The following is a 57,315-nucleotide window of genomic DNA, read 5'->3' as shown; positions in this document are numbered from 1 at the left end:
CCCAGACCCTGCTCAGCGACCGCAAGACCACGGGGTCGACGATTCTGGTGCCGTAAGCCGGAGTGCTATTTGCGGATAGTGCCCACGCGCTGCGTGGGCACTCAGCCTGTGGCGCACCGCTCCACGATTGACGGCTGCACAGCGCAATCTAAGGACGCAGAGCATCCTGCCAGTGCGTTACCACGCGGAGCGTAGGAACGATCAAAAAACGGAATACTTGTGGGAGGGGCTTCAGCCCCGCCTACGAGATCGCTGGATGTCCGCTTCTGCGCATCAAGCCGGTCGCCGCACGTCGCCGGTCACCAGATCACGTATTACGCTCGGATTACGCCGCCCGCCCAGTGCGCCACCCAGCACCGCATCCAGCTGCCGAGGAAAATACTGCTCGACCCGCAACCGTGAGCGCGCCGCCGGGCGGCCGGCGGGATTGGCCGAGGTCGACACCAACGGCCCCGTCAACGCACAAAGCTCACGCACCCGCGGATGATCACTGACTCGCAACGCCACGCTGTCGTGCTCGCCGGTAATCCAGGGCGGTAGAAGATCCTGATGCGGCACCAGCCAGGTATTGGGTCCGGGCCAGGTGCTGGCCAGACGGTCCTGCCAGCGCTCGGGCAGGTCTTCGAGCAGGAAGTCGAACTGGCGGATGGTGTCGGCGACCAGAATCAGCCCCTTGTGCACCGGCCGCTCCTTCAACGCGAGCAAGCGATCCACGGCCATCTCGTCCCACGGATCACAACCCAGGCCCCAGACCGCCTCGGTCGGATAGGCGATCACGCCACCGGCGCGGACCACCCGCGCTGCCTGCTGAACCTGCCAACTGGTGACCATGCGCTGTCTCCGCCGAAGAACTGTCGGCGCAGTGTATTACGGCTTGCGGCCCACCCATAGCCCGGCCTCGCAGGCGACCAGGCCATCCAGCTCCAGCTCGGTCAGCGCCGCCAGCACTTCGGGCAACGGCCAGCCGGCTGCGTGGGCCAGGGCTTCGCTGCTATAGGGCGCGGCGAACAACAAGGCCAGCAAAGGATGCACTGCGGCCACCGGCGCAGCGCTGGCCTGTTCCATAGCCGGCGTCTGCTGCCAACCGCGCAGCGCTTCGAGGATATGCTCGATGCTTTCCACCAGGGTGGCGCCATCGCGAATCAGCTGATGACAGCCCTTGGCGCCCGGATGGTGGATGGAGCCGGGAATCGCATACACCTCGCGGCCCTGCTCGGCGGCCAGACGCGCGGTGATCAGCGAACCGCTGGATGGGCTGGCTTCGACCACCAGCACGCCTAACGACAAACCCGAAATTATTCTATTGCGACGAGGGAAATTACTGGCCTGAGGCGGGCTGTCCAGCGGCAGCTCGGAGACCAGCGCCCCGCCGCGCTCGATGATGTCCTGGGCCAGACGCTTGTGCCGTGCCGGGTACAGGCACTTCAACCCGGTACCGAGTACCGCCACGGTGTACCCATCGGCATCCAGCGCGCCTTGATGGGCCGCCCCGTCGATACCGAGGGCCAACCCGCTGGTAATCACGAAGCCACCACGCGCCAGGCTGCGGGCAAAGCTGTGGGCGGTATCCAGGCCCGGCCTGGAGGCCCGGCGGCTGCCGACCATGGCCAGTTGCGGGCGCTCCAGAAGCGTCGGGTCACCGGCCACAAATAATAGTGGTGGCGCATCGGGAATCTCGGCCAGCAAGGCGGGATAACGCGGCTCGTCCCACATCACCAGGTGCCGGCCGGGCACCTGTAACCAGTCCAGCGCCAGGCCTGCGCGCTCACGAATTTCAGGGCTGCGTCGCGCATCGCTGCAGGTCTGCGGCAAACCGAGCGAACGCCAGGCGCTGGCCGGCGCGCTGAGGGCAGCCGAGGCGCTATCGAAGGCGCTGAGCAATTTACGGAAGCGTTTAGGCCCCAACTCCGGCAAGCAATGCAGGCGCAGACGGGCTTCGAGTTCGGCGGGGGAATGGGATATCGACATGGCGGATCATCCTTGATCGTGAGCCTTATCGAATAGCACAAGCCCCGCATCGGCGGGGCTTGTAGGTGTTACGGATTGCGTACCTTGTCCATCACCGCCAACTGCCGCGAGGCGTTGAGGATCATGCCGTAGCTGAGCTTCTCGTAGGTGCGGAACACCATCAGCAAGCCGGCGCGCTCGTCAGGAATCTTCACCGACTCGCCGGTAACCCGGTCGCGTACGGTTTCGCCGGTCTTGTAGACGGCCAGCACATTGCCGACCTCCAGACCGTCGCGGGCGCCCTTGCTCAGGGTGACCACGTCGAACTGGCCGATCTGGCTCACACCACGCGGCACGTCGAGGATCAGGCCCTTGATCTCGGTCTTCGGCTCGCTGGGCATGAAGGTCGAATTGATCGCGCGCTCCTCGGTGGGGAACAGGCGGTCACCGTTGCGCACTTCCTGGGTGGTGCGGGTCAGGTTGAGGGTGCCGATCTTGTCTTCTTCGGCAACGATTTCGCCACCGCCGATGTCATCGGCGTTGATGCCGAGAAATTCCTTGGTCTCAGGGTCGGTATAGGTCTTGCCCTGGCGGAAGATGCCGTACACCGGTGCATTCGGATCGAAGCTGCCGCGGGCGTAGACGCGGTCGCCCGCGCCACTGACCACGCGTTCGGCGTTGCCGGCGACGATGTAAGGTGCGCTCTGGAACTGCTCCGGCGAGTCGACGATGCGGTTCTTGAGCAGGAAGCTGTTGATCGCCTCCAACGGAATGGTCGGAATGGCTTCAGCCATCGGCGTGCTACGTACCTTCGGCGACAGCTTGATGGTGCCGCGCGAATCACCGCGACCCAGCACCAAGCGCGGCTTGCCGTCGATATAGACGAGGCTGAGCACATCACCGGGATAAATCAGATGAGGGTTCTGCACCTGGGGGTTGGCGTGCCAGATTTCCGGCCACTTCCAGGGCTGGCTGAGGAATTTGCCCGAGATATCCCAGAGGGTGTCGCCCTTCACGACCGTGTAGCGGTCGGGATGACCTTCCTTGAGCTGCACATCGGCCAGGGCGAGCCCGGTCTGCGCCAGGCTGCTCGCGCCAACCAGCAGCAGGGCGAGTAGTGATTTCCTCATGCGGTGAATCCCTTTATGATGTGCCTTCGCGTGAAGCGCCCTAGCGCTGCGACAGAGCCCAGTAAATCCGCGGCTTGACGCCGTTTTTTTGAATGCTTGCGTCATCTTAGCAGCGGATTTTGAATTTATTCCACAAGTGCATCACAAACGCATTATGGCGATTTTAAACATTCTCGAATTTCCCGATCCGCGCCTGCGCACCATCGCCAAGCCGGTGGACGTGGTCGACGACGCCCTGCGTCAGCTGATCGACGACATGTTCGAAACCATGTACGACGCCCCCGGGATCGGCCTCGCCGCCACCCAGGTGAATGTGCACAAGCGCGTGGTGGTGATGGATCTGTCCGAAGACAAGAGCGAGCCGCTGGTCTTCATCAACCCCGAGTTCGAGTCGCTGACCGACGAGATGGACCAGTACCAGGAAGGCTGCCTGTCGGTGCCCGGTTTCTACGAGAACGTAGACCGCCCGCAGAAAGTGAAGATCAACGCCCTGGATCGCGACGGCAAGCCGTTCGAGATGATCGCCGAGGGCCTGCTCGCCGTGTGCATCCAGCACGAGTGCGACCACCTCAACGGCAAGCTGTTCGTCGACTACCTGTCCACGCTCAAGCGTGACCGCATCAAGAAGAAGCTGGAAAAGCAGCACCGCCAGCAGGCCTGATCGGGCCTCCAACAAAGGCTTGCCGCGGCAAGCCTTTTGTTTTTCCAGCACCCAGTCAAAGCGAGACCCCATGACCGAAGCTCTGCGTATCGTATTCGCCGGCACCCCGGAATTCGCCGCCGCTCACCTCAAGGCCCTGCTCGACACACCGCACCAGATCGTCGCGGTGTACACCCAGCCGGATCGCCCGGCCGGCCGCGGCCAGAAGCTGATGCCCAGCCCGGTCAAGCAGCTCGCTGTGGAAAACGCCATTCCCGTACTGCAGCCACCAAGCCTAAAGGATGCAGCCACCCAAGCCGAACTGGCGGCGCTGCAGCCGGACCTCCTGGTGGTGGTCGCCTACGGCCTGATCCTGCCCCAGGCGGTACTGGATATCCCGCGCTTCGGCTGTATCAACAGCCATGCCTCGCTGCTGCCGCGCTGGCGCGGGGCGGCGCCGATCCAGCGCGCCGTGCAGGCTGGCGATGCCGAAAGCGGCGTGACCGTGATGCAGATGGAAGCCGGCCTCGACACCGGGCCGATGCTACTCAAGGTGCGCACCCCGATCACAGCCGAAGACACCGGTGGCAGCCTGCACGACCGCCTGGCCGAGCTCGGCCCGCCGGCGGTGATCGAGGCCATCGCGGGCCTCGCCAGCGGCACCCTGATGGGCGAAGTGCAGGACGACGCCCAGGCCAACTACGCTCACAAACTGAACAAGGATGAAGCGCGCATCGACTGGAGCCGCCCAGCCGATGAGTTGGAGCGTTTGATCCGCGCCTTCAACCCCTGGCCGATCTGCCACAGCACGCTCAACGAGGCGCCGCTCAAGGTGCTGGCCGGCCGTACCGGCGAAGGCCAGGGCCAGCCCGGAGAAATTCTCGCCGCCAGCAAGGACGGCCTGACCGTCGCCTGCGGCAGCGGCGCCCTGCTGCTTACCCGCCTGCAATTGCCCGGCGGCAAGGCGCTGAACTTCAGCGATCTGTACAACAGCCGCCGCGAGCAGTTCGCCGTCGGCACGGTGCTGGCATGAACCCCAGGCTGGCAGCGGCCCGCGCCCTGGCCGCGGTGCTCGATGGCAAGGCGTCGCTGGGCACCAGCCTGCCGCCGCTGCTCGACAAGGTCGAGGCCCGCGACCGCGGCCTTGCCCAGGATCTGGCCTTTGGTGCCGCACGCTGGCAGCCACGCCTCGAACTGATCGCCGGCAAGCTGCTGCGCAAGCCCTTCAAGGAAGGTGATCGCGACCTCGAGGCCCTGCTGCTGGTCGGCCTCTACCAGCTGTTCTACACGCGCATCCCTGCCCACGCGGCAATCGGCGAGACGGTCGGCTGCGTCGACAAGCTGAAGAAGACCTCGGCCAAGGGCCTGCTCAACGCCGTGCTGCGCAACGCCCAGCGCGAGGGCGACAGCCTGATCCAGGAGCTGGATCGCGACCCGGTGCTGCACACCGCCCATCCGCGTTGGCTGCAGAAGCAGCTCAAGGCCTTCTGGCCCGAGCATTGGCAGGCCATATGCGCCGCCAACAACGCCCATCCGCCATTGATCTTGCGGGTCAACCGCCGCCACGGCAGCCGCGATGACTACCTGGCGCGACTGCGCCAGACTGGTTTCGAGGCCGAGCCCTGCACCTTCAGCCGCGACGGCATCCGCCTCTTGCAGGCCTGCGACGTAACCCTGCTGCCCGGCTTCGCCGAGGGCCACGTGAGCGTGCAGGACGAAGCCGCGCAACTGGCCACCGACCTGCTGCAACTGGCGCCTGGCCAGCGCGTGCTGGATGCCTGCGCAGCACCCGGTGGCAAGACCTGCCATTTGCTGGAAGCCGAGCCGGCGCTGAGCGAAGTGGTGGCCGTGGACCTGGAGGCCAAGCGCCTGGCGCGGGTACGCGAGAACCTCGATCGCCTCGGGCTCGAGGCCACCCTGATCGCCGCCGATGGCCGCGACACCGCCGCCTGGTGGGACGGCAAGCCGTTCCAGCGAATCCTGCTCGATGCGCCCTGCTCGGCCACCGGCGTGATCCGTCGCCACCCGGACATCAAGCTGACCCGCAAGGCCGATGACATTCCGGCGCTGGCCACGCTACAGGGCGAGCTGCTCGACGCGCTGTGGCCGACCCTGGAGGTCGGCGGCATCCTGCTGTACGCCACCTGCTCGACGCTGCCGACGGAAAACACCGAGGTCATCGACGCCTTCCTGGCGCGTACGCCCGGCGCCCGCGAGCTGGACATCGCCGGCCCATTCGGCCTCAAGCAGCCTCATGGCCGCCAGCTGCTCGCCCAGCAGGGCGGCCATGATGGCTTCTACTATGCCAAGCTGATCAAGATCGCAGCCGCTGGAGCAACCCGATGAAGATCATCATTCTCGGCGCCGGCCAGGTCGGCGGCACGCTGGCCGAACACTTGGCCAGCGAAGCCAACGACATCACCGTGGTGGACACCGACGGCGACCGCCTGCGCGCCCTGAGTGATCGCCTGGATATCCGCACCGTGCAGGGCAAGGGTTCGTTCCCGACCGTGCTGCGCCAGGCCGGCGCCGACGATGCCGACATGCTGGTGGCGGTGACCAACAGTGACGAAGTCAACATGATCGCCTGCCAGGTGGCCTACACCCTCTATCACACGCCGACCAAGATCGCCCGGGTGCGCGAGCCGGCCTACCTGACCCGCACCGGGCTGTTCGACAACGAAGCCATCCCCATCGACGTGCTGATCAGCCCCGAGCAGGTGGTCACCAACTACATCAAGCGCCTGATCGAATATCCCGGCGCCCTGCAGGTGATCGACTTCGCCGAGGGCAAGGCGCAGCTGGTGGCGGTACGCGCCTACTACGGCGGCCCGCTGGTTGGCCAGCAACTGCGCCAGTTGCGTGAACACATGCCCAACGTCGACACCCGGGTGGCAGCGATCTTCCGCCGTGACCGGGCGATCATGCCCCAGGGCGATACCGTTATCGAAGCCGACGACGAGGTATTCTTCATCGCCGCCAAGGCCGATATCCGCGCCGTCATGGGCGAGATGCGCCGCCTTGAGGAAGGCTACAAGCGGGTGGTCATCGCCGGTGGCGGCAACATCGGCGAGCGCCTGGCCGAAGCCATCGAAAGCCGTTACCAGGTGAAGATCATCGAGATGAACCCGGCGCGCTGCCGCTATCTCTCGGAAAACCTGGAAAGCACCATCGTGCTGCATGGCAGCTCGTCCGACCGCGACCTGCTGGTGGAAGAGAACATCAAGGACGCCGACATCTTCCTGGCCCTGACCAACGACGACGAGGCCAACATCATGTCGTCGCTCCTGGCCAAGCGCCTGGGCGCGCGCAAGGTGATGACGCTGATCAACAACCCGGCCTACGTCGATCTGATCCAGGGCGGCGAGATCGACATCGCCATCAGCCCGCAGCTGGCCACCATCGGCAGCCTGCTGGCCCATGTGCGCCGTGGCGACATCGAGAGCGTGCACTCCCTGCGCCGTGGCGTCGCCGAGGCCCTGGAAGTCATCGCCCACGGTGATGCGCGTTCGAGCAAGGTGGTCGGCAAGGCGATCAAGGACATATCCCTACCGTCGGGCACCACCATCGGCGCGATCATCCGCGATGAACAGGTGCTGATCGCCCACGACATCACGGTGATCGAGTCCGGTGACCACGTGATCCTGTTCCTGACGGACAAGAAGCACATCCGCGACGTGGAACGGCTGTTCCAAGTCGGCCTGACCTTCTTCTAAGGAGCCCCATGAGCACCGAAGCACTGGAAAAGATGCTCGCCAAGGGTGTGGATAACTCGCTGCTGCGCTTCGGCCTGGGCAAGGCTTATCTGGACGCCGGCGATGCCAGCAAGGCTGCCGAACACCTGCAACGCTGCGTCGAACACGACCCGCAGTATTCGGCGGCGTGGAAGCTACTCGGCAGGGCTCATCAATCTGCCGGCAATCCGGACGCTGCTCGTAACGCCTGGCAGAGCGGCCTGCAGGCGGCGCAGGCCAAGGGCGACAAGCAGGCGGAAAAAGAAATGACCGTCTTCCTGCGCAAGCTGGACAAGAACACCAGCGTCTGAGCGGCGGTTCAGCACCAGCAAATTATCCTGAACGGCCGCGGCTAAATTTATCTCGTCGCCGGCCGATCTCAAGCCGTTCGTCGGCAAGCCGATAGCCCTAGGAAGCTCCAATAAAACCAACAATAAACCGCTCTTCCGGGGACGACCATCATGTCCGCACTGCGCTCCATTCAAGGCCGCTATACCCTGTTTCTGGTGTTGTTCGTCCTGGTCCTGATGGTGCTGACCGTGGTCGGCATCGGCCAGCTGGTCGCCCCGACCCTGCGCCATACCGAAGAACAGGTGGTGCTCAACCGCATCGACGAAGTGGCGGAAGACATCGAGGACGAGCTGAACAAAGTTCAAGCCCAGCAACGCAGCATCACCCAGACCATTCCCCTGTTGGAAAGCGACGCCATCGACAAGGTGCTGCCTGGCCTGGTCGACCAATACGGCGAGCTGAAGGTCTTCGGCGGCGGAATCTGGCCGCTGCCCAACCAGCGCACCCCAGGGCGTAACAAGCACAGCACTTTCTGGCACCGCGACGGCTCAGGCAAGCTGGTGGTCAATACCTTCTGGAACAGCGACCCGGCGCCCAACTACTACGACCAGAGCTGGTACAAGGGCGGCCTGGCCTCACCCCGTGGCCAGTGCGCCTGGGCCGCTGCTTACAAGGACGATGCCAGCCAGGAGCCGCGAACCAACTGCGCCATGGCCATCCAGCGCAACGGCGTGGATTACGGCGTTGCCACCATCGACGTGACCCTGGGCTTCTTCAACGACCTGGTCGCCGACAAGGAGAAGGACATCGGCGGGCAGATGCTTATCGTTGAAGGTGACGGCAAGATCATCAGCAACAGCACCCACTTGAGTAGCCCGGTGGTGCTCAAGAACATCAGCGAGCTGACTGCCACCTCGGCGTTCGCAGTGCAGGTCAGCAAGGCGCTCTCCCAACGCAACCAGCCGGTGCAACGCAGCGAATTCGATAACGACGGCGTCGCCAGCACCTTCTATATGCGCGCGATCGACGGCACCCCGTGGTTCCTCGCCACCGCGCTGCCCACCTCGCAGATCACCGCCCAGCGCGATGACGTGCTGGGCACCCTGGCGCTGCTACAGATCCCCATGGTGTTGCTGCTCGTGGCAATGGCCGTGTATGCGATCCGCCAGCTGGTGCAGCGCATGAAGACCCTGAAAGCCAACATCGATGCACTGTCCACCGGCGATGCCGACCTCACCCGACGCATCACCATCCGTGCCGAAGACGAACTGGGCGCCATCGGCCACTCGATCAACCGCTTCATCGTCTACCTGCAGGACATGATCGGCGAAGTGACCCAGGCCACCGCGGCCATGTCCTCAGGGCTCGAGCGCCTGCAGCAGACTTCAGCACAAACCAACCAGATTCTGGTGCGTCACGCCTCGGAAACCGACCAGACCGTCACCGCCATCACCGAAATGAGCGCCACCGCCGACAGCGTGGCGCAGAACGCCGCGGAGACGGCCGCCTTCACCCAGCGCGCCAACGAGCATGCCGACCGCTCTCGCGTGGTAGTGGGCGAAGCCTCGAACAGCGTGATTGCGCTGATCGGCGAGGTAGCCAGTGCCACCAGCACCGTGGAGAACATGCGCCAGGACGCCGCGCGCATCACCGAAACCCTCGACGTAATCGGTGCCATTGCCGGGCAAACCAACCTGCTGGCACTCAACGCCGCCATCGAAGCAGCGCGGGCCGGCGAGCAGGGTCGCGGCTTTGCGGTGGTCGCCGACGAAGTGCGAGCCCTGGCGGCGCGCACCCAGGCCAGCACCTCGCAGATCAACGAGATGCTCGCCCGCCTGACCAGCGGGGTGAGCTCCTCGGTGACCGCCATGGAAAATACCCAGGCCAGCTGCCAGTCGGCGGCGGACGCCACGGCGCGGGTCAATGCCGGGCTCGATGAGATGGCCAGCTCGGTCAACCAGATCAACACCCTCAGTACCCAGATCGCCACCGCCGCCAAGCAGCAGAGCGCAGTGACCGAGGAGATCAACCACAGCATGGTGCAGATCCGCCACATGGTCGACGATCTTGTGCAGAGCGGCCACGCCAGCGAAGACAACACCCGCAGCCTGCTGGAAGCCAACGGCCGGGTGATCAGCCTGATGAACCGCTTCAAGGTACGTTGATCGACGGCCGGCTCCCACGCCTGATGTGGGAGTCGGCACTCGCTACTTGAGCGCCTGCACCTCACGGGTCAGCAGGTCGATAAAGGCCTGGGCCAGGGGCGAGCGCTCCTGACGGCGTTTGACCAGCCACACCGCGGTGGTGGCGTCGGTATCGGTCAGGGTGCGAAACACCACGCCATCGATGCGAATGCGCCGAAACGACGCCGGCAGCACCGAAACCCCAAGCCCCGCGGCCACCAGACCGATGATGGTCAACGCCTCGTGGGCCTCCTGGGTAATGCGCGGGCTGAACCCGGCTTGGCGCGCCAGGTTGAACAGCTGTCCGTACAGGCCGCTGCCATAGCTACGCGGAAAGAACACGAACGGCTCGTTTGCCAGTTCGGCAAGCGCCAGCCCTCGATCCTGCTCACCGGCCAATGGGTGTCCGGCATGCAGCAGCGCCACCAGCGGCTCGCGCAGCAGCTCAACCGCATCCAGCTCGGCGGGTAACTCCAGCGGGCGAATCATGCCGATCTGCAGCTTCTTTTCCAGCAGCGCCTGGCTGACCTGGCGGCTGGTCATTTCCTGCAGATTGAGGTGCACCGCCGGGAACGCCTGGCGAAAGGCGAATACCGCCCGCGGAATGATCGACACGAACGGTGCCGAAGCGGTAAAGCCGATCTGCAGCTCGCCGATTTCGCCTTGCTCGGCGCGGCGCACCACGTCCACCGACTTGCTGACCTGTGCGAGGGTCTGCCGCGTTTCCTCGAGAAACAGCCGCCCGGCATCGGTGAGCGCAACATGTCGGTTACTGCGCTCGAACAGGCGCACGCCGAGTTCCTGCTCCAGTGCCTGGATCTGCTGGCTCAGCGGTGGTTGAGAGATACCCAGTAGATCGGCGGCTCGGCCGAAGTGCAGCTCTTCGGCCACCGCCACGAAGTAACGCAAGTGGCGCAGTTCCATGTTCGCTCCAATAGGTCGCTATACGTATCGATTGGGTCGAATATTATATTGGAAAGAACTTGCCAGCCTACTTATCCTGACGCCATTCCCAATAACAACAACCACCCGTGCTGGCCGGTGCCAGCGCATACGGCGGCGTTTTGCCTGGGAAAAGTAAATTCACGAGGAAGCAATGAGTCAGCCCGTTACATCCGACGCGTGCGTCAGCCCCCAGAATGAGAAACCTGCGCCTAGCAGCGCGCCTCTGGAGCCCAGTTACATCCAGAAGGGCACCCGTGCCTTTCTGCGCACCATTCTCGCCATGTGCAGCGGAGGTTTCGCCACCTTCGCGCTGCTCTACTGCGTGCAACCGATGATGCCGATGCTGGCGCAGCAGTTCGATCTGAGCGCCGCACAAAGCAGCCTGATCCTCTCCGTTTCCACCATCACCCTGGCCCTCGGCCTGTTGATAACCGGGCCGCTGTCCGATGCACTGGGCCGTAAACCGGTGATGGTCGTGTCGCTGCTCGCCGCCGCCGTGTTCACCGTCGGCAGTGCGCTGATGCCAACCTGGGAAGGCGTGCTGGTGATGCGCGCACTGGTCGGCCTGGCGCTCAGCGGTCTGGCCGCCGTAGCCATGAGTTACCTCAGCGAGGAAATCGACCCGCTGCACCTGGGCCTGGCCATGGGCGTGTACATCGGCGGCAACGCCATCGGTGGCATGAGCGGGCGCCTGCTCAGCGGCGTGTTGGTCGACTTCATGTCCTGGCACGCGGTACTCGGCACCCTGGGTGGCCTGGGCTTGCTGGCCGGTCTGGCGTTCTGGCGCCTGCTGCCCGAGTCACGCAACTTCCGGGCCCGCTCGCTGCGCCCGCGCAGCCTGCTGCAGGGCTACACCCTGCAATTTCGTGATGCGGGCCTGCCGTGGTTGTTCCTGCAGGGCTTCCTGCTGATGGGCGCCTTCGTGACCCTGTTCAATTACATTGGCTACCGGCTGATCGAAGCGCCGTTCAAGCTCGACCAGACCAGCATCGGCCTGCTGTCGATCGTCTATCTGTCCGGCATCTACAGCTCCGCGCAGGTCGGCGCTCTGGCCGACAAGCTGGGCCGTCGCAAGGTGCTCTGGGCGGTGATCGGCCTGATGCTGGGCGGCCTGGTGCTGACCCTGTTCAACGTGCTGCCGGTGATCCTGGTTGGCATGCTGCTGTTCACCTTCGGTTTCTTCGGCGCCCACTCGGTATCGAGCAGCTGGATCGGCCGCCGCGCCAAGCAAGCAAAGGGCCAGGCATCGTCGCTGTACCTGTTCTGCTACTACCTGGGCTCCAGCGTCGCCGGCACCTTGGGCGGCGTGTTCTGGCAGGCCGGCGGCTGGGACGGCCTGGGCCTGTTCATCGGCTCGCTGCTGCTGATCTCCCTGGCCGTGGCCCTGCACCTGTCGCGCCTGCAGGCGTTGCCCATAGCGGTGGCGTCGCGCTGAGCCGATCACACGCGTAAACAAAAACGACGGATGCCCGTGAGGGGATCCGGCGTTTTCGTGTGCGGCTGACTCAGTTCAGCACGCTGCGTTGCGGCAGGCGCCGTACGATGGCACCGAGCAGCATGCCGTACAGCGGCACGAACAGGATCAGACTGATGGTCAGTTTGATCACGTAGTCCACCGTGGCGATTTCTACCCAGTTGGCGGCCATGAATGGGTCATCGCTGTGCCAGAAGGCCACCGAGAAGAAGGCGAAGGTGTCCAGCAGGTTGCCAAAGATGGTCGAGGCCGTCGGCGCGATCCACCACTGCTTGAGCTGACGCAGGCGGTCGAACACCTGGATGTCGAGCAGTTGGCCAAGCACGTAAGCCAGGAAGCTGGCCAGCGCGATGCGGAACACGAACAGGTTGAATTCGCCGATGGCCGCCAGGCCGCCAAAGGCGCCGTCATGGAACAGCACCGAGACGATGTAGGAAGCGATCAGTGCCGGCACCATCACTCGGGCGATCACCACGCGGGCGGCGTGCTTGCCGATCAGGCGCACGGTAAGGTCGGTGGCCAGAAAGATGAACGGAAAGCTGAACGCACCCCAGGTGGTGTGCCAGCCGAACAGGGTGATCGGCAGCTGCACCAGGTAGTTGCTGGCGATGATGATGAGGATGTGAAACGCGATCAGCGCTGCCAATACGGAGCGGCTGACCGAGGCGGGAAGCAGGGTCATGGGATGTCCTTTTTCGTGAAATGGGGTTAGGGAACCCATTGCTGCCACCGACATGGCAGCGAGCGGAGCGCAGTGTACTGCCTGGACCGCGCTGGCGACAGCCCGCCTGGCGGATGGCGGGCTTCTTCAAAAGTGATGCGTCGAAGGAAGAAGCAGACGTTGCGCAGCTGCTTTTGTGGGAGGGGCTTCAGCCACGAACTTTACCAGGCGCAAAGAACTCGGGGCTAAAGCGGATCGCCGCCCGGCCCCTCCCACAATTCACGCGAACGGCCACTCCCGCCACACAACAGTCGTTGCGCCGACCCTGTCAGTTGTTACTCGCCAGCTGCGCACCGTCCGGCATCACCCGACGCGCCAGCTGGAAGTGCTTCTTCCAGTAGCCGTCGCTGAGCTTGTCGATACGCACGTTGGTGCCGCGACGCGGCGCGTGAATGAAGCGGTCGTTGCCCAGGTAAATGGCCACGTGGTCGACGTTGCGCCCGCGGATGCGGAAGAACAGCAGATCGCCCGGCTCCAGATCGCCCTTGGCCACCTTGGGGCCGTCGAAGCGGGAGAGGTCGCGGGAAGTGCGCGGCAGATCGAGGTCATCAACCTGCTTGAAGGCGTATTTGACCAAGCCGCTGCAGTCGAAACCGTGCTCGGGGCTGGTGCCACCCCAGCGATAGGGCGTGCCCAACGCGCTCAATGCGCGACGAACAACGGCTTGGGAGGAGTTAGGATCGAGTTTGGCGGGGGCGACGACACGGCTGCTGCCGTCCTGCATGTGAACCCGAAAGCTGGCGGATGCGTTGCCAGCCGCAGCACATAAGAGGGTGCTACCTAAAATCAGAGAGATAATCAGTTTATTCAATGTGATGACCTAGAAAGAAGACTCAAGCCAAGCGCCGCGAATCCCTTCCTGAATCAGCCACTTGCAACCTAAATAATGAAATAAAAGAGTGCTCCGCACGTCCCATGGACGGACAGCCCAAGACCACAATCGGTTCAATTCTGTTCACCTTTGGCGACGAACGGCATGTGCCGTTAACGATCTCCAACGGCAATAAGATCAGCACCTTCATCTGCTAGGGTTAAGGCTTCCTCATGCATAAGGACACCGCCGATGAAGCCTCTGAAGACCGTGATCACCGCTGGGCTGCTGGCCCTCAGCGTCAGCCTCCATGCCCACGCCGAAGACGCCAAGTGCGCCAGCATCAGCCTTGCCGACCCGGGCTGGAGCGATATCGCGGTCACCAACGGCATCGCCAGCCTGCTGCTCGATGGCCTGGGCTACAAAGCGCAGACGCGCACCCTGGCCGTGCCGATCATCTTCGCCGGGTTGCAGAAAGGGCAGGTCGACGTGTTCCTCGGCAACTGGATGCCGGCCGGCCAGCACGACTACGACCGCTACGTAGCCAGCGGGCAGATCGACAAGGTGGTGGAAAACCTCGGCGGCACCGAATACACCCTGGCCGTGCCGACCTACGCCCACGAAGCTGGCGTGAAGGGTTTCAACGACCTCGCCAAATTCGCCGACAAGTTCGGCAAGAAGATCTATGGCATCGGCTCGGGCTCGCCGGCCAATGACTATATTCGCCAGATGATCGCCGGCAACGAGTTTGGCCTGGGCGACTGGCAGCTGGTCGAGTCAAGCGAGCAGGCCATGCTGGTACAGGTCGGCCGCGCGGTGAAACGCGACGAGTTCGTGGTGTTCCTGGGCTGGACGCCGCACCCGATGAACGTGCAGTTCGACATGCAGTACCTGAAGGGCGGTGAGAAATTCTTCGGCAGCACCGGTTCGGTCAACACCCTGGCCCGCAAAGGCTTTGTTGCCGAATGCCCGAACGTGGGCAAGCTGCTGACCAACCTGAAATTCACCCAGGAGATGGAAAACACCATCATGGACGACGTGCTCAACCGCAAAGAGGCCAACGGCACCGCTATCAAAAACTGGATCAAGGCCAACCCGCAGGTGCTAGACGGCTGGCTGGAGGGTGTGAAAACCCGTGATGGCGGTGACGGGCTGGCGGCGGTGAAGGCCAAGCTGTAAGCACGAGGCCGGCGGAGCGGGGCGCCGGCCTGTCGAATTCACTCGCGAATAAAGCGCAGCCCCACGCCCTCGGGGGTAACGCGCATGACTTCCATTTCTAGGATGGGCGCCGCGATGGGCAAATCCTGCACCTGGCCGGTCACCCGGGTGCCGAGTTCCAGAGCGGCCAGGTCATCGTGCTTGACGTACACGCCACCGTCGGACAGGTCGCGGGTCTGAGCGACCAACTCGCCGAAGCTCGGGTGGCAAATCTTGATGCGGCATTTCATCGGTGTACGGGGATGCTGACGCTGGTTGGCAGACATGTCCTGGCAGCCTCGAGAAGGTGTGCCCCGTTAATAGCTCAAAACACCGAACAAGCCCAGCGAAACGGCGCCTCATTGCGAGGCGCCACAAATTTCAGTACCAGCGCGCTTCGCCCTCGGGGCGTTTCTTGAAGCGCTTCATGCTCCACATGTACTGGCTGGGATAGGCCCGCACGTATTTTTCGACGACACCGCTCATGGCCGCCACAGCGGTGTAGGTGTCGTCGCTGTACATCGCTTCCGGCGCGGCTTCGAGGATGACCTTGTAGCCGGAGCCATCTTCAAGGCGCAGCGCATGCAGGAACACGCCCACCGCCTTGCCGCCGGCAAGCATGCCCGGCACGAACTTGCTGGTCAGCGCCACGGTGCCGCAGAAGGGCACGAACATCCCGGACGACAGGCTTGGCTCCGGGTCGGCGGGAATGCCCACCGCGCCGCCCTTGCGCACTTCCTTGATGACGCTGAGGATGCCTTCCTTGGTCGACGGTGCCACGCGGTTGCCCAGCTGCACGCGCTGCTCGCGCAGCAGGTCATCGACCGCCTTGAGCTTGGGCGGGCGGTAGAAAATGATAGGTTTGCACTGCGAGCAGTAGAAGTGGTTGAGCACTTCCCAGTTGCCCAGGTGGCTGGTAATGCCGACCACGCCCTTGCCGGAAGCCAGCGCCGCTTCCAGCACTTCCAGGCCTTCGACTTCACGCACGCGCGCCAGCGACTTGTGCGCGGGCCAGACCCAGGCGCAGGCACTTTCGGTCAGGGTGCGGCCAATGTCCATGAGGCTGCGGCCTACCAGCTTGTCGTGCTCGGCAGCATTCAATTCGGGGAAGCATTTGGCGAGGTTGATGCGCACCACGTCACGAGAGCCGTTGGGCAGCTTCCACATCAGCCAGCCGATGATCGCACCGAGCGACTGCACAGCACGCCAGGGCAGGAGGGCAAACAAGCGCAGGGAACCGACCACCAGCGCGCCTTTGAGCTTTTCCACGAACAGCTCCGATTGAGAAAAGGCGCCCATTGTAACCGCCCGAAGAGCCGATGTGGCCGTTACATACACGAACAGAAACGCGCAAACCTTCAGTAAAGCTGGGTTTTCAGGCGCTCCTGAAGCTGCTGTTCGTAGGCTTCGACGTCGAAACTCTCGTCCATCACCGCTTTGAGCAGGTCGCCCGCCGACGGCAGGCTGGCCCGCTCGACTTGGCGCTCGGCATTCCACAGGCCCGAGCGCACCGCTGCCTTGGAGCACTGGAAGTAGCAGGTGTCGACGCTGATGCGCAGCACGCTGCGCGGCAGCTTACCTTGCGCTTCGCACAGCGCCAGCAATTCAGGGTCCAGCGAGATGCTCGCGCGGCCGTTGACCCGGAAGCTCTCGCCGACCCCAGGGATCAGAAACAGCAGCGCCACCTGGGGGTCGTGGATGATGTTGCGCAAGGAGTCGATGCGGTTGTTGCCGGGGCGATCCGGCAGCAGCAGGGTGCGCTCATCGAGAATCCGCACGAACCCGGGCGCGTCGCCCCGTGGCGAGCAGTCCAGCCCGTCCGGGCCGTGGGTGCCCAGCACCACGAACGGCGAGGCGGCCACCAGCGCCTGATAGGGCGCGCTCAGGCAGGGCATCTCCTTGCGCAGGGAGCGCTCATGGGGCATGCCGTACAGCGCCTGCAGCTGCTCGAGGGTGTCGATGGTGGTGCTCATGGGCGGGCCTCCTGTTGCAGTTGGGCGTAGCGATCGCAGTCGCGGGTGTGGTCCATGACCATGCCGGTGGCCTGCATGAAGGCGTAGCAGATGGTCGGGCCGACGAAGGTGAAGCCGGCCTTCTTCAACGCCTTGCTCATGGCCTCGGCTTCGGGCGTGACCGCCGGTACGTCGCCACGGCCCTCGAAATGGTTGATCTTCGGCTGGCCGCCGACGAACGACCAGAGCAGCGCCACCGGATCGTCCAGGCGCAGCCAGGCCTGGGCATTCTTGCGCGCAGCCTGCAGCTTGAGGCGATTGCGGATGATGCCCGAGTCCTGCATCAGGGTTTCGATGTAATCGTCGCTCATTGCGGCCAGGCGCTCGGCATCGAAGCCGAACAGCACTTCACGATAACGCTCACGCTTCTTCAGCACGGTGATCCACGACAACCCGGCCTGGGCGCCTTCGAGCAGCAGCATCTCGAACAGATGCTGGGGATCGCGCGACGGCACACCCCATTCCTCGTCGTGATAGGCCTGATACAGGGGGTCGTCGTTACACCAGAAACAGCGGGGCATGGCAGTCGGCTCGGTGAGGGGCGAGGGCAGACTATAACCGCGGACTAAAGGCTGCTGTAGCCTGGGTGAAACCCGGGGCCATATCGAGCTCGACCAACAGGCTTCCCGCCGAAACGCTGATGACCGTTTCGCGCGCATGGCGCGCTCCAACAAACGCCGGGGCGAGTCGCCGCCAGAGGGCTCACCTCTCGCCAGCTTCAAATTCATCGAGGCCACAACACTATCCACAGGACATGCCCTGCGCCGCGGCCGTTTTATCAGGCAAGACGGCGCAGCATGCGGGCTGCGCCTTGCTTCGGGTATACTCTCCGGCTTTCTGTCGCAGCCCCAACAGGTGAATTTTTCGTGAGCCAGACAACGCCTGCCGTGCGCACCTTCCAGGACTTGATCCTCGCCCTGCAACAATACTGGGCCGAGCAAGGCTGTGTGGTACTGCAACCCTATGACATGGAAGTGGGCGCCGGTACCTTCCACACCGCCACGTTTCTGCGCGCCATCGGCCCGGAAACCTGGAACGCCGCTTACGTGCAGCCATCGCGTCGCCCCACCGACGGCCGCTACGGCGAGAACCCCAACCGCCTGCAGCACTACTATCAATTCCAGGTGGTGCTCAAACCCAACCCGGAAAACTTCCAGGAGCTTTACCTGGGCTCGCTGAAGGCCATCGGCATCGATCCGCTGGTGCACGACATCCGTTTCGTCGAAGACAACTGGGAATCGCCGACCCTGGGCGCCTGGGGTCTGGGCTGGGAAATCTGGCTCAACGGCATGGAAGTCACCCAGTTCACGTACTTCCAGCAGGTCGGCGGCATCGAGTGCTACCCGGTCACCGGCGAGATCACCTACGGTCTCGAGCGCCTGGCCATGTACCTGCAGGGCGTCGATTCGGTCTATGACCTGGTGTGGACCGACGGCCAGTTCGGCAAGGTGACCTACGGCGACGTGTTCCACCAGAACGAAGTGGAGCAGTCGACCTACAACTTCGAGCACGCCAACGTCGAGAAACTGTTCGAGCTGTTCGACTTCTACGAAAGCGAAGCCAACCGCCTGATCGAACTGGAGCTGCCGCTGCCGACCTACGAGATGGTCCTCAAGGCTTCGCACACCTTCAACCTGCTGGATGCCCGCCGCGCCATTTCGGTGACCGCGCGCCAGCAGTACATCCTGCGCGTGCGCACCCTGGCCCGCGCCGTGGCGCAGAGTTATCTGCAGGCCCGTCGCCGCCTGGGCTTCCCGCTCGCCGCCCCCGATCTGCGTGATGAAGTACTGGCCAAGCTGGAGGCAGCAGAATGAGTGCGCTCGATTTTCTGGTTGAACTGGGCACCGAAGAGCTGCCACCCAAAGCCCTGAAAACCCTGGGCGAATCCTTCCTCGCCGGTATCGAGAAAGGCCTCAAGGCCGCCGGCCTGAGCTACCGTGGCGCGCGCTACTACGCCGCGCCACGCCGCCTGGCCGTGCTGGTCGAGCAACTGGCCACCGAACAGCCGGACCGCACCGTCAACCTCGACGGCCCGCCCGTGCAGGCCGCCTTCGACGCCGAAGGCAATCCGACCCAGGCTGCACTGGGCTTCGCCAAGAAGTGCGGCGTGGAACTGTCGGCCATCGACCAGAGCGGGCCGAAGCTGAAATTCAGCCAGCACATCCCCGGCCAACGCGCCTACACGCTGCTGCCCGGCATCGTGGAAAACTCGCTGAACGAGCTGCCGATTCCCAAGCGCATGCGCTGGGGTGCCCGCAAGACCGAATTCGTCCGCCCGAGCCAGTGGCTGGTGATGCTGTTCGGCGATCAGATCGTCGACTGCGAAATCCTCGCCCAGAAGGCCAACCGCTTCTCCCGTGGCCACCGCTTCCACGCCAACCATGAAGTGCGCATCTCCGCGCCTGCCATGTACGCACAGGAGCTGCGCGCCGCCTACGTGATCGCCGACGTCGCCGAGCGCCGCGAGCAGATCGCCAAGCGCATCGAGCAGCTGGCCACCGAGCAGCAGGGCACCGCCATCGTGCCGCCGGCACTGCTCGACGAAGTCAGTGCCCTGGTCGAATGGCCGGTGCCGCTGGTCTGCTCTTTCGAGGAGCGCTTCCTGGAAGTGCCCCAGGAAGCGTTGATCACCACCATGCAGGACAACCAGAAGTACTTCTGCCTGCTCGATGCCGACGGCAAGCTGCTGCCGCGCTTCATCACCGTGGCCAACGTCGAGAGCAAGGATCCGACGCAGATCATCTCCGGTAACGAGAAGGTCGTGCGCCCGCGTCTCACCGACGCCGAGTTCTTCTTCAAACAGGACAAGAAGCAGCCGCTGGAAGCGTTCAATCAGCGCCTGGCCAACGTGGTGTTCCAGGCCCAGCTCGGCACCGTCTACGACAAGGCCCAGCGCGTCTCGGCCCTGGCCGGCTTCATCGCCGGACGCATCGGCGGCGACGCCAAGCGTGGCGCTCGCGCCGGCCTGCTGAGCAAGTGCGACCTGGCCAGTGAAATGGTCGGTGAGTTCCCGGAAATGCAGGGCATCGCCGGCTACTACTACGCACTGAACGATGGCGAGCCGGAAGACGTTGCCCTGGCCCTGAACGAGCAGTACATGCCGCGCGGTGCCGGCGCCGAACTGCCGAGCACCCTGACCGGTGCGGCGGTGGCCCTGGCTGACAAGCTGGACACCCTGGTCGGCATCTTCGGTATCGGCATGCTGCCCACTGGCAGCAAGGACCCGTACGCACTGCGCCGTGCTGCCCTGGGCGTGCTGCGCATCCTCATCGAGAAGGGTCTGGAGCTGGACCTGGGCGCCACCGTCGAGTTCGCCGTGCGCCAGTACGCCAACAAGGTCAAGGCCGCCGGCCTGGCCCCGCAGGTGCTGGAATTCATCTTCGACCGCCTGCGTGCGCGCTATGAAGACGAAGGCGTGGACGTATCGGTCTACCAGGCCGTGCGTGCCGTGAACCCGCTGTCGCCGCTGGACTTCGACCAGCGTGTGCAGGCCGTGCAGGCCTTCCGCAAGCTGCCTGAAGCCGAAGCACTGGCCGCCGCCAACAAGCGTGTGTCCAACCTGCTGAGCAAGGCCGACGGGCAAGTGGCGAGCAGCATCGAAGCCCACTACTTCGATACGCCGGCCGAGTTCACCCTCAACGCCGCGATCCAGAAGGCCGACAATGCCGTGCAACCGCTGGCGCAGTCGCGTCAGTATCGCGAAGCGCTGGCCCAACTGGCCTCGCTGCGTACGCCGGTGGACGCCTTCTTCGAAGCGGTGCTGGTCAACGCCGAAGACCCCAAGGTTCGCGCCAACCGCTATGCGCTGCTGGCGCGTCTGCGTGGCCTGTTCCTGGGCGTCGCCGATATCTCGGTACTGGGCTAACGCCCAAGGCGCAAGGCTTCAAGCTACAGGCCGCAGGCTCAATAGCCGGACCTGAAGCCTGAAGCCTGAGGCCTGGAGCCAGTTTTATGAAGCTGATCATTCTCGACCGCGACGGGGTCATCAACCAGGATTCCGACGCCTATATCAAAAGCCTCGAGGAGTGGATTCCGATCCCCGGCTCCATCGAGGCCATCGCCGCGCTGAGCAAGGCGGGCTGGACCGTGGCCGTGGCCACCAACCAGTCCGGCATCGCTCGCGGCTATTATCCGCTGAGCGTGCTGGAAGCCATGCACGCGCGGTTGCGTGAGCGGGTGGCGGAGCAGGGCGGTGAAGTCGGCCTGATCGTGCAGTGCCCCCATGGCCCGGACGATGGCTGCGAGTGCCGCAAGCCCAAGCCCGGCATGCTGCGCCAGATCGGCGCGCACTACGATGTGCCGCTCGCCGGCGTGTGGTTCGTGGGTGACAGCGCCAGTGACCTGGAAACGGCGCTCGCCGTCGACTGTCAGCCCGTGCTGGTGAAAACCGGCAAGGGCGAACGCACCCTGGCCAAAGCCGCTCTGCCAACCGGCACCCTGATATTCGACGACCTGGCGGCCGTGGCTGCCCGGCTTCTCACTTGATAGCGCAGGCACGCCCTGCCACGGTAATCGCTCCCATGTCGCCAGTGCAGTCCCTCAGAACCGTACTTTTCTACCTGCTGCTGTCTTCCAGCTCGTTCGTCTGGTGCATCATCAGCGTGTTCGTCGCGCCCTTCCTGCCGTTCCGTGCCCGCTACCGCTTCGTAGTGCAGGCCTGGTGCCGCAGCGCGGTCTGGCTGGCCAAGGTGGTTGCCGGCATCAAGTACGAGGTTACGGGCGCAGAAAATATTCCCGAGCGTCCCTGTGTGATCCTCGCCAAGCACCAGAGCACCTGGGAGACCTTCTTCCTGTGCGCCTACTTCGAGCCGCTGAGCCAGGTCATCAAGCGCGAACTGATGTACGTGCCGTTCTTCGGCTGGGCGCTGTCCATGCTCAAGCCCATCGCCATCGATCGCAGCAACCCCAAGGCCGCACTCAAGCAACTCGCCCAACAGGGCCGCACGCGCCTGGAACAAGGCGCCTGGGTACTGGTGTTTCCGGAAGGCACGCGCATCCCGGACGGCCAGATCGGCAAGTTCTCCCGCGGCGGCACCGCCTTGGCAGTGAACAGCAACCTGCCGGTGCTGCCGATTGCCCACAATGCCGGGCAGTTCTGGCCGAAAGACGGCTGGAGCAAGAAACCGGGCGTGGTGCAGGTGGTGATCGGCCCGGCGATGTATGCCGAAGGCGAGGGCCCACGGGCGATTGCCAACCTCAACGACCGCGCTTTCGAGTGGGTCAGCCAGGCTCAATGCCAGATCGGCGCACTGAACCCCCAGGCCGAAGCGGTCGACACGGCCAACGATCTGGCCTGACCCGATCTGTGGATAACCTGTTGAGCAATTTCCCAATTAATTCAAATTAAACTCTCAAAGTACTGATAAATAAGGATTTTTATCAGTACCCATTCTGTCGATAAAGTGGGCATAAGGTTTTGCGCGGCACATGACGATGTTCACGTTGGCATCTCGCCTGGCGGGGGCTTAAACGGCTAAGCTGGCGCAAATTATTGCAGAACGTGTTCACAGCAGGCTGTGGCACGTTCTGAGAAACATGGCGAAACGGAGTTCGTGTTCATGCTTTCGATCTATCAGCTGAAACCCCGCTTTCAGAACCTTCTGCGGCCCCTGGTGCAGCGCCTGTATGACCGCGGCGTCACCGCCAACCAGGTGACGCTCAGCGCAGCCATCGTGTCGGTGCTGATCGGCCTGCTGCTCGCTCTATTCCCACACCATCTCTGGCTATTTGCGCTGATCCCGCTGTGGATGATTCTGCGCATGGCCCTCAACGCCGTGGACGGCATGCTGGCCCGCGAGTTTGGCCAGCAATCCACCCTGGGCGCCTACCTCAACGAGCTGTGCGACGTGATCGCCGATGCCGCCTTGTTCCTGCCTTTCGCCTTGCTGCCTGGCGTGTCACCGACTCTGGTGGTGATCCTGGTGCTGTTCGCGCTGATCAGCGAATACGCCGGGGTGATGGGGCCGATGGTCGGCGCCTCACGCCGCTACGACGGCCCGATGGGCAAGAGTGACCGCGCCTTCTGCTTCGGCGTGCTCGGTGCCGGTGTCGCCAGTGCGCTGCTGCCGCTGGGCTGGATCAATCCGATTCTCGCGGTAATCACCGCGCTGCTGCTGTACACGCTGTTCAACCGCGTACGCCAGGGCCTGGCGCAAGCGTCTTCTTCTGCGCAATAGGAATGCCTCGATGACTGAAGTTCGCTCCAATACCTTCACGACCCACGACGGCGTAAGCCTGTTCTACCGGCACTGGCCCGCGGCCGAAACCGGCCCGCGCCGCGCCATCGTCATGTTTCACCGCGGCCACGAGCACGGCGGGCGCATGGCCCACCTGGTCGAGGAGCTGGGCCTGCAGGGCTTCGACTTCTTCGCCTGGGACGCCCGCGGCCATGGCGAATCGCCAGGCGAGCGGGGCGACAGCCCGAGCTTCGCCACCAGCGTGCGAGACGTGCAGACTTTCATCGACCATATCGCGGCCACCTACGGCATCGACACCACGGACATGGTGGTGCTGGCCCAGAGCGTCGGCGCCGTGGTGATCTCTACCTGGGTCCACGACTACGCACCGAAGATCCGCGCCCTGGTGCTCGCTTCACCAGCCTTCAAGGTCAAGCTGTACGTACCTTTCGCTCGCCCGGGCCTGAAGCTGATGCGCGCCTGGCGCGGCAACTTCTTCGTCAACAGCTACGTGAAAGCCAAGTTTCTCAGCCACGATCCGCAGCGCATCGCCTCGTTCGAGGCCGACCCGCTGATCAGCCGACCGATTTCGGTGAACATGCTGCTGGGTCTCTACGACGCTGCCGAACGGGTGGTGGCCGATGCCCAGGCCATTCAGATTCCAACCCAGCTGCTGATCTCCGGCAGCGACTTCGTGGTACATCGCAAACCCCAGGAGCAGTTCTTCGCACGCCTGGGCAGCCTGGACAAGGAAATGCATATCCTGCCCGGGTTCTTTCACGACACCCTGGGCGAGCGTGATCGTGCCCATGCCCTCAGCCGCATTCGCCGTTTCGTGGTGAAGGCGTTCGAACAGCCGCTGCAGCGCCCGTCGCTGCTCGATGCCGACCGCCTCGGCTGGAGCTGCGCCGAGGCCGAAGAGCTGGCGGCGCCGCTACCAAAGAACTCCCCGCGCGATCTTTACTGGCGCGCTACCCGAGCCAGCATGCGCCTCGGCAGCAACCTTTCCGCCGGCGTGAAACTGGGCTTCGAGACCGGCTTCGATTCGGGCAGCACCCTGGATTACGTGTATCGCAACACGCCAACCGGCAACTCGCCTATTGGCCGGCTGATCGACCGCAACTACCTGAACTCCATCGGCTGGCGGGGCATTCGCCAGCGCAAGGTGCATGCCGAAGAGCTGCTGCGCCTGGCCATGGGCAAGTTGCGCGAGCAAGACCGCTCAGTGCGCATCGTCGACATCGCTGCCGGGCATGGCCGCTACATCCTTGAGTCGTTGGAGCAGGGCAGCGATAAACCGGATTCGATCCTGCTGCGCGACTACAGCGACATCAACGTGCGTGACGGCTCGGCATTGATCGAGCAGAAAGGCTTGGGCAGCATCGCCCGGTTCGTCAAAGGCGACGCTTTCGACAAGGCCGACCTGGCAGCGCTGGATCCCAAACCGACCCTGGCAGTGGTCTCCGGCCTGTATGAATTGTTCGCCAGCAACGCCATGGTCGGCGACTCCCTGGCAGGCCTCGCGGCAGCCGTGGAAGAGGGCGGTTACCTGATCTACACCGGCCAACCCTGGCACCCGCAGCTGGAACTGATCGCCCGCGCCCTGACCAGCCACCGCGGCGGAGAAGCCTGGGTGATGCGCCGGCGCAGCCAGGCAGAGATGGATCAACTGGTCGAAGCGGCAGGCTTTCGCAAGATCACCCAGCGCATCGACGAGTGGGGCATCTTCAGCGTGTCCCTGGCGCAGCGGGTGTCCTGATGACGCCCGCCGCGGTCGCCCCGGAAACCGGGCTATGGAAGCGCGGCGTACTCTGGCTGCTGCTGCTCGCGCCGCTGTTCTTCGGCACCTACGGCTTCGCCAACGGTTACACCGCGCAACGTGACGACGTCGGCAGCCTGGTGTTCGGCTGGGAGCGACAGATTCCCTTGTGGCCGTGGACGATCATTCCCTACTGGTCGATCGACCTGCTCTACGGCCTGGCCTTCCTGTTACCGCCTACCCGTGCTGCGGTGGATCGCCTCGGTCTGCGACTGCTCACCGCGCAGGTGATCTGCATCACCTGCTTTCTGCTTTGGCCACTGCGTTTTACCTTCGACCGACCGGCGCTGGATGGGCTGTTCGGGATGATGTTCGACCTGCTGATGGGCTTCGACAAACCGTTCAACCAGGCCCCGTCGCTGCATATCACCCTGCTGGTGGTGCTTTGGGCGTGCTTCGCCCAGCACGCCAGTGGCCTGTGGCGCGTGGTCGTGCACATCTGGTTTTTCTTGATCGGCCTGTCGGTGCTGACCACCTGGCAACACCATTTCATCGATGTACCGACCGGCCTGCTCGCCGGATTCCTGTGTCTGTGGCTGTGGCCCAGCGAAGGACGTAGCCCGCTGTTTGCCTGGCGCCTGGCCCGTGATCCGAAGCGCTGGCGGCTGGCCCTGCGCTATGCCTTTGGCGAGGCTTCGTGCAGCGCGCTGGCGATCCATTTCGGCGGCGCGGCTCTGTGGTTGATGTGGCCGGCGTTGTCGCTGCTGATCGTGGCGCTCAATTACGCGCTGTTCGGCGCCGCGGGTTTCCAGAAGCGTGCCGATGGCCGTCTCAGCGCCGCCGGCACCTGGCTACTAGCACCTTATCTGGCCGCTGCCTGGATCAATTCCCGCGCCTGGACCCGTAAGCATCCGCAGCCCGATGAAGTAGCGGATGGCGTATGGCTGGGACGTATTCCTGCCAGGAACGAAGCGCAGCACTTCGCGGCCATCGCCGATCTCTGCGCCGAACTGCCATGCCGGGTCGACGGCAAGGCCTACCGACAACTGGCCAGCCTCGACCTGATCGCCCCCAGCAGCGAACACTGCCTGCAGGCGGCCCTGGCCATCGAGGACCTGCGTCGTCACGGCCCGGTACTGGTGTGTTGCGCCCTGGGCTACTCACGCAGCGCCACCGCTATCGCCGCCTGGCTGCTGCACAGCGGTCGCTGCAGGAGCGTCGCAGAGGCCGTTTCGACGCTGCGCCAAGCTCGCCCACAGGTCGTACTGGGAAGCGCTCATTTACAGGCGCTGGAAGGCCTTGTAGCGCCATTCTTATCCACAGACGGAGGCGTGCTGCATGGCCAGTGAGATGCACCTCAGCCTGATCGCCGCCATGCTGCGCCGCGGCAAGACCCTCGACCGCGCCTCCAGTACCCTGAGCCTGTTGGCGCTGGTCATCGGTCTGGGCCCCTTGCTCGGTTTCATGGCGCTGAGCACGGGCGCGGCCGTGTGCATCGCACTGCTGGTGTGCGGGCTGATCCAGAAGTATTACGCCCTGCGCGTCGCCCTCGATGCCGAGTTGTTCGCCGGCCTGGCCGCGGCGCCCGAGCAGCTGGATCGCCGTACCGCAGAGCTCGATCAGGCACTGGCGTCGCTGGGCCGCCAGGGCGAGCCCGCGCGCAGCTGGGAACAACGCAGCCAGGGTGCCGTGCGCCTGCTGCGTTTGCAGGCGCTATGGCTGGCTCTGCAACTGTTGGTCGCACTGGCAGCGATGGTGCTGATGCCGTGGCTTTCACACATTCGATTCGGATAAGGACTCTGTCATGCTCGCCTCGCTGGTCGCCTTTCTCATCACCTCTGGTGCGCGACTGCTCACCGGTGCGCGCGCCCTATGGCTCGGCAGCACCGCGCAGCCAGTGCAACGCATCTACTACGCCAACCACAGCAGCCACGGCGACTTCGTGCTGCTATGGGCATCGCTGCCCGCCGAGCTGCGCAAGCGCACCCGCCCGGTGGCCGGCTCCGACTACTGGATGAAGGGCGCGTTGCGCAGCTTCGTGATCCAGCGGGTGTTCAACGGCGTACTGGTCGATCGCCAGCGCAGCGATCCCAGTGCCAACCCACTGCAGGCGATGCTCGACGCGCTGGGTGAGGGTGATTCGCTGATCGTCTTTCCCGAAGGCACACGTAATCTCGAAGACGGCCTGCTGCCGTTCAAGAGCGGCCTCTATCACCTGGCCAAAGCGCGCCCGGACGTCGAGGTGATCCCGGTGTGGATCGCCAACCTCAACCGGGTGATGCCCAAGGGCCGTGCCTTGCCGCTGCCGTTGCTGTGCACCCTGAATTTCGGTGCGCCACTGGGCATGGGTGAGGAGGAGAGCAAAGACGCCTACCTCGAACGCGCCCGCAGCAGCCTGCTGGCCCTGGCTCCCGAGGAGGCTTGAGATGGATCGTAATACCCTACTGCTGTTCGCTGGTATCGGTGGCCTGCTGTTGCTCGCCAGCCTGATTGGTTGGTTGCTGAAACTGCGTGCCGGCCCAGGGCCCCATTCGGTCATCGACAACCTCAATGCCCGCATCAACGCATGGTGGGCGATGGTGGCGGTGATCGGCTTCGCTTTCCTGTTCGGCAATATCGGCGTGGTAGTGCTGTTCTACTGCGTGTCGTTCTACGCCCTGCGCGAGTTCATGACGCTCACCCCCACTCGGCGCAGCGACTACCCGGCACTGGTTGCCGCCTTCTACTTCGCGCTGCCGATGCAGTACCTGCTGATCGGTATCGGCTGGTACGGCCTGTTCGCCATCTTCATTCCGGTCTACGTGTTTCTGCTGCTGCCGATCCTCTCGTCCCTGGGCGGCGACACCACACGCTTTCTCGAACGCACGTCCAAGGTGCAGTGGGGCCTGATGATCGCGGTGTACTGCATCTCCACCGTACCGGCGCTGCTGACCCTGGAGATCGCCGGCTATGAAGGCCGCAACCTGCTGCTGATTGCCTGGCTGGTGATCGTGGTGCAGATCTCCGACGTGCTGCAGTACGTGTGCGGCAAGCTGGCCGGCAAACGCAAGATTGCCCCCAACCTATCCCCATCCAAGACCGTGGAAGGCTTCTTTGGCGGTGTGGCCCTGGCCACCCTGGTCGGCGCCTCGCTGTACTGGATTACCCCGTTCGCCTTCTGGCAGGCCGCCCTGTTCGCCCTGCTGGTGTGCCTGCTCGGCTTCGCCGGCGGCCTGGTGATGTCGGCGATCAAACGCGACCGCGGCGTGAAGGACTGGGGCCACATGATCGAAGGCCACGGCGGCATGCTCGACCGCCTCGACTCGGTATGCTTCGCCGCACCGGTGTTCTTTCATATGGTGCGTTACTGGTGGGGCTGACGCCCTAAGCAATTGATAGACAATAAAAAACCCGGCGCAAGGCCGGGTTTTTTATGGGTAACGCTCGGTTAGACGTCGAGGTTGGACACCGCCAGTGCATTGGTCTCGATGAAGTCGCGGCGCGGTTCCACTTCGTCGCCCATCAGGGTGTTGAAGATCTGGTCCGCGGCAATGGCGTCTTCGATGCGCACCTTGAGCATGCGGCGCACTTCCGGGTCCATGGTGGTTTCCCACAGCTGGTCCGGGTTCATCTCGCCAAGCCCCTTGTAGCGCTGGATGCTGTGGCGCTTGGTGCTCTCGGTCATCAGCCAGTTCAGGGCTTCCTTGAAGGTGGTGACCGGCTTCTTGCGCTCACCACGCTGCACGTAGGCACCTTCTTCCAGCAGACTGTTCAGCTGGTCGCCCAGGCTGGTGACGGTCTTGTAATCGTTGCTGGTGAAGAAATCACGGTTGAAGGTGATGTAGCTGGAGTTGCCGTGGGAGATCATCTCGACTTCGGGCAGCCACAGGTGGCGCTCGGTGTCTTCGCGCAGGCTGGTCTTGTAGGCCAGGCCGGAGCGATCCATGGTCTTCAAGCGGGCATCGAACTTCAGGCGCCAGGCTTCCATGACGTCGCGGTTGGCGAGCATGTCCTGAGTCACACCTTCGAGGTAGACGAAGTGCTCGGTGATCTCTTCCGGGTACAGACGCGACAGACGCTTGAGGGTCTTCATCACCGTGCGGTAGTCGCCGACCAGGCGCTGCAGAGACTCGCCGGACAGACCAGGAGCGGCTTCGTTGACGTGCAGGCTGGCGTCTTCCAGAGCCGACTGGGTCATGTATTCCTCCATGGCCTCGTCGTCCTTGATGTACTGCTCCTGCTTGCCACGCTTGACCTTGTACAGCGGCGGCTGAGCGATGTAGATGTAACCACGCTCGACCAGCTCCGGCAGCTGACGGAAGAAGAAAGTCAGCAGCAGGGTACGGATGTGCGAACCGTCGACGTCAGCATCGGTCATGATGATGATGTTGTGGTAACGCAGCTTGTCGATGTTGTATTCCTCGCGGCCGATGCCACAGCCCAGCGCGGTGATCAGCGTACCGACCTCCTGGGAGGAAATCATCTTGTCGAAGCGCGCCTTTTCGACGTTGAGGATCTTGCCCTTGAGCGGCAGGATCGCCTGAGTCTTGCGGTTACGGCCCTGCTTGGCAGAACCGCCCGCGGAGTCACCCTCCACTATGTACAGTTCGGAGAGGGCAGGGTCCTTCTCCTGGCAGTCGGCCAATTTGCCTGGCAGGCCGGCGATATCCAGCGCGCCCTTGCGACGGGTCATTTCACGGGCCTTGCGCGCCGCTTCACGGGCCCGGGCAGCGTCAATCATCTTGCCGACAACGGCCTTGGCTTCGTTCGGGTGCTCAAGCAGGAAGTCGGCGAAGTATTTACCCATCTCCTGTTCCACCGCGGTTTTCACCTCGGAGGAAACCAGCTTGTCCTTGGTCTGGGAGCTGAACTTGGGATCCGGCACCTTGACCGAGATGATCGCGGTCAGGCCTTCACGGGCATCGTCACCGGTGGTCGAGACCTTGTGCTTCTTGGCCAGGCCTTCCTGCTCGATGTAGTTGTTCAGGTTACGGGTCAGCGCCGAGCGGAAACCAGCCAGATGGGTACCACCGTCACGCTGCGGAATGTTGTTGGTGAAGCAGAGCAGGTTCTCGTTGAAGCTGTCGTTCCACTGCAGGGCGACTTCCACACCCACGCCGTCGTCACGCTGGACGTTGAAGTGGAACACCTGGTTCACCGCGGTCTTGTTGACGTTCAGGTACTCGACGAACGCCCGCAGGCCACCCTCGTACTTGAACAGCTCTTCCTTAGCGGTGCGTTCGTCCTTGAGCAGGATACCGACACCGGAGTTCAGGAACGACAGTTCACGCAGGCGCTTGGCGAGGATGTCCCAGCTGAAGTGGATGTTGGCGAAGGTGTCTTCGGACGGTTTGAAGTGGATCTGGGTACCCGTGCCATCGGTGTCACCAACCGCCGCCAGAGGTGCCTGGGGCACGCCGTGGACGTAGGTCTGCTCCCAGATCTTGCCGCTACGGCGAATGGTCAGCACCAGCTCCTTGGAGAGGGCGTTCACCACGGATACGCCCACGCCGTGCAGGCCGCCGGATACCTTGTAGCTGTTGTCGTCGAATTTACCGCCGGCGTGCAGCACGGTCATGATGACCTCGGCTGCTGAGACGCCTTCTTCCTTGTGCATATCGACCGGGATACCACGGCCGTTATCACGCACACTGATCGACTCATCCGGATGGATGGTGATGGTGATCTCGCTGCAATGACCAGCCAAGGCTTCGTCGATGGAGTTGTCGACCACCTCGAAGACCATGTGGTGCAGGCCGCTACCATCGTCGGTATCACCGATGTACATGCCTGGCCGCTTGCGTACGGCATCCAGGCCTTTCAGTACCTTGATACTGTTGGAGTCGTACGTTTGGTTTTCGCTCATGCCTTACTCCCGGTGGTCGTGGGTCTGGGTGATACGCCCATGTTCCACGTGGAACATGGAAACCGGCGTATCCGTTTGCCAGCCATCGCTCAACAATTCATGGTCTACACAGGTGATGAATACCTGGCAGTTCAAATCTTCCAACAAACGACACAAAGCGCGGCGATGCTGCTCATCCAGTTCTGACGGCAGGTCATCCACCAGATAGATACATTGGCCGCGCTTGGCCTGATCAACCAAATGCCCCTGAGCGATTCGCAAGGCGCACACCACCAGCTTCTGCTGGCCACGGGAGAGAATATCTGCCGCGTTGTGAGCACCCAGCCTTAACCTGAGATCGGCGCGTTGCGGTCCGGATTGGGTGTGCCCAATCTGCTGGTCACGCAATAACGACGACGTCAGCACTTCACTCAGAGGACGCTCTCTATCCCATCCCCGGTAATAGCTCAATGTGAGCCCCTGCAGATCGACCAGTTCACTGAGGGTACGCTCGAAGACGGGCTTCAATTGCTGTATGTAGGATCGCCGATAACTGTCGATTTCATCGCTGGCCAGGCACAACTCGCGATCCCAGGCCGCTTGAGAAACGGGGTCAAGTGTACCACGGCGAAGCCAGGAATTACGCTGCTTGAGGGCCTTCTGCAGGCGCTGCCAGGCGGGCAAAAATCGCTGTTCCACGTGGAACACTCCCCAATCGAGGAACTGCCGACGGATCTTCGGTGAGCCCTCCAGCAACCGGAAACTGTCCGGATTGATTAGCTGCAAAGGTAACGTTTCGGCAAGCTGCGCAGCGCTGCGCGCGTTCTGCCCGTCAATGCGAATCTGGAATTCGCCCTGACGATCTCGTGATACGCCGAGGTTGCTAAGCCGGCCATCATTCAACTGCACCTGCCCAAACAGGGTACAGACCTGCTGCTCGTACTGAATCACCGGCAACAGGCGAGCACTGCGAAAGGAACGCGCCAGGCCGAGCAGGTGAATACCCTCGAGCACACTGGTCTTGCCGCTGCCGTTATCGCCGTAAAGAATGTTGATGCGCGGCGAGGGCAGCAGGGTCGACGGCTCGAGATTACGAACGGCGGTGAAATTGATGCGGGTCAGGGACATGAACAGGCCGAAAGAGAAGGGCAGCGATCACGCCGCCTGAAACGAAATCAGCCTTGGATGTTACGGATCAAAACTGCATCCGAACATACCAAGGCTGATTATCTGACGCTGGGTAGCTGCCTTTCAGCAGCCAGAATTACAAACGCATCGGCATGACGACGTAAGCAGAGTCGTCATTGTCAGCTTCCTGTACCAGGGCACTGCTGTTGGAGTCGGACAGGATCAGACGCACCTGCTCGGTGGTCATCACACCGAGTACATCCAACAAGTAGCTGACGTTGAAACCGATTTCCAGGGAGCTGCCGTTGTAATCGACGGCGATTTCTTCTTCGGCTTCTTCCTGCTCCGGGTTATTGGCCTGAATTTTCAGCAGACCGGCAGCCAGTTGCAGACGAATACCGCGGTACTTTTCGTTGGACAGAATCGCGGTACGGCTGAAGGCTTCGCGCAGACCCTGACGGTCAGCGACCACCAGCTTGTCGCCGCCACGGGGCAGCACGCGCTCGTAATCCGGGAACTTGCCGTCGACTAGCTTGGAGGTGAAGGTGAATTCGCCGGTGGTGGCACGGATGTGATGCTGGCCCAGGACGATGGATACTTCGCCGTCCTGTTCGGTCAGCAGGCGAGCCAGTTCGAGGATACCTTTGCGCGGCACGATGACCTGATGCTTGCCGTCCTGCTGGATGGTCGCCTCCATGGAGCACATCGCCAAGCGGTGACCGTCAGTGGCAACGGCGCGCAGGATGCCGGTCTGCACTTCAATCAGCATGCCGTTGAGGTAGTAGCGCACGTCCTGCTGAGCCATGGCGAAGCTAGTGCGCTCGATCAGGCGGCGCAGTTTGCTCTGTACCAGGTTGAAGGTCAGCGAACCCGGGCCTTCCTCGACGGTGGGGAAATCATTGGCCGGCAGCGTGGACAAGGTGAAACGGCTACGACCGGCCTTGACCAGCAGCTTCTGCTCGTCGACGCGGATGTCGATCAGTGCATCGGCAGGCAGGCTCTTGCAGATGTCCATCAGCTTGCGGGCTGGCACGGTGATCTCGCCGGGCTCGGCGGCATCTTCCAGGGCCACGCGACCAACCAGCTCGACCTCCAGGTCGGTACCGGTCAGCGACAGTTGCTGGCCTTCGACGACCAGCAGAACGTTGGACAGAACCGGCAAGGTCTGGCGGCGTTCCACGACGCCGGCGACCAGTTGCAGGGGTTTCAACAGGGCTTCGCGTTGAATGGTGAAGTGCATGGTCTAGTCCCTTGCCTCGTGCATGGAGTTGCGTATCAAGTGGTCAGTGTACGCAGCAGGTTCTTGTAATCCTCGCGGATGTCCGCGTCGGATCCCCTAAGTTCAGCAATCTTACGACAGGCGTGCAACACAGTGGTGTGATCACGACCGCCGAACGCCACGCCGATCTCCGGCAGGCTGTGGTTGGTCAATTCCTTGGACAACGCCATGGCGACCTGACGCGGCCTGGCTATGGAACGCGAACGACGTTTGGACAACAGATCGGTGATCTTGATCTTGTAGTACTCGGCCGTGGTGCGCTGGATATTGTCGATGCTCACCAGCTTGTCCTGCAGGGCCAACAGGTCCTTCAGCGATTCACGGATCAGCTCGATGGTGATGTCGCGGCCCATGAAGTGCGAGTGGGCGATGACGCGTTTCAGCGCACCTTCAAGCTCACGCACATTGGAGCGGATACGCTGGGCAATGAAGAACGCCGCATCGTGGGGAAGGTCGACCCTGGCCTGGTCGGCCTTCTTCATCAGGATCGCCACACGGGTTTCCAGCTCGGGCGGTTCGACCGCCACGGTCAGGCCCCAGCCGAAGCGCGACTTCAGACGCTCTTCCAGCCCTTCGATTTCCTTCGGGTAGCGGTCGCTGGTGAGAATCACCTGCTGGCCGCCCTCGAGCAGTGCGTTGAAGGTGTGGAAAAACTCTTCCTGAGAGCGCTCCTTCTTGGCGAAGAACTGAATGTCATCGATCAGCAGCGCATCCACCGAGCGGTAGAAGCGCTTGAATTCGTTGATGGCATTGAGTTGCAACGCCTTGACCATGTCAGCCACGAATCGCTCGGAGTGCAGGTACACGACCTTAGCGTTCGGGTTCTTGGCCAACAGGTGGTTACCCACCGCGTGCATCAAGTGCGTTTTACCCAGGCCGACGCCGCCATAAAGGAACAGCGGGTTGTAACCGTGCTTGGGATTGTCCGCCACCTGCCAGGCAGCGGCGCGGGCCAACTGGTTCGACTTGCCCTCGACAAAATTATCGAAGGTGAAGGTGCGGTTCAGGTAGCTGGTGTGCTTGAGGCCACCTTCTACCTGCACGTTACGCTCGGTACGCGTCGGTGCAACGCTGGGCGTTGCACCGGCCATGGAGTCGAAGCTGGCCCGCGAAGGCTCGGTCTGCGCCGGCGGCTTGGGCGGCGGTGCGCTGACCTGAGGTGCCGGGGCTGCGGGTGCAGGTGCGGAGGGCGCCGGACTGTTGTAGCTGGAAGCAGACGGCGAAGGTGTCAGTACCGCCCGCGGCGCCGAACTGCGACGGCTGCCGATCAATAGCGAAATAGCGGGCACCAGACCAGTTGCTCGCTCACCGAGCAACTCGAGCATGCGGCCCATGTACTTTTCGTTGACCCAGTCGAGAACGAAACGATTCGGTGCGTAGACACGCAACTCATCGCCTTCGGCTTCTACTTGTAGTGGACGGATCCAGGTGTTGAATTGCTGGGCAGGCAGTTCATCGCGCAGGAGTTCCACGCACTGCTGCCAAAGTTCCACGGACACGGACATCCCCTGATTGAAAGCGCTGAGGCAAAAACAGCACCTATTGTAGCTCCAAGAGGTGGAGTTATCCACATAGGAAAGCCAATCAGTACACGCTAAATCAAGGTGTTAGGCAATTTGCCACATGTCGGAAATGACCTGATTGTACTCTGTGGATAAAGCGGCATAAGCACCGTTTAAAAGCGGGTGGAAAACTCTCTGGATATTCGACCTGTGGGTAAAAACGCATTTCGTCCCCAGCCGATACCCAGCACGCGAACATGCGCAGCACGGTTTTCTGACAGACTTTTGAATCGCCGCAACCCTTAAATGTTCTAGCCTGTATGAACTTATCCACAGAAGGGGTCGAGCTAAGCTATAAACACTAAAACAAGCCTTTCTAAAAAGATTCTTTCCTCTATATTTCTCTATCTGCAAAACAACTGGTTGGAAATTGACCTGGCCTGCGGCTTTCTCTAGAATCGCCGGTCTCTTAAAACGGGGACCATTCCGGTCCGTTGTCGATAACCAGGTAACCGCATCATGAAACGCACTTTCCAACCCAGCACCATCAAACGCGCTCGTACCCACGGCTTCCGTGCTCGCATGGCTACCAAGAACGGCCGTGCCGTCCTGTCGCGTCGTCGCGCCAAGGGCCGCGCTCGCCTCGCAGTCTGATTTTCCAGTCTTGTGGTGAGTCGAGGCTTCGGCCGGGAGAAGCGCCTGCTCACTCCCCGGCAATTCAAGGCAGTCTTCGACTCTCCAAGCGGCAAAGCGCCGGGCAAGAGTGTCCTGCTGCTTGCGCGCAACAATGAGCTTGATCATTCACGCCTAGGTCTGGTGATCGGCAAGAAGAGCGTCAAGCTCTCCGTTGAGCGCAACCGCCTGAAACGCCAGATCCGCGAATCGTTCCGCCTCAACCAGGACAATCTGGTGGGCTGGGACGTCGTGGTCGTTGCGCGTAAAGGCCTGGGTGATCTGCAGAACGCCGAGCTGGCTCAACAGTTCAGCAAATTGTGGAAGCGCCTGGCTCGCAGCAAACCTGCCCAACAGGCCAATGCCCAGACCGGGGTGAACGACAATCCCCATGCGTAAACTGGTTCAAGCTCCAATCCGGTTTTACCAGTACGCCATCAGTCCGATGATGGCCAGTCATTGTCGTTTCTACCCCACTTGTTCCTGCTACGCGCTTGAAGCCATCGAAACCCATGGCGTCCTGCGTGGTGGCTGGCTGACCGTTCGTCGTCTGGGACGCTGCCACCCCTGGCATCCCGGAGGCTACGATCCGGTGCCCCTCGCGAAAAACTCCCGTTCCTCTTCGATGGCCGAATAATCATGGATATCAAACGTTCGATCCTGATCGTCGCCCTGGCAGTCGTGTCCTACATGATGGTTCTTCAATGGAACCAGGACTACGGCCAGGCCGCTCTGCCGAATCAGACCGCTTCGACCAGCAAACCCGCACCGAGTCTGCCGGAAACCGCTTCGACGGCGGCCAGCAATGACGACGTGCCGACCGCCAATGCCGGCAACACCGAGCCAAGCCCGGTGGAAACCGTTGCGGTCAGCGACGAGCTGATTCAGGTCAAGACCGACGTACTGGATCTGGCCATCGATCCGCGTGGTGGTGATGTGGTTCGCCTGAGCCTGCCGCACTACCCGCGCCGCCAGGACCGTCCGGACGTGCCCTTCCAGCTGTTCGACAACGGCAACGAGCACCTGTACCTCGCCCAGAGCGGCCTGACCGGTGCCAATGGCCCGGACGCCCGTGCCGCTGGCCGCCCGCTGTACAACAGCGAGCAGCGCGTCTACCAACTGGCTGACGGCCAGGAGCAACTGGTGGTCGACCTGACCTTCAGCGATGCTGGCGTCAACTACACCAAGCGTTTCACCTTCCACCGCGGCCTGGACACCAGCTGCTCGGCCAAGGAAGTTGAGCAGAAGAAAACCGGTTGCATCACCGGCAATGGTTACGAGATCGGTGTTACCTACCTGATCAACAACCAGAGCGCCAATGCCTGGACCGGTAACCTGTTCGCCCAGCTCAAGCGTGATAACAGCGGTGACCCATCCTCGAGCACCGCCACCGGCACCGCCACCTACCTGGGTGCCGCGCTGTGGACGCCTGAGAAGCCGTACACCAAGGTGTCCATGAAGGACATCGACAAGCAGAACCTCAAGGAAACCGTGCAGGGTGGCTGGGTTGCCTGGCTGCAACACTACTTCGTGACTGCGTGGATTCCGGCCAAGGACGACACCAACCTGGTGCAGACCCGCAAGGACAGCCAGGGCAACTACATCATCGGCTATACCGGCCCAGCGCTGAACGTGCCAGCCGGCGCCGAAGGCCAGGCCAGCACCACGCTGTACGCCGGTCCGAAGATCCAGAAGGATCTGGCCGCGCTGTCGCCTGGCCTGGACAAGACCGTCGACTACGGCATCCTGTGGTTCCTCGCCGAGCCGATCTTCTGGCTGCTGGAACATATCCACAACCTGCTGGGTAACTGGGGCTTCTCGATCATCGTGCTGACGCTGATCATCAAGCTCGCGTTCTTCCCGCTGTCGGCTGCCAGCTATCGCTCCATGGCGCGCATGCGTGCCGTTTCGCCACGCCTGCAGGCGCTGAAGGAACAGTTCGGCGACGATCGCCAGAAGATGTCCCAGGCGATGATGGAGCTGTACAAGAAAGAGAAGATCAACCCGCTGGGCGGCTGCCTGCCGATCCTGGTGCAGATGCCAGTGTTCCTGGCCCTGTACTGGACCCTGCTGGAATCCGTCGAGATGCGTCAGGCACCGTGGATCCTGTGGATCACCGACCTGTCGATCAAGGATCCGTTCTTCATCCTGCCGATCATCATGGGCGCCACCATGTTCATCCAGCAGCAGCTGAACCCGACGCCCCCGGACCCCATGCAGGCCCGCGTGATGAAAATGATGCCGATCATTTTCACCTTCTTCTTCCTGTGGTTCCCGGCGGGTCTGGTGCTGTACTGGGTGGTCAACAACGTCCTGTCCATCGCCCAGCAGTGGTACATTACCCGCAAGATCGAAGCCGCGAACAAGCCTTCCGAGGCCTAAGCGCTCGCGCTTCACCCGATACATGACAGACGCCCCCTAGTGGGGCGTTCTGCTATCCAGCGTCTGGAGAATGTTATGTCCGCCCCCCGTGAAACCATCGCCGCCGTCGCCACCGCCCAGGGTCGTGGCGGCGTGGGTATCGTCAGAGTCTCCGGCCCGCGGGCCCGGATGATCGCCATCACCCTGAGCGGCATCGAGCCCAAACCGCGGCATGCTCATCATGGCGCCTGGCATGACGATGCCGGCGAGGTGATCGATGAAGGCCTGCTGCTGTTCTTCCCCGGCCCCCATTCGTTCACCGGCGAGGACGTGCTCGAACTACAGGGCCATGGCGGTCCGGTGGTTCTCGATATGCTCCTGCAGCGCTGCCTGGAGCTCGGCGCTCGCCAGGCACGCCCGGGCGAATTCAGCGAGCGGGCGTTTCTCAACGACAAGCTCGACCTGGCCCAGGCCGAAGCCATCGCCGACCTGATCGAGGCCAGCTCGGCCGAGGCGGCGCGTAATGCCGTGCGCTCGTTGCAGGGTGAATTTTCCCGGCGCGTACATGAGCTGACCGAGCGTCTGATCGCCCTGCGCATCTATGTCGAGGCGGCCATCGACTTCCCTGAGGAGGAAATCGACTTCCTCGCCGATGGCCACGTGCTCAGTCTGCTCGAAGGCGTGCGCGAACAGTTATCCACAGTGCTGCGCGAAGCCGGGCAGGGCGCCCTATTACGCGACGGCATGACGGTGGTCATCGCCGGCCGGCCGAATGCCGGCAAGTCCAGCCTGCTCAATGCCCTGGCCGGGCGTGAGGCCGCCATCGTCACCGATATCGCCGGTACCACCCGTGATGTGCTGCGTGAACATATCCACATCGACGGAATGCCGCTGCACGTGGTCGACACCGCCGGGCTGCGCGATACCGATGATCAGGTCGAGCGGATTGGCGTGGAGCGTGCGCTGAAAGCGATCGGCGAGGCGGACCGCGTGCTGCTGGTCGTCGACTCGACGGCACCGGAAGCCGCCGATCCCTTCGCCTTGTGGCCCGAATTCCTACAGCAGCGGCCGGATATGGCCCGAGTCACGCTGATTCGCAACAAGGCGGACCTGTCCGGTGAACCGGTGGCACTGCACAACGCTGACGATGGTCAGGCCACCCTGGCGCTGTCTGCCAAATCCAGCGAGGGCCTGGAACTGCTGCGCGAACACCTGAAGGCCTGCATGGGTTTCCAGCAAACCGCGGAGAGCGGCTTCAGCGCCCGCCGCCGTCACCTCGACGCCCTCCACCAGGCGCAACGCCACCTCGACCACGGCCACGCGCAACTGACCCTGGCCGGTGCCGGCGAGCTGCTCGCCGAGGACCTGCGCCAGGCTCAACAGGCCCTGGGCGAAATCACTGGTGCGTTCAGCTCCGATGATCTGCTGGGACGGATCTTCTCCAGTTTCTGCATCGGCAAGTAACGACCGCAAAACGTTCTGTGGATAAGTCGCTAAAGCCTCGTGGTGACGGGAACGCTGCCTGAACGAGATAGTCTGATCGTGCGGCAGCCACAATCGGCGCCTTCAGATAGCCTCAGTAAAGGAATACAGCATGAGTGGCCTCCCGGTTTCTCATATCGGTCACAAGGTGGCCGGTTCCGTGATCGTTTCCGGCTCGCCCAACGTCTTCGTGGGCAGCACCGCCGTCGGCAAGGCTGATCGTCCTTCGGCGTGTGGACCCGTAACCGGCCAGCCGGTCAACCCGATGCTCGGCGTGAAGATTCTTCCCGGTGAGGTGGACTTCTCTTTGCCGGCCCCCATACCCTTCGCTTTCATACGGATGTACGTATCCAGCAACGAGCAGATTGGCAGCCTGGGCCAGGGCTGGGCATTGCCCGCTGAAGGTCTGGGACTGGAAGTAAGCGACGAGCATACGGTGTTGATCGATTCCCAGGGACGGCGCATCGGTTTTCCGGCATTGGCGCCTGGCGCTGCGTTCTACTCCGGTAGCGAACTGCTGTGGATTCGCCGCGGCGGCCACGACCCCGATCAATCGTTTGAGCCCTGGGGCAGCAAGTGGACGGGTGTGCCGCTGCCCGTGCAGCAGCACGAAGGCTCGGTCGTAGTGCTGCGTGAGCGGGTGTTCCTGCATTTTCTACGCAACGGCGAAGGGAGCTGGCTGCTGCACGCCAGCTTTGATCGTAATGGCTACCGCACCGAATACAGCTGGAATGCCTCGGGCAGTCTGTCCTGCGTAAGGGACAGTGCGGGGCGTAGCTACGCCTTCATCTATCAACAGGTGGGCGAACCGGTTCCCGGCGATTCGCGGCTGCGTCTGTACGGGGTCATTCTCGGCAATCCGGACGGCCCACTGCCCGCCGGCCTCGATCCAACCCAGCCGGGGCTCGACTGGCTGGTGACCTATAGCTTCAACGACAGCGGTGATCTCATCGAAGTGCGTAACCGAATGGGGCAGGTGACGCGCCGCTTCGAGTGGCAGAACCATATGCTGGTGGCTCATGCACAGCCGGAAGGCCTCGAGGTCCGCTATGAGTGGGACCGCTACGAGCCTGCTGGAAAAGTCATCCGGCAGATCGAACACGATGGTCTGAGTCGTGCCTATCACTACGAGCCAAACCATACCGAAGTGGTGGATAACCTTGGCCGGCGCGAGCGCTATCTATTCGAAGGCCAAGGCGCCGATCGTCACTGGGTCGCCCACGAGCGGGCCGACGGAAGCCGCATCGAATTCACCTACGATGCCTACGGCCGCCTGGCGACCATCAAGGATCCGTTGCAGCGGGCGATGAAGGCGCGCTTCAATGGCGAGGGCATGCGAGCAGAGCTCGAGGAACCCGGCAAGACCGGTACGCGCTACTTTATTGATGACGACAACGGCTTCGTCACCGGCATACGCAACGCTGACGGCCATGAATGGCAGATGCTGCACGACGAGCGCGGCAACCTGATCAACTTCATCGACCCGCTGGGCGCGCAGACACGACAGGCGTATCAGGATCCGCGCCTGCCCGATCGCCCGACGACGATCACCGATGCCAAAGGCGGCACGCGGCACCTGGCCTGGAATCGCTTTGGGGCCCTGGAGCGCTACACCGACTGCTCCGGGCATACCACAACCTGCGAGTACGACAGCAATGGCTGGCTGATTTCGCAAACGGGGCCACTCGGACAATGCGTTCGCTATCAACGCGACGCCATGGGCCGTTCGCTCAGACGAGTCGAGCCCGATGGTACCCAGATCGACTTCACCTACGATCACCTTGGGCGCCTGGTTGTGGCTGCCAGCCAGGGCAAGCAGGCGAGCTTTACCTGGGACCGCTTCAGCAGGCTGACCAGCCTGACCAACCCGAACGGCGGTACGCAGCACTACGCCTATGACCCGGCGGGGCGCCTGATCAGTTTGCAGAACGAGAACGGCGCACAGATTCGCTTCGCCTACGACGAAGTGGATCGCCTGATTCAACAGCAGGATCTCGATGGTCGCATTCGCCAGTACCGTTACGATGCGGCCGGCAACCTGCTGGAAGAACGCGATGACGAAGGCCGCCTGATTCGCTTCGAATACGATGTGCAGGGCAGGCTGCTGCGTCGGCACCTACCCGCCACCGAGCATGCCGAAGCTTTCAGCGTAAGTTATACGTGGAGCCCTGGCGGTCAGCTACTGGGAGTGAAATGCCAGGACAGCGATGTGCGCTTCAGTTATGACGCGGCCGGCCGGATCGTCCACGAACTACAAACCCTCGGCGCAGACTGGGTATACGGCGTCGAGCATCAGCTCGACCCATTGGGCAACAGGGAAAGCAGCCGCTACGGTGATGCTCCTCAGGTCAACTGGCTGCTTTATGGATCGGGGCATCTGCATGGTGTGGTGGTCGACGCGGTGGAACTGGCTTTCGAGCGTGATGCCAGCCACCGGGAAATCCACCGCGATGCCCGCCGCCGAAGCGATGGCAGCGTTTTGTTCAGCGAGTCTCGACAACACAATCAGACCAACCGACTGATAGCCGGTGCACTGAAAACCCTGGGCGGTACAAAGTGGCAACGACGCTACCAGTACGACGCCCAGGGCGACCTTGTTTCCATTCATGACAATACCGCGGCGACTATCGAATACCGCTACGACCAGGTTGGCCGTCTGATCGCAAGCGCGCAGGGTGATCTTTCCCGTTACTACCATTTCGATCCGGCCAGTAACCGTGTGGATAAGTCTGGCCAGCAATGCCTGGATAACCGCATCACTTATCTGGACGGCCATCAGTTTCGCTACGACAGAGTCGGTAACCTGATCGAACGCATCGAGCCAGATGGAGCCCGTACGCTGCTGGGTTACGACGGCGCCAACCGCCTGGTGCATCTGCAGCGCCTCGAATACGATGGCCGAGCGCTGCAGGCCCGCTACCACTATGACGGCCTGTCGCGGCGCATCGCAAAGGACGTCTGGCGCGATGGCCGGCAGCAACGCATCTACTACGGCTGGGATAACCACCGTCAATGCGCCGAAGCACAGGCCGATCAGTTGCGCACCACCGTGCACCAGCCGAACAGCTTCGTCCCATTGCTGCGTTTGGAACAGCGATGCCATCAGGAAGGTGCCGAGGTCCTGGAGATCCGCCGACAGCTGGGTTACGAGGGGCAGGCTCTACCCGATGCGATGCGCCCACCGGTCGAGGATCTGCGCTTGACGTTCTTCCATACCGATCATCTGGGTACGCCGCTGCGCCTGACCGATATACACGGCAACCTGCTCTGGAGCGGCGAATCGAGCGATTGGCATGCTATCGGCGACGAACAAGGCAGCACGGATCAACCGATTCGCTTCCAGGGCCAGTACCTGGATGTGGAAAGCGGTCTGCATTACAACCGCTTCCGTTACTACGATCCACAGGCCGGGCGCTATCTGACCCAGGATCCGCTGGGGCTGCTGGCAGGCATGAACACCTACCGATATACCGAGCTGCCAACCCTGGGGGTGGATCCTCTCGGGCTATGGGATTTCATCACCAATAATCCTGGCATCCAGCAGCAAGTTTCGCTGGCTCAACATATGTACCAGAACGGGGCCACTCCAGAACAGGTCACCGAAGCCCTGTATCCCACTCGCGGGTTCGAAGGCTCGTTGTCGGCCGATATCAGCATGGCGGGTCACGCCGGTGGCGGCGGATCAGGAGCAATCGGTTTATCCACAGGAAAGAAAAAGAGGGATCAGTGGTTCAACCTGTGCGTGTATTACACCACATGTGGAACCCTTGGCCCTGGCGCTTCCTTTGGCGTTGGTGGCAACGTTTCGGCAAGTAACGCGCCTCCAACCAGCGGCACGACAAGAAGCATCGGAGCCTTCGGTGGAGGCGGCTTCCTGGCCGACGTGGGCGGTAGCGTGATGTCCGAGGTCGGCAACCCAACCAACGTCACGGTCAGTGGCGGCATCAGCGCCGGCGGCGGTGGCGCTGCCGGAGTGATGATCTGCGAACAAAAACAGATTTGTTTGAGAGACTGATATGAATGGGATCGGTAAAGCTCTTGCGGCGCTAGGCTGCACAATATTGATGGGGTGCTCGCAGGGCGATGAAGATTTCGTCAGCGCTGGCAGCGACTATGTGGAGCAATTTCATCAGGATGTTCGGCAGGGCCGCTACGCGGCTATCTACCAGGCGTCCTCATCGGGGCTAACGTCCAATGCCAGCGAGCAGGAATTCATCGATCTACTGACGGTAGTGAATCGTGGGTTGGGAGATGTGCAGGAAACACGGCTGGTAAGCCAGGCTTCCGTGAAGGCCGATACGGGGCAGCCGCTTACCCTGCTGCTTTACAACACCCGCTTTGCTGAAGGGGAAGGCACCGAATCCTTCTACCTGGAAAATGCGGACGGCAAGCCTCTGCTGTTTCGCTATGACGTCAAATCCGACACGCTCATGAAGAAGATGATCGAGCAAGGCGCTCGCGCTTCCCAATAACACCCTCCTTTTTTTATCCACACCCCTTGGCCACGACGCCAAGGGGTTCGTGCGATCTTTCAGCAAATTTTCCGATCTCCAGAAGCATTCACGGGGGAAAATAAACCCTGTGGAAAAGCACGCATGAGCCTTGCAGATAACCCAGTGACTAAGCCAGGGATAAACCGCCCTGTGAATATCTTGTGCTTTTATGCACAGGGTGATCACTGCCGTCGCACACGAGCCGCGCAGGATAATCCCGCTTTCATACATTGCTGTACATCTCATGAATAAAGGCTTGCAGCGATCTATCCACAGATGTCGCGAGCACCATTTATAAACATAAAAACAAGCCTTTTAAAAAAATCATTCTTTTTTCTTTATTTACTTCCAAGCTCTGCTCCACGTACCGGTGGGAAACAGTCCGCACGCAAACGATCCTTTATTGAGGGCAGAACCAGTTGGCTATTTTTTGTGCAAAAGGCTTCTTTCAGCCCAGCTAAATCCCTATACTTGCCGCCCTTTCCTAAAAGCTCCCTTTCTCAACAGGCACGAGGTGCGTGGTGGATTTCCCTTCCCGTTTTCAAGTGATCGTCATCGGCGGCGGTCATGCCGGTACCGAGGCTGCGCTTGCAGCGGCGCGCATGGGCGTTAAAACCCTGCTGCTGACACATAACGTGGAAACCCTCGGGCAGATGAGCTGCAACCCCGCCATTGGCGGGATCGGCAAGAGCCACCTGGTCAAGGAAATCGACGCCCTCGGCGGCGCCATGGCGACCGCTACCGATCTGGGTGGCATCCACTTCCGCGTACTCAATAGCCGCAAGGGTCCGGCAGTGCGTGCGACTCGTGCCCAGGCTGACCGCATTCTCTACAAGGCGGCAGTACGCGAAATTCTGGAAAACCAGCCCAACCTGTGGATATTCCAGCAAGCCGCCGATGACCTGATCGTCGAGCAGGATGAAGTGAAAGGCGTGGTCACTCAGATGGGGCTGCGTTTCTTCGCAGACTCCGTGGTGCTGACCACCGGCACCTTCCTCGGCGGACTTATCCACATCGGCCTGCAGAACTATTCCGGCGGCCGTGCAGGTGATCCGCCCTCGATCGCCCTGGCCAAGCGCCTGCGTGAATTGCCGCTGCGCGTCGGTCGCCTGAAGACCGGCACGCCGCCACGTATCGACGGTCGTTCGGTGGACTTCACCCAGATGACCGAACAGCCAGGCGATACACCGATCCCGGTGATGTCGTTCATGGGTAACAAGGAGCAGCACCCACGCCAGGTGAGTTGCTGGATCACCCACACCAATGCGCGCACTCACGAGATCATCGCTGCCAACCTCGACCGCTCGCCGATGTACTCCGGGGTGATCGAAGGTGTGGGCCCGCGGTATTGCCCGTCGATCGAGGACAAGATCCATCGCTTCGCCGAGAAGGACAGCCACCAGGTGTTCATCGAGCCGGAAGGCCTGACCACCCATGAGCTGTACCCCAACGGCATTTCCACGTCCCTGCCGTTCGATGTGCAGCTGCAGATCGTGCAGAGCATCCGCGGCATGGAAAACGCCCATATCGTGCGCCCGGGTTACGCCATCGAGTACGACTACTTCGACCCGCGTGACCTGAAGTACAGCCTGGAGACCAAGGTCATCGGCGGTCTGTTCTTCGCTGGCCAGATCAACGGCACCACCGGTTACGAAGAAGCCGGCGCGCAAGGCTTGTTGGCCGGCGCCAATGCCGCGCTGCGCGCCCAGGGCAAAGACAGCTGGTGCCCGCGTCGCGACGAGGCCTACATCGGCGTGCTGGTCGACGACCTGATCACCCTGGGTACCCAGGAGCCGTACCGTATGTTCACCTCGCGGGCCGAATACCGGCTGATCCTGCGCGAAGACAACGCTGATCTGCGCCTGACCGAGAAGGGCCGCGAGCTGGGCCTGGTCGACGACCACCGCTGGGCGGCGTTCGAAGCCAAGCGCGAAGGCATCGCCCGGGAAGAGCAGCGCCTGAAAAGTACCTGGGTGCGCCCGAACACGCCCCAAGGCGAGGCCATCGTCGAGCGCTTCGGCACGCCGCTGACCCACGAGTACAACCTGCTCAACCTGCTGTCGCGCCCGGAAATCGATTACGCCGGCCTGGTCGAGGTGACCGGCGAAGGCGCCGAGGATCCCCAGGTTGCCGAGCAGGTCGAGATCAAGACCAAGTACGCCGGCTACATCGAGCGTCAGCAGGACGAGATCGCCCGCCTACGCGCGAGTGAGGAAACCGAACTGCCTGTGGATATCGACTATGCGACCATTTCCGGGCTGTCCAAGGAGATCCAGCACAAACTCGGCAACGCTCGGCCGCAGACTCTCGGTCAGGCCTCGCGCATCCCTGGCGTCACCCCGGCAGCCATCTCCCTGCTGCTGATCCACCTGAAAAAACGCGGCGCTGGTCGCCAGTTGGAGCAGAGCGCCTGATGTCCGTTACCGCTCGCCACGCCGAAGAACTGCAACAAGGCGCTCGTGAACTGGGCGTCGATTTGACCGAGCAGCAGCAGGCGCAGCTGCTGGGTTACCTGGCGCTGCTGATCAAGTGGAACAAGTCCTACAACCTGACCGCCGTGCGCGATCCGGACGAGATGGTGTCGCGCCATCTGCTCGACAGCCTCAGCGTGGTGCCTTTCGTCGCAGAGGCTGGGGATAACTGGCTGGACGTCGGCAGTGGCGGCGGCATGCCGGGCATTCCGTTGGCCATCCTGTTTCCCGAGCGGCGCTTCACGTTGCTCGATTCCAACGGCAAGAAGACCCGCTTTCTCACCCAAGTGAAGCTCGAGCTGAAGCTAGCCAACCTGGAAGTTATCCACCGTCGTGTGGAAGCCTTCATGCCCGAGCAGCCATTCAACGGCATCTGCTCGCGGGCGTTCAGCTCGCTGGAAGATTTCTCCAACTGGACGCGCCATCTGGGCGATGGCCACACCCAGTGGCTGGCCATGAAAGGCGTGCACCCGGACGACGAGCTGCAGGCGCTGCCGGCGGACTTCCGTCTCACCGCCACCCACGTGCTCAAGGTTCCCGGTTGCCAAGGCCAGCGCCATCTGTTGATACTGCGTCGCTCGGTTTAAGGGGAACGGCAACATGGCTAAAGTATTCGCAATCGCCAACCAGAAAGGCGGCGTGGGCAAGACCACGACCTGCATCAACCTGGCGGCTTCCTTGGTTGCGACCAAACGCCGTGTGCTGCTCATCGATCTCGATCCGCAGGGCAACGCCACCACCGGTAGCGGCATCGACAAGCAGACCCTGGAACACTCCATCTACGACGTGCTGGTCGGCGACTGCAACCTGGTCGAAGCCATGCAGTTCTCCGAGCACGGTGGCTATCAGTTGCTGCCGGCCAACCGCGACCTGACCGCCGCGGAAGTGTCCCTGCTGGAAATGAAGATGAAGGAGAGCCGCCTGCGTTATGCACTGGCGCCGATCCGCGAGAACTACGATTACATCCTCATCGACTGCCCGCCGGCACTATCGATGCTGACGATCAATGCCCTGGTCGCCTCCGATGGGGTGATCATTCCCATGCAGTGCGAGTACTACGCACTGGAGGGGCTGAGCGATCTGGTCAACAGCATCCAGCGCATCGGCAAGCTGCTCAACCCGACGCTGAAGATCGAAGGCCTGCTGCGCACCATGTACGACCCGCGCATCAGCCTGACCAGCGACGTGTCTGCCCAGCTCAAGGAACATTTCCCCGACACGCTCTATCAAACCGTAATCCCGCGCAACGTGCGACTGGCCGAAGCTCCCAGCTTCGGTATGCCGGCGCTGGTCTATGACAAGCAATCCCGTGGTGCGATCGCCTACCTGGCGCTGGCTGGCGAGCTGGTTCGCCGCCAGCGCGCGAACGCCCACACCGCAACCGTATAAGGAAACTGTGCATGGCTGCCAAGAAACGTGGGCTCGGTCGAGGCCTGGACGCCCTGCTGGGAGGCACCAGCGTCGATACGCTCGAGCAGGAAGCGGTCAAGGCCGATACCCGTGAGCTGCAGCACCTGCCTCTGGACCTGATTCAGCGCGGCAAGTACCAGCCGCGTCGCGATATGGACGTCACCGCGCTCGAGGAGCTGAGCCAGTCGATCAAGACCCACGGCGTGATGCAGCCCATCGTGGTGCGTCCGGTGGGCGAAGGGCGTTTCGAGATCGTTGCCGGTGAACGCCGCTGGCGAGCCACCCAGCAGGCCGGGCTGGACTGCATCCCGGCGCTGGTACGCGAGCTGCCGGACGAAGCCGCCATCGCCATGGCGCTGATCGAGAACATCCAGCGCGAAGACCTCAACCCCATCGAAGAAGCCATGGCGCTGCAGCGCCTGCAGCAGGAATTTCAGCTGACCCAACAACAGGTCGCCGAAGCCGTCGGCAAGTCGCGGGTGACCATTACCAACCTGCTGCGCCTGATTGCCCTGCCCGAGGAAGTGAAAACCCTGCTCTCTCATGGCGACCTGGAAATGGGCCACGCCCGCGCACTGCTCGGCCTGCCGGTCGAGCAGCAGACCGAAGGTGCGCGACACGTTGTCGCACGGGGCCTGACCGTACGTCAGACCGAGGCGCTGGTGCGTCAGTGGCTGAACACCCAGGAGCGGCCAACTGCCACCACCAAGGTCGATCCGGATATCAGCCGCCTCGAACAGCGCCTGGCTGAGCGGCTGGGCTCTCCCGTGCAGATCAAGCACGGCCAGAAGGGCAAGGGCCAGCTGGTCATTCGATACAATTCCCTCGATGAGCTTCAGGGCGTCCTAGCCCACATCCGCTGAAACAATTGCTCCTCGAGCACTACGGCGAAAAGACTTTCGGGCAGTTGAATGGGGTGGGAACCACCCCTATACTCTGCGCGCATTTCGGCGGCACAAAATGTGCCAAGTTATTGATTAGCTTGGCAACGATATCTGAGAGCTGTTTCCCCGGGAAAAATGATGGATACCCGCACGCCCAAACGCTTGCCGTTCCATCGTCTGCCGGTGTTTCCGATTCTCGTGGTGCAACTGCTGGTGCTGTTGGTTCTCGCCGCTGCCTGCTGGCAATGGAAGGGCACAACCGCTGGTTATTCCGGATTGTGCGGCGGGCTGATTGCCTGGCTGCCGAATCTGTACTTTGCCCACAAGGCATTCCGGTTCTCCGGAGCGCGGGCAGCCCAGGCCATCGTCCGGTCGTTCTACGCCGGCGAAGCAGGGAAACTGGTTTTGACAGCAGTGCTTTTCGCACTGGTGTTCGCAGGTGTGAAGCCATTGGATGCGGCGGCCTTGTTCGGCGTTTTCCTCCTGACCCAATTGGTCAACTGGTTCGCACCCTTGCTGATGAAGAGATGATTTTTAAAGCCTTAGAGCGTTTGAGGGATTTATGGCAGCTGCAGAAACCGCTTCGGGTTATATCCAGCATCACTTGCAGAACCTGACCTACGGTCAGCACCCGGTCAATGGTTGGGGGTTCGCCCACAACGCCCAGGAAGCCAAAGAAATGGGCTTCTGGGCTTTCCACCTCGATACACTGGGTATCTCCGTGGTGCTGGGTCTGATCTTCATCTTCCTGTTCAAGGCCGCTGCCAAGCGCGCCACCTCCGGTCAACCCGGTGGCCTGCAGAACTTCGTCGAAGTGCTGGTCGAGTTCGTCGACGGCAGCGTGAAGGACACCTTCCACGGCCGTAACGCCCTGATCGCCCCGCTGGCCCTGACCATCTTCGTCTGGATCTTCCTGATGAACCTGATGGACCTGGTGCCGGTGGACTGGATCCCGGTCGCTGCCGCCAAGATCGCCGGCGACGAGCACCTGTTCTTCCGCGCTGTACCGACTACCGACCCGAACGCCACCCTGGGCATGGCCCTGTCGGTATTCGCGCTGATCATCTTCTACAGCATCAAGGTCAAGGGCATTGGCGGCTTCCTGGGCGAGCTGACCCTGCACCCGTTCAGCGCCAAGAACATCTTCGTCAAGATCCTGCTGATCCCGGTCAACTTCCTGCTGGAGTTCGTGACCCTGATCGCCAAGCCGGTGTCTCTGGCCCTGCGACTGTTCGGCAACCTGTACGCTGGCGAGCTGATCTTCATCCTCATCGCGGTCATGTTCGGCGGCGGCATTCTGTTGGCAGCACTGGCAGGCGTTCTGCAGTGGGCCTGGGCAGTCTTCCACCTGATCATCATCACGCTGCAGGCCTTCATCTTCATGATGCTGACCATTGTCTACCTGTCGATGGCGCACGAAGACAGCCATTGATGAACGTATCGCGCATCCTTGATGCGCGGCGTTGTCGATGGATCCAGCCTCGGCTGGAACGCCCGCAAGGGCACTGGAAGTAACGGTTTTGCTTTACCGCTTTACCCTTAGAAAAACCTTAACCAATACGACGTAAAAAGTCGGGAGGAAAGATGGAAACTGTAGTTGGTCTGACCGCGATCGCTGTTGCTCTGCTGATTGGCCTGGGCGCTCTGGGTACCGCTATCGGCTTCGGCCTGCTGGGCGGCAAGTTCCTGGAAGGCGCTGCGCGTCAGCCGGAAATGGTTCCGATGCTGCAAGTCAAAATGTTCATCGTCGCCGGCCTGCTGGACGCCGTGACCATGATCGGTGTTGGTATCGCACTGTTCTTCACCTTCGCGAACCCCTTCGTTGGTCAAATCGCTGGCTAATCACTCGAATTTTTCGAGTTGATTGGTGTGATGGACAACGAACGAGCGAGGTGTTGGCGTGAACATTAATGCAACCCTGATTGGCCAGTCCGTTGCCTTCTTCATCTTCGTGCTGTTCTGCATGAAGTTCGTATGGCCTCCGGTCATTGCGGCTTTGCAAGAGCGTCAGAAGAAGATTGCTGAAGGTCTGGACGCTGCCAGTCGTGCGGCTCGTGACCTGGAGTTGGCCCAAGAGAAAGCGGGTCAGCAACTGCGCGAAGCCAAGACACAGGCTGCTGAAATCATTGAGCAAGCCAAGAAACGCGCGAACCAGATCGTCGATGAAGCCCGTGATCAGGCTCGCGTCGAGGCGGATCGCGTGAAGGCTCAGGCTCAGGCCGAGATCGAACAGGAAATCAACAGCGTCAAAGACGCCCTGCGTGCCCAAGTGGGTGCCCTGGCCGTCGGCGGTGCCGAGAAGATCCTGGGCGCATCCATCGACCAAAACGCGCATGCGGAGCTGGTTTCCAAACTGGCCGCCGAAATTTAAGCGAGGGCGCGATCATGGCAGAACTGACCACGTTGGCCCGACCTTATGCCAAGGCGGCTTTCGAATACGCCCAGGCCCACCAGCAGCTGGCCTCTTGGTCAGCCATGCTCGGCCTGGCAGCGGCGGTGTCTCAGGACGCCACCCTGCAGAGCGTGTTCAAGGCCCCGCGTTTGACGAGTACAGACAAGGCCACCACCTTCGTCGAGGTGTGTGGTGACAAGTTCGACGCCCAGGTGCGCAATTTCATCCACGTTGTCGCGGAGAATGATCGTCTGGCCCTGTTGCCGGAAATCTTCGCACTGTTCGAGCTGTACAAGGCCGAGCAGGAGAAGTCGATCGACGTGGACGTTACCAGTGCCTTCGCATTGAGCGATGAACAGCAAGACAAACTCGCCAAGGTTCTCAGTGCACGGCTCGGCCGGGAAGTGCGCCTGCACGCTGCGGAGGACGCCGCCTTGATTGGTGGTGTCGTGATCCGCGCCGGCGACCTGGTTATCGATGGCTCAGTTCGCGGCAAGATCGCGAAGCTGGCCGAAGCATTGAAATCTTGAGTTTGAAGGGGCAGCAGAGCTATGCAGCAACTCAATCCTTCCGAAATTAGTGAAATCATCAAGGGACGTATCGAGAAACTCGACGTCTCTTCCCAAGCCCGTAACGAAGGCACCATCGTCAGCGTATCCGACGGTATCGTGCGCATTCACGGTCTCGCCGACGTCATGTACGGCGAAATGATCGAGTTCCCGGGCAGCGTCTACGGTATGGCACTGAACCTGGAGCAAGACTCCGTCGGTGCCGTTGTCCTGGGTGCGTACACCACCCTGGCCGAAGGCATGAGCGCCAAGTGCACTGGCCGCATCCTGGAAGTTCCGGTTGGTCCGGAGCTGCTGGGCCGCGTCGTCGACGCACTGGGCAACCCGATCGATGGCAAAGGCCCGATCAACACCGCCGCTACCGACGCTGTCGAGAAAGTGGCTCCAGGTGTGATCTGGCGTAAGTCGGTCGACCAGCCGGTACAGACTGGCTACAAGTCGGTCGATGCCATGATCCCGGTAGGCCGTGGCCAGCGCGAGCTGATCATCGGTGACCGTCAGATCGGTAAGACTGCCCTGGCCGTCGACGCCATCATCAACCAGAAGAACAGCGGTATCTTCTGCGTCTACGTAGCCGTTGGTCAGAAGCAATCGACCATCGCCAACGTGGTTCGCAAACTCGAAGAGTCCGGCGCTCTGGCCAACACCATCGTCGTCGCTGCTTCGGCTTCCGAATCCGCTGCGCTGCAGTTCCTGGCTCCTTACGCCGGCTGCACCATGGGCGAATACTTCCGCGACCGCGGTGAAGATGCACTGATCGTTTACGATGACCTGTCCAAGCAGGCCGTTGCCTACCGTCAGATCTCCCTGCTGCTGCGCCGTCCGCCAGGCCGTGAAGCCTACCCGGGCGACGTGTTCTATCTCCACAGCCGTCTGCTGGAGCGTGCATCGCGCGTTTCCGAAGAGTACGTCCAGAAGTTCACCAACGGCGCCGTGACTGGCAAGACCGGTTCCCTGACCGCTCTGCCGATCATCGAAACCCAGGCTGGTGACGTTTCCGCGTTCGTTCCGACCAACGTGATTTCCATCACCGACGGTCAGATCTTCCTGGAATCGGCCATGTTCAACTCGGGTATCCGTCCGGCCGTCAACGCCGGTATCTCGGTATCCCGTGTGGGTGGTGCTGCGCAGACCAAGATCATCAAGAAGCTCTCCGGTGGTATCCGTACCGCTCTGGCTCAGTACCGTGAACTGGCGGCATTCGCCCAGTTCGCTTCTGACCTGGACGAAGCCACCCGCAAGCAGCTCGAGCATGGTCAGCGCGTTACCGAGCTGATGAAGCAGAAGCAATACGCTCCGATGTCCATCGCGGACATGGCGCTGTCGCTGTATGCCGCCGAGCGTGGTTTCCTGACCGACATCGAAGTCGCCAAGATCATCAGCTTCGAGCAGGCTCTGATCGCCTTCTTCAACCGTGATCACGCCGACCTGATGGCGAAGATCAACGAGAAGGGTGACTTCAATGACGACATCGATGGCCAGCTGAAAGCCGGTATCGAGAAGTTCAAAGCCACCCAAACCTGGTAAGCCGCAGCGGGCGTCGCAAGACGCCCGCCTGCTAACCCGATAGGTGTGAAATGGCAGGCGCAAAAGAGATTCGCAGCAAGATTGCGAGCATCAAAAGCACGCAGAAGATCACCAGCGCCATGGAAAAGGTGGCGGTCAGCAAGATGCGCAAGGCACAACAGCGCATGGCAGCTAGCCGTCCCTATGCGGAGCGTATCCGCCAGGTAATTGGTCACCTGGCCAACGCCAACCCGGAATACCGTCATCCCTTCATGATCGAACGCGAAGTCAAGCGCGTCGGTTACGTGGTGGTGAGTTCGGACCGTGGTCTGTGCGGTGGCTTGAATACCAACCTGTTCAAGGCCCTGGTCAAGGACATGTCGGCAAACCGCGAGCGCGGCGTGGAGATTGATCTCTGCGTAGTTGGCAGCAAGGGTGCGGCATTCTTCCGCAACTTTGGTGGCAACGTCGTTGCTGCGATCAGCCACCTCGGCGAAGAGCCGTCGATCAATGATCTGATCGGCAGCGTCAAGGTGATGCTCGATGCTTACCTGGAAGGGCGTATCGACCGTTTGTCCGTGGTTTCCAACAAGTTCATCAATACCATGACCCAGAAGCCGACCGTGGAGCAGTTGATTCCACTGGTGGCCGATGCGGATCAGGAGCTGAAACACCACTGGGACTACCTGTACGAACCCGACGCCAAGCAGCTGCTTGACGGGCTGATGGTGCGCTACGTGGAGTCGCAGGTGTACCAGGCAGTGGTCGAGAACAATGCAGCCGAACAGGCCGCACGGATGATCGCGATGAAGAACGCCACCGATAACGCGGGCGACCTCATCAAAGACCTGCAGTTGATCTACAACAAGGCACGTCAGGCAGCGATCACCCAGGAAATTTCGGAAATCGTCGGCGGCGCTGCCGCGGTTTAACGGTTCAAATATTCAGAGGAACCAAAGATGAGTAGCGGACGTATCGTTCAAATCATCGGCGCCGTCATCGACGTGGAATTCCCGCGTGACAAGGTGCCGAGTGTTTATGAAGCGCTGAAAGTAGTCGGCGCCGAAACCACTCTGGAAGTTCAGCAGCAGCTGGGCGACGGCGTGGTGCGTACCATTGCGATGGGTTCGACCGAAGGCCTCAAGCGTGGCCTGAACGTCGACAGCACTGGCGCTGGCATCCAGGTGCCGGTCGGGGTCAAGACCCTGGGCCGTATCATGGACGTGCTGGGCAACCCGATTGACGAAGCCGGTCCGATTGGCGAAGAAGAGCGCTGGGGCATTCACCGTGCCGCACCGACCTACGCCGAGCAATCGGGCTCCAACGAGCTGCTGGAAACCGGCATCAAGGTTATCGACCTGGTCTGCCCGTTCGCCAAGGGCGGTAAAGTCGGTCTGTTCGGTGGTGCCGGTGTCGGCAAGACCGTAAACATGATGGAGCTGATCCGTAACATCGCCATCGAGCACAGCGGTTATTCCGTATTCGCCGGTGTGGGTGAGCGTACTCGTGAGGGTAACGACTTCTACCACGAGATGAAGGACTCCAACGTTCTCGACAAGGTAGCCCTGGTCTACGGTCAGATGAACGAGCCACCAGGCAACCGTCTGCGCGTCGCCCTGACCGGCCTGACCATGGCCGAGAAGTTCCGTGACGAAGGCCGTGACGTTCTGTTCTTCGTGGACAACATCTACCGCTACACCCTGGCCGGTACCGAAGTATCCGCACTGCTCGGCCGTATGCCGTCGGCAGTAGGTTACCAGCCGACCCTGGCTGAAGAGATGGGTGTTCTGCAAGAGCGCATCACCTCCACCAAGACCGGTTCGATCACCTCGATCCAGGCCGTTTACGTACCTGCGGACGACCTGACCGACCCGAGCCCGGCGACCACCTTCGCCCACTTGGACGCCACTGTCGTACTGTCCCGTGACATCGCCTCCCTGGGTATCTACCCGGCGGTCGACCCACTGGACTCGACCTCGCGCCAGCTGGACCCGAACGTGATCGGCCAGGAGCACTACGACACCGCTCGCGGCGTTCAGTACGTGCTGCAGCGCTACAAAGAGCTGAAGGACATCATCGCGATCCTCGGCATGGACGAACTGTCGGAAGAAGACAAGCAGCTGGTATCCCGTGCTCGTAAGATCCAGCGCTTCCTGTCCCAGCCGTTCTTCGTTGCTGAAGTGTTCACCGGTTCGCCAGGCAAGTACGTTTCCCTGAAGGACACCATCGCTGGTTTCAGCGGCATCCTCAAAGGTGAGTACGATCACCTGCCGGAGCAGGCGTTCTACATGGTCGGTGGCATCGAAGAAGCCATCGAGAAAGCGAAGAAACTGTAATCCCGTGCGCCCGGCAACGGGCGCTTACGTGAGGCTAGATATGGCTATGACAGTCCATTGCGACATCGTCAGCGCAGAAGGCGAGATCTTCTCCGGTCTGGTCGAGATGGTGATCGCGCATGGCAACCTGGGTGATCTGGGTATCACCCCGGGCCACGCGCCGCTGATCACCGACCTCAAGCCGGGCCCGATTCGTCTGGTCAAGCAGGGTGGCGATATCGAGGTGTTCTACATCTCCGGTGGCTTCCTGGAAGTGCAGCCAAGCATGGTCAAGGTACTCGCCGACACCGTGCAACGCGCTGCTGACCTGGATGAAGCCTCCGCTCAGGAAGCCGTCAAGGCTGCCGAGAAAGCGCTGAGCGAGCAGGGAGCCGAGTTCGACTACGGTTCCGCCGCTGCTCGTCTGGCCGAGGCCGCAGCCCAGCTGCGCACCGTCCAGCAAATGCGCAAGAAGTTCGGCGGTAGCTGATACCGACGCTCTTCATCGTTGCTTGGAAAAGGGGTAGCCTTGGCTACCCTTTTTCTTGCCTGCGATTTAACCAAGGTTGTGGATAACCCGATCATGTGAGAGCGGCTTCAGCCGCGATGAACCCTTTTCTGATCGACACTCGCGCAACGGATTGCTGTGAACCCTCTTTCTTTCCGCTCTCGTTTATCTGGATCTGTCATGTCCCTCGATATCGTCATTCTCGCCGCTGGCCAGGGCACCCGCATGCGTTCAGCGCTGCCCAAGGTGCTGCATCCGGTCGCTCACAAGCCCATGCTTGGCCACGTCATCGACACCGCCCGCAGCTTGCAGCCGCAGAGCATCCAGGTGGTGATCGGCCATGGCGCCGAGAAGGTACGCGAGCGCCTGGCGGCCGACGACCTGAATTTCGTCATCCAGGCCGAGCAGCTGGGTACCGGCCACGCTGTGGCCCAGGCCCAGCCGGCCTTGAGTGCCGATACGGTCTTGATCCTGTACGGGGACGTGCCGCTGATCGAGCCGGCGACCCTGCAACGCCTGCTGGAGCTGGTCAACGACAACCAGCTGGGCCTGCTCACCGTCGAGCTGGCCGACCCGACCGGCTACGGCCGCATCGTGCGTGACGAGCAGGGCGCCGTGCAGGCCATCGTCGAACACAAGGATGCCAGCGAGGCACAGCGGCAGATCCGTGAAGGCAACACCGGCATTCTCGCCGTGCCCGGCAAGCGCCTGGGCGACTGGCTGGGGCGGCTGTCGAACAGCAACGCCCAAGGCGAGTACTACCTGACCGACTTGATCGCCATGGCGGTCACTGACGGCCTGGTAGTGGCCACCGCTACCGCTGCCGACGAAATGGAAGTGCTTGGCGCCAACGACCGTATACAGCTCGCCCAGCTCGAATGCCATTACCAGCAGCGCATGGCTCGCCGGCTGATGGCCCAGGGCGTAACCCTGCGCGATCCGCATCGTTTCGACGTGCGCGGTGAGGTGACCGTTGGCCGTGACGTGACCATCGACATCAACGTGATCCTCGAAGGCCAGGTAGTCATCGAAGACGACGTACAGATCGGCCCGAACTGCGTGATCAAGGACAGCACCCTGCGCAAGGGCGCCATCGTCAAGGCCAACAGCCATCTGGAAGGCGCCGAAGTGGGTGAAGGTGCCGATTGCGGTCCCTTCGCCCGTCTGCGGCCGGGCAGCGTACTGGGCGCCAAGGCCCATGTGGGTAACTTCGTGGAGTTGAAGAACGCCGTGCTGGGCGAGGGCGCCAAGGCCGGTCATCTGAGCTACTTGGGCGATGCCGAGATCGGTGCGCGCAGCAACATCGGCGCCGGTACCATCACCTGCAACTACGACGGTGCCAACAAGCACCGCACCGTAATGGGCGAGGATGTCTTCGTCGGCTCCAACAGTGCGCTGGTAGCGCCCGTAGCACTGGGCGATGGCGTCACTACCGCTGCCGGTTCGGTCGTTACCTCGGATGTGCCGGCCAACAACCTGGCCGTCGCGCGCGGCCGCCA

General features: G+C 62.1%; 53 protein-coding genes and 2 pseudogenes (2 of these 55 running past the window's edge). 41 read left to right on the top strand and 14 right to left on the bottom strand.

All coding sequences use genetic code 11. The features are described from left to right. Positions 1–56 carry the 3' portion of an NADPH:quinone reductase gene (locus tag PVA39_RS00460; RefSeq protein ID WP_274122329.1) on the top strand. The gene continues 922 nt to the left of window position 1, outside the view, so the window shows 56 of its 978 coding nt (coding positions 923–978); its start codon lies beyond the left edge, outside the window; its stop codon occupies positions 54–56. Between the two features lie 217 nt (positions 57–273). Here the strand turns inward: PVA39_RS00460 and PVA39_RS00455 are convergent, their stop codons facing one another. The 3 genes from PVA39_RS00455 to PVA39_RS00445 all read right to left on the bottom strand — a co-directional run bounded on the left by PVA39_RS00455 (position 274) and on the right by PVA39_RS00445 (position 3,077). Continuing rightward, positions 274–831 (bottom strand): L-threonylcarbamoyladenylate synthase, encoded by a 558-nt coding sequence (locus tag PVA39_RS00455; RefSeq protein ID WP_274122328.1) that lies wholly within the window; start codon positions 829–831, stop codon positions 274–276. A 36-nt stretch (positions 832–867) separates the two neighbouring features. Then, positions 868–1,968 carry a DNA-processing protein DprA gene (gene dprA / locus PVA39_RS00450; RefSeq protein WP_274122327.1) on the bottom strand — a complete coding sequence of 367 codons (1,101 nt, stop codon included), beginning with the start codon at positions 1,966–1,968 and terminating at the stop codon, positions 868–870. 68 nt (positions 1,969–2,036) lie between these two features. Beyond that, positions 2,037–3,077 carry a LysM peptidoglycan-binding domain-containing protein gene (locus PVA39_RS00445; protein ID WP_274122326.1) on the bottom strand — a complete coding sequence of 347 codons (1,041 nt, stop codon included), beginning with the start codon at positions 3,075–3,077 and terminating at the stop codon, positions 2,037–2,039. Positions 3,078–3,231: 154 nt separating this feature from the next. Here PVA39_RS00445 and def point away from each other — a divergent pair, with 154 nt between their 5' ends. The 7 genes and pseudogenes from def to PVA39_RS23325 all read left to right on the top strand — a co-directional run. After that, complete coding sequence (gene def / locus PVA39_RS00440; RefSeq protein WP_013789174.1) at positions 3,232–3,738, top strand: peptide deformylase; 507 nt, start codon at positions 3,232–3,234, stop codon at positions 3,736–3,738. 70 nt (positions 3,739–3,808) lie between these two features. Next, the gene (gene fmt / locus PVA39_RS00435) at positions 3,809–4,750 is read left to right on the top strand and encodes a methionyl-tRNA formyltransferase (protein ID WP_274122325.1); all 942 of its coding nucleotides are present in this window, start codon (positions 3,809–3,811) and stop codon (positions 4,748–4,750) included. Further along, positions 4,747–6,063, top strand: a complete 1,317-nt coding sequence (rsmB, locus tag PVA39_RS00430; protein ID WP_274122324.1) for a 16S rRNA (cytosine(967)-C(5))-methyltransferase RsmB — start codon at positions 4,747–4,749, stop codon at positions 6,061–6,063. The genes fmt and rsmB overlap by 4 nt, the downstream gene beginning before the upstream one ends. After that, positions 6,060–7,433: a Trk system potassium transporter TrkA gene (trkA, locus tag PVA39_RS00425; RefSeq protein ID WP_274122323.1), complete on the top strand. Its 1,374-nt coding sequence runs from the start codon at positions 6,060–6,062 to the stop codon at positions 7,431–7,433. Before rsmB ends, trkA begins: the two co-directional genes overlap by 4 nt. Positions 7,434–7,441: 8 nt before the next feature. Then, complete coding sequence (locus tag PVA39_RS00420; protein WP_274122322.1) at positions 7,442–7,762, top strand: tetratricopeptide repeat protein; 321 nt, start codon at positions 7,442–7,444, stop codon at positions 7,760–7,762. A 150-nt stretch (positions 7,763–7,912) separates the two neighbouring features. Then, a pseudogene (locus PVA39_RS23330) lies at positions 7,913–9,046 on the top strand (cache domain-containing protein); the annotation flags it as partial. A gap of 312 nt (positions 9,047–9,358) precedes the next feature. Further along, positions 9,359–9,907, top strand: a pseudogene (locus PVA39_RS23325) (methyl-accepting chemotaxis protein); the annotation flags it as partial. 42 nt (positions 9,908–9,949) lie between these two features. Here PVA39_RS23325 and PVA39_RS00410 read toward each other — a convergent pair. Next, positions 9,950–10,849 (bottom strand): LysR family transcriptional regulator, encoded by a 900-nt coding sequence (locus PVA39_RS00410; protein ID WP_274122319.1) that lies wholly within the window; start codon positions 10,847–10,849, stop codon positions 9,950–9,952. Between the two features lie 172 nt (positions 10,850–11,021). On the opposite strand from PVA39_RS00410, the gene PVA39_RS00405 reads away from it, so the two are divergent. After that, positions 11,022–12,305 (top strand): MFS transporter, encoded by a 1,284-nt coding sequence (locus PVA39_RS00405; protein ID WP_274122318.1) that lies wholly within the window; start codon positions 11,022–11,024, stop codon positions 12,303–12,305. 70 nt (positions 12,306–12,375) lie between these two features. Here the strand turns inward: PVA39_RS00405 and PVA39_RS00400 are convergent, their stop codons facing one another. Together PVA39_RS00400 and PVA39_RS00395 are read right to left on the bottom strand one after the other, a co-directional pair. Further along, the gene (locus PVA39_RS00400; RefSeq protein ID WP_274122317.1) at positions 12,376–13,026 is read right to left on the bottom strand and encodes a 7-cyano-7-deazaguanine/7-aminomethyl-7-deazaguanine transporter; all 651 of its coding nucleotides are present in this window, start codon (positions 13,024–13,026) and stop codon (positions 12,376–12,378) included. Positions 13,027–13,333: 307 nt separating this feature from the next. Beyond that, positions 13,334–13,876: a C40 family peptidase gene (locus tag PVA39_RS00395; protein WP_274122316.1), complete on the bottom strand. Its 543-nt coding sequence runs from the start codon at positions 13,874–13,876 to the stop codon at positions 13,334–13,336. A 252-nt stretch (positions 13,877–14,128) separates the two neighbouring features. Between PVA39_RS00395 and choX the strand changes: the two genes are divergently transcribed. Further along, complete coding sequence (gene choX, locus PVA39_RS00390) at positions 14,129–15,055, top strand: choline ABC transporter substrate-binding protein (RefSeq protein ID WP_274122315.1); 927 nt, start codon at positions 14,129–14,131, stop codon at positions 15,053–15,055. Between the two features lie 38 nt (positions 15,056–15,093). Here the strand turns inward: choX and PVA39_RS00385 are convergent, their stop codons facing one another. The 4 genes from PVA39_RS00385 to PVA39_RS00370 form a co-directional block, all read right to left on the bottom strand. After that, positions 15,094–15,360 (bottom strand): PilZ domain-containing protein, encoded by a 267-nt coding sequence (locus PVA39_RS00385; protein WP_093501053.1) that lies wholly within the window; start codon positions 15,358–15,360, stop codon positions 15,094–15,096. 94 nt (positions 15,361–15,454) lie between these two features. After that, positions 15,455–16,342 carry a lysophospholipid acyltransferase gene (locus PVA39_RS00380; protein ID WP_274122314.1) on the bottom strand — a complete coding sequence of 296 codons (888 nt, stop codon included), beginning with the start codon at positions 16,340–16,342 and terminating at the stop codon, positions 15,455–15,457. An 89-nt stretch (positions 16,343–16,431) separates the two neighbouring features. Beyond that, on the bottom strand, positions 16,432–17,046 hold the full coding sequence (locus PVA39_RS00375; RefSeq protein WP_274122313.1) for a pyridoxamine 5'-phosphate oxidase family protein: 615 nt from the start codon (positions 17,044–17,046) through the stop codon (positions 16,432–16,434). Further along, positions 17,043–17,606, bottom strand: a complete 564-nt coding sequence (locus PVA39_RS00370; RefSeq protein ID WP_093501056.1) for a DNA-3-methyladenine glycosylase I — start codon at positions 17,604–17,606, stop codon at positions 17,043–17,045. The genes PVA39_RS00375 and PVA39_RS00370 overlap by 4 nt, the downstream gene beginning before the upstream one ends. A 345-nt stretch (positions 17,607–17,951) precedes the next feature. Here PVA39_RS00370 and glyQ point away from each other — a divergent pair, with 345 nt between their 5' ends. From glyQ to PVA39_RS00320, 10 genes are all read left to right on the top strand, one after another. Beyond that, on the top strand, positions 17,952–18,899 hold the full coding sequence (glyQ, locus tag PVA39_RS00365) for a glycine--tRNA ligase subunit alpha (protein WP_013789144.1): 948 nt from the start codon (positions 17,952–17,954) through the stop codon (positions 18,897–18,899). Further along, the gene (glyS, locus tag PVA39_RS00360) at positions 18,896–20,950 is read left to right on the top strand and encodes a glycine--tRNA ligase subunit beta (protein WP_274122311.1); all 2,055 of its coding nucleotides are present in this window, start codon (positions 18,896–18,898) and stop codon (positions 20,948–20,950) included. The genes glyQ and glyS overlap by 4 nt, the downstream gene beginning before the upstream one ends. An 86-nt stretch (positions 20,951–21,036) precedes the next feature. Then, a complete protein-coding gene (gene gmhB, locus PVA39_RS00355; RefSeq protein WP_274122310.1) occupies positions 21,037–21,570 on the top strand; it encodes a D-glycero-beta-D-manno-heptose 1,7-bisphosphate 7-phosphatase in 534 nt (177 codons plus the stop codon). A gap of 35 nt (positions 21,571–21,605) precedes the next feature. Further along, a complete protein-coding gene (locus PVA39_RS00350; protein WP_274122309.1) occupies positions 21,606–22,382 on the top strand; it encodes a lysophospholipid acyltransferase family protein in 777 nt (258 codons plus the stop codon). 261 nt (positions 22,383–22,643) lie between these two features. Next, positions 22,644–23,261, top strand: a complete 618-nt coding sequence (locus PVA39_RS00345; RefSeq protein ID WP_274122308.1) for a CDP-alcohol phosphatidyltransferase family protein — start codon at positions 22,644–22,646, stop codon at positions 23,259–23,261. Positions 23,262–23,271: 10 nt separating this feature from the next. Then, the gene (locus tag PVA39_RS00340) at positions 23,272–25,020 is read left to right on the top strand and encodes a bifunctional alpha/beta hydrolase/class I SAM-dependent methyltransferase (protein WP_274122307.1); all 1,749 of its coding nucleotides are present in this window, start codon (positions 23,272–23,274) and stop codon (positions 25,018–25,020) included. Then, a complete protein-coding gene (locus PVA39_RS00335) occupies positions 25,020–26,369 on the top strand; it encodes a phosphatase PAP2/dual specificity phosphatase family protein (RefSeq protein ID WP_274122305.1) in 1,350 nt (449 codons plus the stop codon). The genes PVA39_RS00340 and PVA39_RS00335 overlap by 1 nt, the downstream gene beginning before the upstream one ends. Continuing rightward, positions 26,359–26,814 (top strand): hypothetical protein, encoded by a 456-nt coding sequence (locus tag PVA39_RS00330; RefSeq protein WP_274122304.1) that lies wholly within the window; start codon positions 26,359–26,361, stop codon positions 26,812–26,814. Before PVA39_RS00335 ends, PVA39_RS00330 begins: the two co-directional genes overlap by 11 nt. Positions 26,815–26,824: 10 nt before the next feature. Beyond that, positions 26,825–27,445, top strand: a complete 621-nt coding sequence (locus PVA39_RS00325; RefSeq protein ID WP_274122302.1) for a lysophospholipid acyltransferase family protein — start codon at positions 26,825–26,827, stop codon at positions 27,443–27,445. 1 nt (position 27,446) lies between these two features. Beyond that, positions 27,447–28,379, top strand: coding sequence for a phosphatidate cytidylyltransferase (locus PVA39_RS00320; protein ID WP_075929005.1), 933 nt, complete (start codon positions 27,447–27,449; stop codon positions 28,377–28,379). A 68-nt stretch (positions 28,380–28,447) separates the two neighbouring features. Here the strand turns inward: PVA39_RS00320 and gyrB are convergent, their stop codons facing one another. The 4 genes from gyrB to dnaA all read right to left on the bottom strand — a co-directional run bounded on the left by gyrB (position 28,448) and on the right by dnaA (position 34,750). Further along, positions 28,448–30,865, bottom strand: coding sequence for a DNA topoisomerase (ATP-hydrolyzing) subunit B (gene gyrB / locus PVA39_RS00315; RefSeq protein ID WP_274122299.1), 2,418 nt, complete (start codon positions 30,863–30,865; stop codon positions 28,448–28,450). A gap of 3 nt (positions 30,866–30,868) precedes the next feature. Further along, positions 30,869–31,972, bottom strand: a complete 1,104-nt coding sequence (gene recF / locus PVA39_RS00310) for a DNA replication/repair protein RecF (protein WP_274122297.1) — start codon at positions 31,970–31,972, stop codon at positions 30,869–30,871. Positions 31,973–32,108: 136 nt separating this feature from the next. Next, positions 32,109–33,212 (bottom strand): DNA polymerase III subunit beta, encoded by a 1,104-nt coding sequence (gene dnaN, locus PVA39_RS00305; RefSeq protein WP_093501079.1) that lies wholly within the window; start codon positions 33,210–33,212, stop codon positions 32,109–32,111. A 35-nt stretch (positions 33,213–33,247) separates the two neighbouring features. Further along, a complete protein-coding gene (gene dnaA / locus PVA39_RS00300) occupies positions 33,248–34,750 on the bottom strand; it encodes a chromosomal replication initiator protein DnaA (protein ID WP_274122296.1) in 1,503 nt (500 codons plus the stop codon). A gap of 522 nt (positions 34,751–35,272) precedes the next feature. On the opposite strand from dnaA, the gene rpmH reads away from it, so the two are divergent. The 21 genes from rpmH to glmU form a co-directional block, all read left to right on the top strand. Beyond that, positions 35,273–35,407 (top strand): 50S ribosomal protein L34, encoded by a 135-nt coding sequence (gene rpmH / locus PVA39_RS00295; RefSeq protein WP_003213577.1) that lies wholly within the window; start codon positions 35,273–35,275, stop codon positions 35,405–35,407. 15 nt (positions 35,408–35,422) lie between these two features. Next, positions 35,423–35,824 carry a ribonuclease P protein component gene (gene rnpA, locus PVA39_RS00290; protein ID WP_274122295.1) on the top strand — a complete coding sequence of 134 codons (402 nt, stop codon included), beginning with the start codon at positions 35,423–35,425 and terminating at the stop codon, positions 35,822–35,824. After that, the gene (gene yidD, locus PVA39_RS00285; RefSeq protein ID WP_093501083.1) at positions 35,817–36,062 is read left to right on the top strand and encodes a membrane protein insertion efficiency factor YidD; all 246 of its coding nucleotides are present in this window, start codon (positions 35,817–35,819) and stop codon (positions 36,060–36,062) included. The genes rnpA and yidD overlap by 8 nt, the downstream gene beginning before the upstream one ends. A 2-nt stretch (positions 36,063–36,064) precedes the next feature. Continuing rightward, positions 36,065–37,807, top strand: a complete 1,743-nt coding sequence (gene yidC / locus PVA39_RS00280; protein WP_274122294.1) for a membrane protein insertase YidC — start codon at positions 36,065–36,067, stop codon at positions 37,805–37,807. A gap of 75 nt (positions 37,808–37,882) precedes the next feature. Continuing rightward, positions 37,883–39,250, top strand: a complete 1,368-nt coding sequence (gene mnmE, locus PVA39_RS00275; RefSeq protein WP_274122293.1) for a tRNA uridine-5-carboxymethylaminomethyl(34) synthesis GTPase MnmE — start codon at positions 37,883–37,885, stop codon at positions 39,248–39,250. 178 nt (positions 39,251–39,428) lie between these two features. Then, complete coding sequence (locus PVA39_RS00270; RefSeq protein WP_274122292.1) at positions 39,429–43,283, top strand: RHS repeat-associated core domain-containing protein; 3,855 nt, start codon at positions 39,429–39,431, stop codon at positions 43,281–43,283. A gap of 1 nt (position 43,284) precedes the next feature. Continuing rightward, positions 43,285–43,740 (top strand): hypothetical protein, encoded by a 456-nt coding sequence (locus PVA39_RS00265; RefSeq protein WP_274122291.1) that lies wholly within the window; start codon positions 43,285–43,287, stop codon positions 43,738–43,740. A gap of 542 nt (positions 43,741–44,282) precedes the next feature. Next, positions 44,283–46,175, top strand: coding sequence for a tRNA uridine-5-carboxymethylaminomethyl(34) synthesis enzyme MnmG (gene mnmG / locus PVA39_RS00260; RefSeq protein WP_274122290.1), 1,893 nt, complete (start codon positions 44,283–44,285; stop codon positions 46,173–46,175). Next, a complete protein-coding gene (rsmG, locus tag PVA39_RS00255; RefSeq protein WP_443200923.1) occupies positions 46,175–46,819 on the top strand; it encodes a 16S rRNA (guanine(527)-N(7))-methyltransferase RsmG in 645 nt (214 codons plus the stop codon). The genes mnmG and rsmG overlap by 1 nt, the downstream gene beginning before the upstream one ends. 13 nt (positions 46,820–46,832) lie before the next feature. Continuing rightward, entirely contained in the window at positions 46,833–47,621 is a 789-nt protein-coding gene (locus PVA39_RS00250) for a ParA family protein (RefSeq protein WP_274122289.1), read from the top strand. An 11-nt stretch (positions 47,622–47,632) separates the two neighbouring features. Continuing rightward, positions 47,633–48,505 carry a ParB/RepB/Spo0J family partition protein gene (locus PVA39_RS00245; RefSeq protein ID WP_274122288.1) on the top strand — a complete coding sequence of 291 codons (873 nt, stop codon included), beginning with the start codon at positions 47,633–47,635 and terminating at the stop codon, positions 48,503–48,505. Between the two features lie 159 nt (positions 48,506–48,664). After that, entirely contained in the window at positions 48,665–49,057 is a 393-nt protein-coding gene (locus PVA39_RS00240; protein WP_274122286.1) for a F0F1 ATP synthase subunit I, read from the top strand. Between the two features lie 31 nt (positions 49,058–49,088). After that, positions 49,089–49,958, top strand: a complete 870-nt coding sequence (gene atpB, locus PVA39_RS00235) for a F0F1 ATP synthase subunit A (protein ID WP_013793557.1) — start codon at positions 49,089–49,091, stop codon at positions 49,956–49,958. A gap of 152 nt (positions 49,959–50,110) precedes the next feature. Beyond that, positions 50,111–50,368: a F0F1 ATP synthase subunit C gene (gene atpE, locus PVA39_RS00230; RefSeq protein ID WP_003097235.1), complete on the top strand. Its 258-nt coding sequence runs from the start codon at positions 50,111–50,113 to the stop codon at positions 50,366–50,368. A gap of 58 nt (positions 50,369–50,426) precedes the next feature. Next, positions 50,427–50,897 carry a F0F1 ATP synthase subunit B gene (locus PVA39_RS00225; protein WP_013793556.1) on the top strand — a complete coding sequence of 157 codons (471 nt, stop codon included), beginning with the start codon at positions 50,427–50,429 and terminating at the stop codon, positions 50,895–50,897. A gap of 14 nt (positions 50,898–50,911) precedes the next feature. Further along, a complete protein-coding gene (locus PVA39_RS00220) occupies positions 50,912–51,448 on the top strand; it encodes a F0F1 ATP synthase subunit delta (RefSeq protein WP_013793555.1) in 537 nt (178 codons plus the stop codon). Positions 51,449–51,469: 21 nt separating this feature from the next. Further along, positions 51,470–53,014, top strand: coding sequence for a F0F1 ATP synthase subunit alpha (gene atpA / locus PVA39_RS00215; protein WP_274122284.1), 1,545 nt, complete (start codon positions 51,470–51,472; stop codon positions 53,012–53,014). Positions 53,015–53,064: 50 nt separating this feature from the next. After that, on the top strand, positions 53,065–53,925 hold the full coding sequence (gene atpG / locus PVA39_RS00210; RefSeq protein ID WP_192292459.1) for a F0F1 ATP synthase subunit gamma: 861 nt from the start codon (positions 53,065–53,067) through the stop codon (positions 53,923–53,925). A gap of 27 nt (positions 53,926–53,952) precedes the next feature. Continuing rightward, positions 53,953–55,329 (top strand): F0F1 ATP synthase subunit beta, encoded by a 1,377-nt coding sequence (gene atpD, locus PVA39_RS00205; protein WP_013793552.1) that lies wholly within the window; start codon positions 53,953–53,955, stop codon positions 55,327–55,329. 40 nt (positions 55,330–55,369) lie between these two features. Then, positions 55,370–55,798 carry a F0F1 ATP synthase subunit epsilon gene (locus PVA39_RS00200; protein ID WP_013793551.1) on the top strand — a complete coding sequence of 143 codons (429 nt, stop codon included), beginning with the start codon at positions 55,370–55,372 and terminating at the stop codon, positions 55,796–55,798. Positions 55,799–55,996: 198 nt separating this feature from the next. Then, positions 55,997–57,315: the 5' portion of a bifunctional UDP-N-acetylglucosamine diphosphorylase/glucosamine-1-phosphate N-acetyltransferase GlmU gene (gene glmU / locus PVA39_RS00195; RefSeq protein WP_274122283.1), read on the top strand. The gene runs 46 nt beyond the window's last position; 1,319 of the gene's 1,365 nt are visible here — the first part of the coding sequence; it begins with the start codon at positions 55,997–55,999; the stop codon falls past the right edge of the window.

It is taken from the genome of Pseudomonas sp. CNPSo 3701 (assembly GCF_028674975.1).
Classification (GTDB): Bacteria; Pseudomonadota; Gammaproteobacteria; order Pseudomonadales; family Pseudomonadaceae; genus Aquipseudomonas; species Aquipseudomonas straminea.
The sequence above is the reverse complement of the archived record's forward strand: the minus strand, read 5'-3'. Positions and strand labels throughout refer to the sequence as shown.

Excerpts from the sequence above, each read along its gene's own strand:
- PVA39_RS00420 (WP_274122322.1), top strand. The coding sequence starts at position 7,442 with ATGAGCACCGAAGCACTGGAAAAGATGCTCGCCAAGGGTGTGGATAAC.
- yidC (WP_274122294.1), top strand. The coding sequence starts at position 36,065 with ATGGATATCAAACGTTCGATCCTGATCGTCGCCCTGGCAGTCGTGTCC.
- PVA39_RS00220 (WP_013793555.1), top strand. The coding sequence starts at position 50,912 with ATGGCAGAACTGACCACGTTGGCCCGACCTTATGCCAAGGCGGCTTTC.
- PVA39_RS00410 (WP_274122319.1), bottom strand. The coding sequence starts at position 10,849 with ATGGAACTGCGCCACTTGCGTTACTTCGTGGCGGTGGCCGAAGAGCTG.
- PVA39_RS00370 (WP_093501056.1), bottom strand. The coding sequence starts at position 17,606 with ATGCCCCGCTGTTTCTGGTGTAACGACGACCCCCTGTATCAGGCCTAT.
- PVA39_RS00325 (WP_274122302.1), top strand. The coding sequence starts at position 26,825 with ATGCTCGCCTCGCTGGTCGCCTTTCTCATCACCTCTGGTGCGCGACTG.
- dnaN (WP_093501079.1), bottom strand. The coding sequence starts at position 33,212 with ATGCACTTCACCATTCAACGCGAAGCCCTGTTGAAACCCCTGCAACTG.
- PVA39_RS00340 (WP_274122307.1), top strand. The coding sequence starts at position 23,272 with ATGACTGAAGTTCGCTCCAATACCTTCACGACCCACGACGGCGTAAGC.
- PVA39_RS00400 (WP_274122317.1), bottom strand. The coding sequence starts at position 13,026 with ATGACCCTGCTTCCCGCCTCGGTCAGCCGCTCCGTATTGGCAGCGCTG.
- fmt (WP_274122325.1), top strand. The coding sequence starts at position 3,809 with ATGACCGAAGCTCTGCGTATCGTATTCGCCGGCACCCCGGAATTCGCC.
- glyS (WP_274122311.1), top strand. The coding sequence starts at position 18,896 with ATGAGTGCGCTCGATTTTCTGGTTGAACTGGGCACCGAAGAGCTGCCA.
- PVA39_RS00455 (WP_274122328.1), bottom strand. The coding sequence starts at position 831 with ATGGTCACCAGTTGGCAGGTTCAGCAGGCAGCGCGGGTGGTCCGCGCC.
- mnmE (WP_274122293.1), top strand. The coding sequence starts at position 37,883 with ATGTCCGCCCCCCGTGAAACCATCGCCGCCGTCGCCACCGCCCAGGGT.
- PVA39_RS00445 (WP_274122326.1), bottom strand. The coding sequence starts at position 3,077 with ATGAGGAAATCACTACTCGCCCTGCTGCTGGTTGGCGCGAGCAGCCTG.
- yidD (WP_093501083.1), top strand. The coding sequence starts at position 35,817 with ATGCGTAAACTGGTTCAAGCTCCAATCCGGTTTTACCAGTACGCCATC.
- def (WP_013789174.1), top strand. The coding sequence starts at position 3,232 with ATGGCGATTTTAAACATTCTCGAATTTCCCGATCCGCGCCTGCGCACC.
- atpA (WP_274122284.1), top strand. The coding sequence starts at position 51,470 with ATGCAGCAACTCAATCCTTCCGAAATTAGTGAAATCATCAAGGGACGT.
- PVA39_RS00200 (WP_013793551.1), top strand. The coding sequence starts at position 55,370 with ATGGCTATGACAGTCCATTGCGACATCGTCAGCGCAGAAGGCGAGATC.
- choX (WP_274122315.1), top strand. The coding sequence starts at position 14,129 with ATGAAGCCTCTGAAGACCGTGATCACCGCTGGGCTGCTGGCCCTCAGC.
- PVA39_RS00405 (WP_274122318.1), top strand. The coding sequence starts at position 11,022 with ATGAGTCAGCCCGTTACATCCGACGCGTGCGTCAGCCCCCAGAATGAG.
- atpE (WP_003097235.1), top strand. The coding sequence starts at position 50,111 with ATGGAAACTGTAGTTGGTCTGACCGCGATCGCTGTTGCTCTGCTGATT.
- PVA39_RS00240 (WP_274122286.1), top strand. The coding sequence starts at position 48,665 with ATGGATACCCGCACGCCCAAACGCTTGCCGTTCCATCGTCTGCCGGTG.
- trkA (WP_274122323.1), top strand. The coding sequence starts at position 6,060 with ATGAAGATCATCATTCTCGGCGCCGGCCAGGTCGGCGGCACGCTGGCC.
- rpmH (WP_003213577.1), top strand. The coding sequence starts at position 35,273 with ATGAAACGCACTTTCCAACCCAGCACCATCAAACGCGCTCGTACCCAC.
- recF (WP_274122297.1), bottom strand. The coding sequence starts at position 31,972 with ATGTCCCTGACCCGCATCAATTTCACCGCCGTTCGTAATCTCGAGCCG.
- atpG (WP_192292459.1), top strand. The coding sequence starts at position 53,065 with ATGGCAGGCGCAAAAGAGATTCGCAGCAAGATTGCGAGCATCAAAAGC.
- atpB (WP_013793557.1), top strand. The coding sequence starts at position 49,089 with ATGGCAGCTGCAGAAACCGCTTCGGGTTATATCCAGCATCACTTGCAG.
- PVA39_RS00330 (WP_274122304.1), top strand. The coding sequence starts at position 26,359 with ATGGCCAGTGAGATGCACCTCAGCCTGATCGCCGCCATGCTGCGCCGC.
- PVA39_RS00385 (WP_093501053.1), bottom strand. The coding sequence starts at position 15,360 with ATGTCTGCCAACCAGCGTCAGCATCCCCGTACACCGATGAAATGCCGC.
- PVA39_RS00335 (WP_274122305.1), top strand. The coding sequence starts at position 25,020 with ATGACGCCCGCCGCGGTCGCCCCGGAAACCGGGCTATGGAAGCGCGGC.
- PVA39_RS00320 (WP_075929005.1), top strand. The coding sequence starts at position 27,447 with ATGGATCGTAATACCCTACTGCTGTTCGCTGGTATCGGTGGCCTGCTG.
- PVA39_RS00375 (WP_274122313.1), bottom strand. The coding sequence starts at position 17,046 with ATGAGCACCACCATCGACACCCTCGAGCAGCTGCAGGCGCTGTACGGC.
- PVA39_RS00250 (WP_274122289.1), top strand. The coding sequence starts at position 46,833 with ATGGCTAAAGTATTCGCAATCGCCAACCAGAAAGGCGGCGTGGGCAAG.
- dprA (WP_274122327.1), bottom strand. The coding sequence starts at position 1,968 with ATGTCGATATCCCATTCCCCCGCCGAACTCGAAGCCCGTCTGCGCCTG.
- PVA39_RS00265 (WP_274122291.1), top strand. The coding sequence starts at position 43,285 with ATGAATGGGATCGGTAAAGCTCTTGCGGCGCTAGGCTGCACAATATTG.
- rsmB (WP_274122324.1), top strand. The coding sequence starts at position 4,747 with ATGAACCCCAGGCTGGCAGCGGCCCGCGCCCTGGCCGCGGTGCTCGAT.
- gmhB (WP_274122310.1), top strand. The coding sequence starts at position 21,037 with ATGAAGCTGATCATTCTCGACCGCGACGGGGTCATCAACCAGGATTCC.
- gyrB (WP_274122299.1), bottom strand. The coding sequence starts at position 30,865 with ATGAGCGAAAACCAAACGTACGACTCCAACAGTATCAAGGTACTGAAA.
- PVA39_RS00245 (WP_274122288.1), top strand. The coding sequence starts at position 47,633 with ATGGCTGCCAAGAAACGTGGGCTCGGTCGAGGCCTGGACGCCCTGCTG.
- PVA39_RS00350 (WP_274122309.1), top strand. The coding sequence starts at position 21,606 with ATGTCGCCAGTGCAGTCCCTCAGAACCGTACTTTTCTACCTGCTGCTG.
- atpD (WP_013793552.1), top strand. The coding sequence starts at position 53,953 with ATGAGTAGCGGACGTATCGTTCAAATCATCGGCGCCGTCATCGACGTG.
- PVA39_RS00345 (WP_274122308.1), top strand. The coding sequence starts at position 22,644 with ATGCTTTCGATCTATCAGCTGAAACCCCGCTTTCAGAACCTTCTGCGG.
- rsmG (WP_443200923.1), top strand. The coding sequence starts at position 46,175 with ATGTCCGTTACCGCTCGCCACGCCGAAGAACTGCAACAAGGCGCTCGT.